At 71.8% G+C, this 56987-nt stretch carries 53 protein-coding genes and 2 pseudogenes (1 of these 55 running past the window's edge); 39 read left to right on the forward strand and 16 right to left on the reverse strand.

The features are described from left to right. The 7 genes from rho to ETD96_RS00945 form a co-directional block, all read left to right on the forward strand. Positions 1 to 1788 (forward strand): transcription termination factor Rho (gene rho / locus ETD96_RS00915; RefSeq protein ID WP_138632448.1); only part of this gene is annotated, 1788 nt, incomplete at its 5' end. A gap of 239 nt (positions 1789 to 2027) precedes the next feature. Beyond that, the gene (locus tag ETD96_RS00920; protein WP_240807054.1) at positions 2028 to 3407 is read left to right on the forward strand and encodes a sensor histidine kinase; all 1380 of its coding nucleotides are present in this window, start codon (positions 2028 to 2030) and stop codon (positions 3405 to 3407) included. Positions 3408 to 3484: 77 nt separating this feature from the next. Then, a complete protein-coding gene (locus ETD96_RS00925) occupies positions 3485 to 4138 on the forward strand; it encodes a response regulator transcription factor (RefSeq protein WP_138632625.1) in 654 nt (217 codons plus the stop codon). Between the two features lie 219 nt (positions 4139 to 4357). Continuing rightward, positions 4358 to 4576, forward strand: coding sequence for a 50S ribosomal protein L31 (rpmE, locus tag ETD96_RS00930; RefSeq protein ID WP_021598595.1), 219 nt, complete (start codon positions 4358 to 4360; stop codon positions 4574 to 4576). Between the two features lie 144 nt (positions 4577 to 4720). Continuing rightward, positions 4721 to 5785 (forward strand): peptide chain release factor 1, encoded by a 1065-nt coding sequence (prfA, locus tag ETD96_RS00935; RefSeq protein WP_138632450.1) that lies wholly within the window; start codon positions 4721 to 4723, stop codon positions 5783 to 5785. Between the two features lie 85 nt (positions 5786 to 5870). Continuing rightward, positions 5871 to 6731 (forward strand): peptide chain release factor N(5)-glutamine methyltransferase, encoded by an 861-nt coding sequence (prmC, locus tag ETD96_RS00940; RefSeq protein WP_138632453.1) that lies wholly within the window; start codon positions 5871 to 5873, stop codon positions 6729 to 6731. Between the two features lie 114 nt (positions 6732 to 6845). After that, positions 6846 to 7676 (forward strand): L-threonylcarbamoyladenylate synthase, encoded by an 831-nt coding sequence (locus ETD96_RS00945; protein ID WP_420884728.1) that lies wholly within the window; start codon positions 6846 to 6848, stop codon positions 7674 to 7676. A gap of 551 nt (positions 7677 to 8227) precedes the next feature. Here ETD96_RS00945 and ETD96_RS00950 read toward each other — a convergent pair. Next, a complete protein-coding gene (locus tag ETD96_RS00950) occupies positions 8228 to 8659 on the reverse strand; it encodes a hypothetical protein (protein WP_138632459.1) in 432 nt (143 codons plus the stop codon). A 127-nt stretch (positions 8660 to 8786) separates the two neighbouring features. On the opposite strand from ETD96_RS00950, the gene ETD96_RS00955 reads away from it, so the two are divergent. The 14 genes from ETD96_RS00955 (at position 8787) to ETD96_RS01020 (ending at position 21650) form a co-directional block, all read left to right on the forward strand. After that, positions 8787 to 9779 (forward strand): DUF2207 domain-containing protein, encoded by a 993-nt coding sequence (locus ETD96_RS00955; protein ID WP_171068785.1) that lies wholly within the window; start codon positions 8787 to 8789, stop codon positions 9777 to 9779. 222 nt (positions 9780 to 10001) lie between these two features. Next, on the forward strand, positions 10002 to 11159 hold the full coding sequence (locus ETD96_RS00960; protein WP_138632465.1) for an MraY family glycosyltransferase: 1158 nt from the start codon (positions 10002 to 10004) through the stop codon (positions 11157 to 11159). Between the two features lie 245 nt (positions 11160 to 11404). Continuing rightward, positions 11405 to 11821 carry a Cg1360 family ATP-synthase-associated protein gene (locus ETD96_RS00965; protein ID WP_138632468.1) on the forward strand — a complete coding sequence of 139 codons (417 nt, stop codon included), beginning with the start codon at positions 11405 to 11407 and terminating at the stop codon, positions 11819 to 11821. Between the two features lie 84 nt (positions 11822 to 11905). Further along, on the forward strand, positions 11906 to 12130 hold the full coding sequence (locus ETD96_RS00970; protein ID WP_138632471.1) for an AtpZ/AtpI family protein: 225 nt from the start codon (positions 11906 to 11908) through the stop codon (positions 12128 to 12130). A gap of 70 nt (positions 12131 to 12200) precedes the next feature. Then, positions 12201 to 12995: a F0F1 ATP synthase subunit A gene (atpB, locus tag ETD96_RS00975; RefSeq protein WP_138632474.1), complete on the forward strand. Its 795-nt coding sequence runs from the start codon at positions 12201 to 12203 to the stop codon at positions 12993 to 12995. A gap of 100 nt (positions 12996 to 13095) precedes the next feature. Further along, positions 13096 to 13332, forward strand: a complete 237-nt coding sequence (gene atpE / locus ETD96_RS00980; RefSeq protein WP_089330861.1) for an ATP synthase F0 subunit C — start codon at positions 13096 to 13098, stop codon at positions 13330 to 13332. A gap of 32 nt (positions 13333 to 13364) precedes the next feature. Further along, positions 13365 to 13922, forward strand: coding sequence for a F0F1 ATP synthase subunit B (locus ETD96_RS00985; protein ID WP_171068786.1), 558 nt, complete (start codon positions 13365 to 13367; stop codon positions 13920 to 13922). Further along, entirely contained in the window at positions 13919 to 14740 is an 822-nt protein-coding gene (locus ETD96_RS00990) for a F0F1 ATP synthase subunit delta (RefSeq protein ID WP_138632477.1), read from the forward strand. Before ETD96_RS00985 ends, ETD96_RS00990 begins: the two co-directional genes overlap by 4 nt. A gap of 68 nt (positions 14741 to 14808) precedes the next feature. Further along, on the forward strand, positions 14809 to 16443 hold the full coding sequence (atpA, locus tag ETD96_RS00995) for a F0F1 ATP synthase subunit alpha (RefSeq protein WP_138632480.1): 1635 nt from the start codon (positions 14809 to 14811) through the stop codon (positions 16441 to 16443). Positions 16444 to 16448: 5 nt separating this feature from the next. Then, positions 16449 to 17345, forward strand: a complete 897-nt coding sequence (locus ETD96_RS01000) for a F0F1 ATP synthase subunit gamma (protein ID WP_138632483.1) — start codon at positions 16449 to 16451, stop codon at positions 17343 to 17345. A 2-nt stretch (positions 17346 to 17347) separates the two neighbouring features. Beyond that, the gene (atpD, locus tag ETD96_RS01005) at positions 17348 to 18778 is read left to right on the forward strand and encodes a F0F1 ATP synthase subunit beta (protein ID WP_138632486.1); all 1431 of its coding nucleotides are present in this window, start codon (positions 17348 to 17350) and stop codon (positions 18776 to 18778) included. Positions 18779 to 18860: 82 nt separating this feature from the next. Beyond that, positions 18861 to 19247, forward strand: coding sequence for a F0F1 ATP synthase subunit epsilon (locus ETD96_RS01010; protein ID WP_138632489.1), 387 nt, complete (start codon positions 18861 to 18863; stop codon positions 19245 to 19247). Positions 19248 to 19384: 137 nt separating this feature from the next. After that, positions 19385 to 19849 carry a DUF2550 domain-containing protein gene (locus ETD96_RS01015; RefSeq protein ID WP_138632492.1) on the forward strand — a complete coding sequence of 155 codons (465 nt, stop codon included), beginning with the start codon at positions 19385 to 19387 and terminating at the stop codon, positions 19847 to 19849. Between the two features lie 166 nt (positions 19850 to 20015). Further along, the gene (locus ETD96_RS01020) at positions 20016 to 21650 is read left to right on the forward strand and encodes a M28 family peptidase (protein ID WP_240807056.1); all 1635 of its coding nucleotides are present in this window, start codon (positions 20016 to 20018) and stop codon (positions 21648 to 21650) included. A 27-nt stretch (positions 21651 to 21677) separates the two neighbouring features. On the opposite strand, the gene ETD96_RS01025 is transcribed toward ETD96_RS01020, so the two are convergent. Both ETD96_RS01025 and ETD96_RS01030 read right to left on the reverse strand, forming a co-directional pair. Then, positions 21678 to 22619, reverse strand: coding sequence for a DUF4097 family beta strand repeat-containing protein (locus ETD96_RS01025; RefSeq protein WP_138632495.1), 942 nt, complete (start codon positions 22617 to 22619; stop codon positions 21678 to 21680). A gap of 128 nt (positions 22620 to 22747) precedes the next feature. Then, positions 22748 to 23362: a cob(I)yrinic acid a,c-diamide adenosyltransferase gene (locus ETD96_RS01030; protein ID WP_138632497.1), complete on the reverse strand. Its 615-nt coding sequence runs from the start codon at positions 23360 to 23362 to the stop codon at positions 22748 to 22750. Positions 23363 to 23433: 71 nt separating this feature from the next. Here ETD96_RS01030 and ETD96_RS01035 point away from each other — a divergent pair, with 71 nt between their 5' ends. The 8 genes and pseudogenes from ETD96_RS01035 (at position 23434) to ETD96_RS01075 (ending at position 31509) form a co-directional block, all read left to right on the forward strand. Then, entirely contained in the window at positions 23434 to 25026 is a 1593-nt protein-coding gene (locus ETD96_RS01035; protein ID WP_138632500.1) for a GMC family oxidoreductase, read from the forward strand. 377 nt (positions 25027 to 25403) lie between these two features. Next, positions 25404 to 25853 (forward strand): annotated as a pseudogene (locus ETD96_RS48030) (serine hydrolase domain-containing protein); the annotation flags it as partial. Between the two features lie 125 nt (positions 25854 to 25978). Next, on the forward strand, positions 25979 to 26500 hold the full coding sequence (locus tag ETD96_RS01045; RefSeq protein ID WP_338072523.1) for a serine hydrolase: 522 nt from the start codon (positions 25979 to 25981) through the stop codon (positions 26498 to 26500). A gap of 31 nt (positions 26501 to 26531) precedes the next feature. Continuing rightward, entirely contained in the window at positions 26532 to 27602 is a 1071-nt protein-coding gene (locus ETD96_RS44335) for a DUF6745 domain-containing protein (RefSeq protein WP_171068787.1), read from the forward strand. A 10-nt stretch (positions 27603 to 27612) separates the two neighbouring features. After that, positions 27613 to 28056 (forward strand): hypothetical protein, encoded by a 444-nt coding sequence (locus ETD96_RS01060; protein WP_138632515.1) that lies wholly within the window; start codon positions 27613 to 27615, stop codon positions 28054 to 28056. 930 nt (positions 28057 to 28986) lie between these two features. After that, positions 28987 to 30402 (forward strand): HNH endonuclease signature motif containing protein, encoded by a 1416-nt coding sequence (locus ETD96_RS01065; protein ID WP_138632518.1) that lies wholly within the window; start codon positions 28987 to 28989, stop codon positions 30400 to 30402. A 221-nt stretch (positions 30403 to 30623) separates the two neighbouring features. Next, positions 30624 to 31106 (forward strand): hemerythrin domain-containing protein, encoded by a 483-nt coding sequence (locus ETD96_RS01070; protein WP_205719044.1) that lies wholly within the window; start codon positions 30624 to 30626, stop codon positions 31104 to 31106. Between the two features lie 13 nt (positions 31107 to 31119). Continuing rightward, positions 31120 to 31509: a cupin domain-containing protein gene (locus tag ETD96_RS01075; protein ID WP_138632521.1), complete on the forward strand. Its 390-nt coding sequence runs from the start codon at positions 31120 to 31122 to the stop codon at positions 31507 to 31509. Here the strand turns inward: ETD96_RS01075 and ETD96_RS01080 are convergent. The 4 genes from ETD96_RS01080 to ETD96_RS01095 form a co-directional block, all read right to left on the reverse strand. After that, positions 31502 to 32059: a ComEA family DNA-binding protein gene (locus ETD96_RS01080; RefSeq protein ID WP_171068788.1), complete on the reverse strand. Its 558-nt coding sequence runs from the start codon at positions 32057 to 32059 to the stop codon at positions 31502 to 31504. The genes ETD96_RS01075 and ETD96_RS01080 overlap by 8 nt on opposite strands. A gap of 122 nt (positions 32060 to 32181) precedes the next feature. Continuing rightward, positions 32182 to 32673 carry a GNAT family N-acetyltransferase gene (locus tag ETD96_RS01085; protein ID WP_171068789.1) on the reverse strand — a complete coding sequence of 164 codons (492 nt, stop codon included), beginning with the start codon at positions 32671 to 32673 and terminating at the stop codon, positions 32182 to 32184. 48 nt (positions 32674 to 32721) lie between these two features. Next, the gene (locus tag ETD96_RS01090) at positions 32722 to 34221 is read right to left on the reverse strand and encodes an aldehyde dehydrogenase family protein (RefSeq protein ID WP_138632530.1); all 1500 of its coding nucleotides are present in this window, start codon (positions 34219 to 34221) and stop codon (positions 32722 to 32724) included. A 64-nt stretch (positions 34222 to 34285) separates the two neighbouring features. Then, positions 34286 to 35641 carry a carotenoid oxygenase family protein gene (locus tag ETD96_RS01095; protein ID WP_138632533.1) on the reverse strand — a complete coding sequence of 452 codons (1356 nt, stop codon included), beginning with the start codon at positions 35639 to 35641 and terminating at the stop codon, positions 34286 to 34288. A 180-nt stretch (positions 35642 to 35821) separates the two neighbouring features. On the opposite strand from ETD96_RS01095, the gene ETD96_RS01100 reads away from it, so the two are divergent. After that, a complete protein-coding gene (locus tag ETD96_RS01100) occupies positions 35822 to 36355 on the forward strand; it encodes a PadR family transcriptional regulator (protein ID WP_138632536.1) in 534 nt (177 codons plus the stop codon). A 45-nt stretch (positions 36356 to 36400) separates the two neighbouring features. Here ETD96_RS01100 and ETD96_RS01105 read toward each other — a convergent pair whose 3' ends face one another. Continuing rightward, positions 36401 to 37222 (reverse strand): NAD(P)H-binding protein, encoded by an 822-nt coding sequence (locus ETD96_RS01105; RefSeq protein WP_138632539.1) that lies wholly within the window; start codon positions 37220 to 37222, stop codon positions 36401 to 36403. 83 nt (positions 37223 to 37305) lie between these two features. Between ETD96_RS01105 and ETD96_RS01110 the strand changes: the two genes are divergently transcribed. After that, positions 37306 to 37932 carry a TetR/AcrR family transcriptional regulator gene (locus ETD96_RS01110; RefSeq protein WP_240807060.1) on the forward strand — a complete coding sequence of 209 codons (627 nt, stop codon included), beginning with the start codon at positions 37306 to 37308 and terminating at the stop codon, positions 37930 to 37932. 12 nt (positions 37933 to 37944) lie between these two features. Here ETD96_RS01110 and ETD96_RS01115 read toward each other — a convergent pair whose 3' ends face one another. From ETD96_RS01115 to ETD96_RS01135, 5 genes are all read right to left on the reverse strand, one after another. After that, complete coding sequence (locus tag ETD96_RS01115) at positions 37945 to 38766, reverse strand: site-2 protease family protein (protein ID WP_240807062.1); 822 nt, start codon at positions 38764 to 38766, stop codon at positions 37945 to 37947. Positions 38767 to 38893: 127 nt separating this feature from the next. Further along, positions 38894 to 39478, reverse strand: coding sequence for a TetR/AcrR family transcriptional regulator (locus tag ETD96_RS01120; protein WP_138632545.1), 585 nt, complete (start codon positions 39476 to 39478; stop codon positions 38894 to 38896). 30 nt (positions 39479 to 39508) lie between these two features. Beyond that, on the reverse strand, positions 39509 to 39916 hold the full coding sequence (locus tag ETD96_RS01125) for a DUF3224 domain-containing protein (RefSeq protein ID WP_138632548.1): 408 nt from the start codon (positions 39914 to 39916) through the stop codon (positions 39509 to 39511). A 119-nt stretch (positions 39917 to 40035) separates the two neighbouring features. Then, positions 40036 to 40716 (reverse strand): endonuclease NucS, encoded by a 681-nt coding sequence (gene nucS / locus ETD96_RS01130; protein ID WP_138632551.1) that lies wholly within the window; start codon positions 40714 to 40716, stop codon positions 40036 to 40038. Between the two features lie 144 nt (positions 40717 to 40860). Continuing rightward, a complete protein-coding gene (locus ETD96_RS01135; protein WP_240807064.1) occupies positions 40861 to 41742 on the reverse strand; it encodes an RNA-guided endonuclease InsQ/TnpB family protein in 882 nt (293 codons plus the stop codon). Between the two features lie 133 nt (positions 41743 to 41875). On the opposite strand from ETD96_RS01135, the gene ETD96_RS01140 reads away from it, so the two are divergent. Together ETD96_RS01140 and ETD96_RS01145 are read left to right on the forward strand one after the other, a co-directional pair. Beyond that, positions 41876 to 42079 carry a hypothetical protein gene (locus ETD96_RS01140; protein WP_138632554.1) on the forward strand — a complete coding sequence of 68 codons (204 nt, stop codon included), beginning with the start codon at positions 41876 to 41878 and terminating at the stop codon, positions 42077 to 42079. Positions 42080 to 42221: 142 nt separating this feature from the next. After that, entirely contained in the window at positions 42222 to 42608 is a 387-nt protein-coding gene (locus ETD96_RS01145; protein WP_138632557.1) for an SCO5389 family protein, read from the forward strand. Between the two features lie 85 nt (positions 42609 to 42693). Here ETD96_RS01145 and ETD96_RS01150 read toward each other — a convergent pair whose 3' ends face one another. Continuing rightward, complete coding sequence (locus ETD96_RS01150) at positions 42694 to 43677, reverse strand: LLM class flavin-dependent oxidoreductase (protein ID WP_138632559.1); 984 nt, start codon at positions 43675 to 43677, stop codon at positions 42694 to 42696. A 56-nt stretch (positions 43678 to 43733) separates the two neighbouring features. Here ETD96_RS01150 and ETD96_RS01155 point away from each other — a divergent pair, with 56 nt between their 5' ends. From ETD96_RS01155 to ETD96_RS01170, 4 genes are all read left to right on the forward strand, one after another. After that, positions 43734 to 45305 carry a 3-hydroxyacyl-CoA dehydrogenase family protein gene (locus ETD96_RS01155; protein WP_138632562.1) on the forward strand — a complete coding sequence of 524 codons (1572 nt, stop codon included), beginning with the start codon at positions 43734 to 43736 and terminating at the stop codon, positions 45303 to 45305. Positions 45306 to 45340: 35 nt separating this feature from the next. After that, on the forward strand, positions 45341 to 45649 hold the full coding sequence (locus tag ETD96_RS01160) for an ATP/GTP-binding protein (protein ID WP_138632565.1): 309 nt from the start codon (positions 45341 to 45343) through the stop codon (positions 45647 to 45649). Between the two features lie 8 nt (positions 45650 to 45657). Then, positions 45658 to 46380 carry an alpha/beta hydrolase gene (locus ETD96_RS01165; RefSeq protein ID WP_138632568.1) on the forward strand — a complete coding sequence of 241 codons (723 nt, stop codon included), beginning with the start codon at positions 45658 to 45660 and terminating at the stop codon, positions 46378 to 46380. A gap of 90 nt (positions 46381 to 46470) precedes the next feature. After that, positions 46471 to 47262 (forward strand): alpha/beta fold hydrolase, encoded by a 792-nt coding sequence (locus ETD96_RS01170; RefSeq protein ID WP_138632571.1) that lies wholly within the window; start codon positions 46471 to 46473, stop codon positions 47260 to 47262. 28 nt (positions 47263 to 47290) lie between these two features. Here ETD96_RS01170 and ETD96_RS01175 read toward each other — a convergent pair whose 3' ends face one another. Next, positions 47291 to 48676, reverse strand: a complete 1386-nt coding sequence (locus ETD96_RS01175; protein ID WP_205719046.1) for an AI-2E family transporter — start codon at positions 48674 to 48676, stop codon at positions 47291 to 47293. A 781-nt stretch (positions 48677 to 49457) separates the two neighbouring features. Here ETD96_RS01175 and ETD96_RS01180 point away from each other — a divergent pair. Together ETD96_RS01180 and ETD96_RS01185 are read left to right on the forward strand one after the other, a co-directional pair. After that, a pseudogene (locus ETD96_RS01180) lies at positions 49458 to 49823 on the forward strand (ISAzo13-like element transposase-related protein); the annotation flags it as partial. 48 nt (positions 49824 to 49871) lie between these two features. Then, complete coding sequence (locus tag ETD96_RS01185; protein WP_138632574.1) at positions 49872 to 50168, forward strand: hypothetical protein; 297 nt, start codon at positions 49872 to 49874, stop codon at positions 50166 to 50168. Here the strand turns inward: ETD96_RS01185 and ETD96_RS01190 are convergent. Beyond that, a protein-coding gene (locus ETD96_RS01190) for a non-ribosomal peptide synthetase/MFS transporter (RefSeq protein WP_171068790.1) crosses the window boundary here: on the reverse strand, positions 50141 to 56987 show its 3' portion. 194 nt of this gene lie beyond the right edge of the window; only the last 6847 of its 7041 coding nucleotides appear in the window; its start codon lies off the right edge, out of view; its stop codon occupies positions 50141 to 50143. The genes ETD96_RS01185 and ETD96_RS01190 overlap by 28 nt on opposite strands.

A 56987-nucleotide genomic window follows, 5' to 3' on the forward strand; every position in this document is an offset into this window, starting at 1 on the left:
CGGCGGACCCGCACCGCGGCCGCCAAGCGCGAGGTCTCCGACGACCAGGTCACGATCTCCGACGCCGCGCCCGCGACCGAGCAGGCCCCGTCCGGCAAGCAGACCGAGAAGGCGGCCGACAAGGCCGCCGAGAAGCAGTCCGGCAAGCCGGCCGACCAGCCGGGCGACGCCGCCGACAAGGGCGCCGACAAGCCGGAGAAGGCCGAGCGGGCGGACCGGCAGGGCGGCCGCCAGCGCGGTGAGCGGCAGGACCGGGGGGCCGGCGAGGGACGCGGCGAGCGGCAGCACCGCGAGCAGGGCCGCGACCAGAGCGCCGAGGACGGCGAGTCCCAGGGCGGCGGCCGCGACGGCGGGCGCGACCAGGGCCGCGACGGCCGCGAGGGCGGCGGACGCCAGCGGCAGCGCGGCGGCCGGGAGCGCGGCGAGGGCCGCGACCGGGGCGAGCGCGGCGAGCGCGGTGACCGTGGTGACCGCGGCGAGCGGGGCGACCGCGGCGACCAGGGCGGCGGCCGGCAGCGCGGCGGCCAGAACCAGGGCGGCGGCCAGCACGACGATGACGACGGCAGCGGCCGGGGCCGGCGCGGGCGCCGGTTCCGCGAGCGCAACCGCGGCCGCGGCCGCGAGCGCTACGAGGAGCCGGTGATCACCGAGGACGACGTCCTCATCCCGGTCGCGGGCATCCTCGACATCCTCGACAACTACGCCTTCGTCCGGACGACCGGCTACCTGCCCGGCCCGAACGACGTGTACGTGTCGCTGGCGCAGGTCCGCAAGAACGGCCTCCGCAAGGGCGACGTCATCACCGGCGCCGTCCGGCAGGCGCGCGAGGGCGAGCGGCGCGAGAAGTTCAACGCGCTGGTCCGCCTCGACACCGTCAACGGGATGGAGCCGGAGCAGGCCAAGGGCCGCGTCGACTTCACCAAGCTGACCCCGCTGTACCCGCAGGAGCGGCTGCGGCTGGAGTCCGACCCCGGCATCCTGACCACGCGGATCATCGACCTGGTGTCGCCGATCGGCAAGGGCCAGCGCGGGCTGATCGTGTCGCCGCCGAAGGCCGGCAAGACCATGGTGCTCCAGGCGATCGCGAACGCGATCACCAAGAACAACCCGGAGTGCCACCTGATGGTCGTCCTGGTGGACGAGCGTCCGGAAGAGGTCACCGACATGCAGCGGACGGTGAAGGGCGAGGTCATCCACTCGACCTTCGACCGTCCCGCCGAGGACCACACCACGGTCGCGGAGCTGGCGATCGAGCGCGCCAAGCGGCTCGTCGAGCTCGGCCACGACGTCGTCGTGCTGCTCGACTCGATCACCCGCCTCGGCCGGGCCTACAACCTGGCGGCGCCGGCGTCCGGCCGGATCCTGTCCGGTGGTGTCGACTCGACCGCGCTCTACCCGCCGAAGCGGTTCTTCGGCGCGGCGCGCAACATCGAGAACGGCGGCTCGCTGACGATCCTCGCGACCGCGCTGGTGGAGACCGGGTCCCGCATGGACGAGGTCATCTTCGAGGAGTTCAAGGGCACCGGCAACATGGAGCTGAAGCTCAACCGGAGCCTGGCCGACAAGCGGATCTTCCCGGCGGTGGACGTCGACCAGTCGTCCACCCGCAAGGAGGAGATCCTCATGGCTCCGGAGGAGCTGCGGGTCGTCTGGCAGCTGCGCCGGGTGCTGCACGCGCTCGACACGCAGCAGGCGCTGGAGCTCCTCATCGAGAAGATGAAGGAGACCAAGTCCAACGCCGAGTTCCTGCTCCAGGTGCAGAAGACCACGGTCTCCGACGACCGCTGATCGCGCGCGCCGGGCGCCACCGCTGTTCGCGCCGGGCGCGGCCCGGATCCGGGTCTGAGCATGCGTGGAACGCCCCCGTCCGGGTCACCGGGCGGGGGCGTTCCACGTCCGTCCGCGACGCGGGCACGGCGGCGTGGTGGGGTTAGCCCCACCCCCCATCCGCCGGTCCACGTCATGGTCGCGGCGGCCCCGCCCCGGCACGCTGGGATCGTAGGTTGGGAACGGGCACGGAGGACGATGTGGGCGAGCTGAGCAGAGACCCCGGCGGCGGCGCCGTCGGATGGGCCGCGACACGGTGGGCCGCGGCGACGCGCGGCGGCGGGGACGCCCCGTCCGTCCTGAACGGCTCCTGGGCGCCGCTCGCGATGGCGCGGTCGTCGGTGACCTGGCGCTCCGCGCTCTACCTGGGCGTCAGCATGGCGTTCGGGCTCGCCTGGTTCGTCACGCTCGCCGTCGGGCTGGCGCTGTCCCTCGGACTGCTGATCATCTGGGTCGGGGTGCCGCTGCTGGCGCTGCTGATGGTCGCGTGGCGGTTCGGCGCGATGCTGGAGCGTCGGCTCGTCCGGGCGGCGTTCGGCGTCCGCGTCCCGGACCCGTACCGGCGGCCGCCCGAGAGCCGCAACCCGCTCGCCCGCCTCAAGGGCATGGCGGCGGACCCGTCCACCTGGAAGGACCTCCTCTACCTCGGCCTCCTGTTCCCGGTCACGCTGGTGGAGCTCGTCGTGTCCGCGGCGGTCTGGGGCGCGACGGCGACGACGCTGGGCCTGCCGCTGATCGTGGCGGTGGACGACGGCGCCGAGATCAACCTCGGGTTCGTCTCGTACTGGGCGGGCAACCCGCTGGAGGCCCTCCCGGTGATGGTCGTCGGGCTGGTGTTCCTCACGCTGGCGATGTACGTGACGCGGGCGCTCGCGATCGGCCACACGGTGTTCGCCGCGCTGCTGCTCGGCCCGAGCCCCGCGCAGGCCGAGAACGTGGAGCTGCGCAGGCGCACCGAGCACCTGCAGGCCAGCCGCGCCCGCGGGGTGGACGCCGCCGAGTTCGAGCGGCGCCGCATCGAGCGCGACCTGCACGACGGCGCGCAGCAGCGGCTGCTGGCCGTCGCGATGGACATCGGCCGCGCCCGCGCCAAGCTCGACGACGACCCGGAGGGCGCGCGGGCGCTGATCGAGCAGGCGCACGCCGGCACCAAGGAGGCCATCACCGAGCTGCGCGACCTGGCCCGCGGCATCTACCCGGCGATCCTCACCGACCGCGGCCTGGACCCGGCGCTGTCGGGCCTCGCGGGCCGCGCCCCGGTGCCCGTCCAGGTGAGCGTCGACCTGCCGGAGCGCCCGCCGGCGGCGGTCGAGAGCATCGCCTACTTCATCGTCGCCGAGTCGCTGGCGAACGTCGCGAAGTACGCCCGCGCGACGCAGGTGTCGGTCCGGGTCGCCCGCGAGGACCGCTGGGTGGTCGTCGAGGTGATCGACAACGGGGTGGGCGGCGCGACCGCCCGGCGCGGCGGCGGCCTCGCCGGGCTCGCGGACCGGGCCGCGACGATCGACGGGATGCTCATCGTGGACAGCCCGCCCGGCGGCCCCACGATCATCCGCGCGGACCTCCCCTGCACCTGGTGACGGCCGCCCCGGCGACCGCCGGCTCCTGGCTCGGCCCGCGCATCGGCGGGCCGGGCCGCGGGCACGATAATGGGGCGATGCGGGTAGTGATCGCCGAGGACTCGGTGCTGTTGCGGGAAGGGCTCGTCCGGCTGCTCGGCGACGCCGGGATCGAGACGGCGGCGACCGTCGGGGACGGGCCGGGCCTGCTCGGCATCGTCGAGGAGCACGCCCCCGATCTCGCCATCGTGGACGTCCGGATGCCGCCGTCGTTCACCGACGAGGGGCTGCGCGCGGCGCTCGCCGTGCGGGAGCGGCGGCCGGGCACGCCGATCCTCGTCCTGTCGCAGTACGTGGAGGAGCGGTACGCGACGGACCTGATCGGCGGCGGCGCCGAGGGCGTCGGCTACCTGCTGAAGGAGCGGGTCGCGGACGTCGCCGAGTTCATCGACGCGGTGCGCCGCATCGCGGCCGGCGGGACGGTGATCGACCCGGAGGTGATCGGCCAGCTGCTCGGCCGGCGCCGCAACGACGACCCGCTGGAGTCGCTGACGCCGCGCGAGCGGGAGGTGCTCGGGCTGATGGCGCAGGGGCGCTCCAACGGGGCGATCGCCGCCGACCTCGTCGTCACCGAGGGCGCCGTGGAGAAGCACATCTCGAACATCTTCATGAAGCTGGGCCTGCAGCCCGCGCAGGGCGGCCACCGCAGGGTGATGGCGGTCCTGGCCTATCTGGGACGCGCCGCTGGGTGACCCGGGCCGTGCCGCCGGGGTGACGGGACGGCGCCGCGGGGTGACCGGGCGGCGTTGCCCGTCCAAGATCGGGAATGCCCGGTGACCTCGCCACGTTCGGTTATCTGGCACACTTGAGGTGCAACCGCTGCGGTACCGGTTCACGCCCCTCACATCTCCCATGGCCCGGCCATGCGAGCATGACGGGCGCCCGGCGACCGCCCGAGGCGAGGAGAACCGATGAAGCCCGACATCCACCCGAACTACGTCGTCACGACCGTGACGTGTACGTGCGGCAACACCTTCGAGACCCGCAGCACCGCCGAGAACGGCGTGATCCACGCGGACGTCTGCTCGAACTGCCACCCGTTCTACACGGGCAAGCAGAAGATCCTCGACACCGGTGGCCGGGTGGCGCGCTTCGAGCAGCGCTTCGGCAAGAAGAAGGCCGGCAAGTAGGGCGAGCGCCGCACACATACCAGGAACGGCCCGGGGACACTCGCGGTCCCCGGGCCTTTCGAAGTCGGCAACCGGGGACGGCCGCCGTCTCCGGGCCGGGTCGGCCGCGGCGGCCGGGCCGGCCGGAACGGGTCAGGACACAGCGTGAATCTCGACGATCTGATCAGCGAATACGCGGGCATCGAGGAACGGCTCGCCGACCCGTCCGTCCATGCCGACCAGGCGCTGGCGCGCAAGCTCGGCAAGCGGTACGCGGAGCTGCGGCCGATCGTCGAGACCCGGCGCGAGCTGGCGGCCACGCAGGACGACCTGGCCACCGCCCGCGAACTCGCCGGTGAGGACCCGGCGTTCGCCGCCGAGGCCGACGACCTCGACAAGCGCCGCGAAGACCTGGAGGAGCGGCTGCGCAGGCTGCTCGTCCCGCGCGACCCGAGCGACTCCAAGGACGTCATCCTGCAGGTGAAGGCCGGGGAGGGCGGCGAGGAGTCCGCGCTGTTCGCCGGCGACCTGCTGCGCATGTACCTGCGGTACGCCGAGCGCATCGGCTGGAAGACCGAGATCATCGACTCGCACCCGTCCGACCTCGGCGGCTACAAGGACGTCACCGTCGCGGTGAAGGCCAAGGGCAACGCCGAAGAGGGCGTCTGGACGCGGCTGAAGTACGAGGGCGGTGTGCACCGCGTGCAGCGGGTGCCCGCGACCGAGTCGCAGGGCCGCATCCACACCAGCGCGGTCGGCGTCCTGGTGACCCCCGAGGCCGAGGACGTCGACGTCCAGATCGACCCGAACGACCTGCGCATCGACGTGTACCGGTCGTCCGGTCCGGGCGGGCAGAGCGTCAACACGACCGACTCCGCCGTCCGCATCACGCACCTGCCGACCGGCGTCGTCGTCTCCTGCCAGAACGAGAAGAGCCAGCTCCAGAACAAGGAGCAGGCGCTGCGCATCCTGCGGTCGCGGCTGCTGGCGATGGCGCAGGAGGAGGCCGACGCCGCGGCGGCGGCCGAGCGCAAGAGCCAGGTCCGCACCGTCGACCGCTCCGAGCGGGTGCGCACCTACAACTACCCCGAGAACCGGATCTCCGACCACCGCGTCGGCTACAAGGCCTACAACCTCGACCAGGTGCTGGACGGGGACCTCCACAACGTCACGCAGGCGCTGGTCGACGCCGACATGGAACGCCGGCTGGCCGAAGCCCAGAAATCATGAGCGCGGCGAACCGGGGGGTGCGGGGGGTCGTCCCCCCTCGGAGAACACGGGCGCGGGGGGTCGTCCCCCCTCGAAAGACGGAGTCATGAACCTGCTGCTCGACGAGATCGCCAGGGCCACCGCCCGCCTCGCCGACGCGGGCGCGGCCTCGCCCCGCGCCGACGCCGAGGAGCTCGCGGCGGCCGTGCACCAGGTGCGGCGCTCGGAGCTGCACGGCGTCCCCGACAGCGCGTTCGACGCCCGCTTCTGGGAGTTCGTCGCGCGCCGCGAGGCCGGGGAGCCGCTGCAGCACATCACCGGCCGCGCCTACTTCCGCTACCTGGAGCTGAAGGTCGGGCCGGGGGTGTTCGTCCCGCGCCCGGAGACCGAGGTGATGGTCGGCTGGGCGCTGGAGACGCTCCGCGACATGGACGTCCGCGACCCCCTCGTCGTCGACCTCGGCACCGGCTCGGCCGCGATCGCGCTGTCGATCGCGCTGGAGGCGCCTCGCGCGCGCGTGCACGCGGTGGAGAAGGACCCGACCGCGTTCGTGCACGCCACCCGCAACATCGAGGAGCTGGACGAGCGGGGCCGCGTCCGGCTCCACCTGGACGACTTCGCCACGGCGCTGCCCGAGCTGGACGGCACCGTCGACCTGGTCGTCAGCAACCCCCCGTACATCCCGATGAGCGAGTGGGAGTACGTCCCGCCGGACGTCCGCGACCACGACCCGGCGGACGCGCTGTGGGGCGGCGGCGACGACGGCCTGGACGCGATCCGGGTGGTCGAGCGCACCGCCCGGCGGCTGCTGCGGCCCGGCGGCTACGTCGCGGTCGAGCACAGCGACCTGCAGGGCAACGCGGTCTACTGGGTGTTCGCCGAGGAGAACGGCTGGCGGGACGTCCGCAACCGCCGCGACCTCACCAACCGGGACCGCTTCGTCACCGCCCGCCTCGCGACCGACTAGGCCGCGGCTCGCGGGCGTGAGCCCCCGCTATCCTGGGCGGTGCCAATCCGATGAGCGCCGCGCGAGATGGGAAGACGGGCGATCGTGAGCCGACGTTATGACTGCTCAGAGCCGATGGAGCGCACGCGCGGGATCGCCGAGGCCGTGTCGGCCGTCCGGCGCGGCGAGCTGATCGTCCTGCCGACCGACACCGTGTACGGGGTGGGCGCGGACGCGTTCGTGGCGCCCGCGGTGACCAAGCTGCTGGAGGCGAAGGGCCGCGGCCGGGAGATGCCCCCGCCCGTCCTGGTCGGCTCGGTGCGGGCCGCGACCGCCCTGGTGGACGACCTCGGCGTCTACGGGCAGGACCTCATCGACGAGTTCTGGCCGGGCGCGCTGACGCTGGTGTGCCGCGCGAACCCGAACCTCATGTGGGACCTCGGCGAGACCAAGGGCACCGTCGCCGTCCGGATGCCGATGCACGAGCTGGCGGTGGAGCTGCTGAAGGAGACCGGCCCGCTGGCCGTCAGCAGCGCGAACCTGAGCGGCCAGCCCGCGGCCCGCAACATCGACGAGGCCGAGAAGATGCTCGGCGACTCCATCTCGGTCTACCTGGACGGCGGCGTGTCGGGGCATGCCGACCCGTCCACGATCCTCGACCTGACCGGCCCCGTCCCGCGCCTGCTGCGCGCCGGCGCCGTGCCCGTCGACAAGATTCGCGCCGTGGTCGGCGTCCTCCTCACCGACGACGACGAGCCCGAGCAGGACGGGGCGGACGAGTCCGTAACGGCCGCCTCCGAGCCCGAGCAGGCCAAGCTCTCCCTCACCAAGGAGAAGGCCCCCGAGGCGCATGACGAGCCCGCTGAGGCCCCTGCGGACACCGCTGAGGCCCCCGCCGCCCAGGCCGAGCCCGCCGCCAAGCCGCCCCTGACGAAGAACGACCCGGACACCGCCAAGAACGACTGACCTCGGACGGCCGACCCCCGGCCCTGCCGTGCGCCTCTTCGCAAGCTCCGTGGCCGAAAACGGCCGCCCTACTGGTCACCGGGCACGCCTGTGCCAGGCGTCCAGCGGACGAGCGTGGACGCAAGGAGCGATGTGACACGCAGAGCACCGGGGGACGGAGAGCCGTCCTAACGGGCTCTGGGGCACGGTTTGAAGAAGCCTCCGAAGGCGGTCTGAAAGAAGTCCGGGAGTTGCGCGCGCTTTGCGTTGAGGCGCGAAGAGAACAACGATTCCCCGGCTTGATCCACGCCCCGCGACGGGCTAATGAAACTAGTGGAGATATCCGCCGCCGCTAGGCGAACGCTGCGCTCGCTGCGTCGGCCGGTGGCCCGCTTCACCAGCCAGGACGCGCTGACGGGCACCGCGTCCGGCCGATTCTTGATCGTCGGCTGCGGCCCGTCCGACCCGGGACGGCGCGCAGCCCCGTGAATCCGCGCTTTGCAAAGTCCCGGGAAAGCGCAAAGGCCCCGCCGGGCCGGGCGGGGCCTGTGTCGTCAGGCCGAGTCAACGGCTCAGAAGAGCTTCTTGCCCTTGCCGTAGTAGTACTTGCCGGTCTTCTTGTTCCGGCCGCACTCCTGCACCCACAGGTGGCTGCTGTAGCTGGAGCTGACGCTGATCTTGACGGTCGCCTTGCCGTCGTAGTTGTACTTCGCGCCGCTGGACGTCACGCCGATGATCTTGAAGCGCGACCAGTACTTCTTGTTGCCCTCGGTGAACAGGAACCGCACGCAGGCGGTCCAGCCGTTCTTCTTGGTGTCGCGGAGGTAGCCCTTGACGTAGGTCTTGCCGCCGCTCCGGGTGTAGGTGCCCCAGGCGTCGATGTTGCTGTAGGAGTTGATTGGCTTCCAGCTCGTGGCGGCGGCCGCCTCGGCGGGGGCGCCCACGGCGGCCATGCCGGCCATCAGGGTGCCGGCGGTCAGGGCTACTGCAGCGATGCGCCGCATAGGTCCCTCCAGGCTCAGTTCGGGGGGTTAGCGAGCGATAACTTAGCAGTGACCGGACGCTCCCCTCCCGGTACGCCCTCGCCGATGCACCGACACGATCATGACCGCCCGTGGAACCATGCCTGACGTGCGTGGCCGTGTCCGGGGGCGCGTGATCTTCGCGGGGCTCCTGCTGCCGATCATCGTGCTGATGCTGCCCGCTCCCGCCGGCGCCGCGCGGGGGGCCGCCGCCGGGGAGCGCATCCCGACCTACGACGTGGTGCTGCGGATCGGCGCCGACGGCGTCCTGTACGTCCGGGAGACGATCACCTACGACTTCGACCGGAGCGAGCACGGGATCGTCCGGCATGTGCCGTTCCGCCGCGGCGACCGGGTCTTCGACGTGCGGAACGTGCGCATGAGCTCCTCGACCGGCGCGCCGTCCCGCGTCCGGATGACGCGGTTCCTGCGGGACGTGCGGATCAGCGTCGGGGACCGCAACCGCGAGGTCCGCGGGCGCCAGGCGTACGTGCTGGAGTACGAGGTCCGGTGGGCGTTCACCCCGCGCCCCGGCCACGACGAGCTGGAGTGGGACGCGATCGGGACGGACTGGGACGTCCCGATCGGGAACGCGGCGGTGCGCGTCGAGGCGCCGGTGCCGCTGCGGCGCGTGGGCTGCCGGGCGGGCGCGCCGGGCGCGTCGACCCGCTGCCTGCGCGACCGCGACGGGCCGTACGCCGTCGACTTCATCCAGAACGGGCTCGCCCCGCACGAGGGCATGCTGATCCGGGTCCGGCTGCCCAAGCACGCGATCGCCGTGCCGCCGCCGCGCAGCGTCCCGCCGCGCTGGGTCGGCGGCTGGCCCGGCACCGCCGTGCTCGCCCTGGCCCTCGGGGCGGTGGCGCTGCTCCCGCGCTTCCCGGCGCCGCGCCGGCGGGCCGGCGCGGCGCTGGTCGCGGCCGGGCTGCTGGCCGTCGCCGCCGACGCGGGGGAGGAGGTCGCGGGCCGCGGGTTGTGGGCGTTCTCGCTGGGGAACACCTGCCTCGGCGGGCTCGCGCTGATGATCATCGGAACCGGGATACTCTGCGCGCACCGCCTCCGCCCGATCCGGGGGGTGCGGGAGGCCGTTCGCCCGCGCTGACCCGCGCGGGCCGATCGGCAGCGGACGGCGGCCGGGTGGGTCTACAGTTGGTCGGTCGCGGCGCGAACACATCCGCCGGATCGTTCGTCTAACGGAGACGACGGGCCGTACGGGCCATGTGGACGCGCCCATGCGGACGGTTCATGTGGACGGGTCACGTGGATGGGGCGCGCCGGACGGGGTACCACGGCGGCGGCGATCGGTGAAGGGGGGCGCAGGCGAGTGCGGGAATACCTGCTCACGATCCTTGTCGCCGCCCTCGTCGCCTACCTGCTGACCCCGTCGGTGCGCAGGTTCGCCGTCTGGTTCGGGGCGCAGGCCGTCCCCCGCGACCGCGACGTGCACGTGATCCCGACGCCCCGGCTCGGCGGCCTGGCGATGTTCGGCGGCATGGTGTCGGCGCTGGTGGTGGCGACCGGGCTGCCGGAGATGCGCAAGGTCCTCTCGGACGGCGACATCAGCGTGGCGAAGGCGCTGCTGCTGTCGGGCGGGCTGATCGTGCTGATCGGCATCGCGGACGACCGGTGGGAGGTGGACGCGCTCACCAAGTTCGCCGGGCAGGTCGCGGCCGCCGGGATCTTCATCATGCAGGGCATCCAGATCTACGTGATCCCGCTGCCGACCGGCGAGTCGCTGTCGCTGCCGCCCGCCTACGGGGTGCCGCTGACCGTCTTCGTCGTGGTCGCCACGATCAACGCGGTGAACTTCATCGACGGCCTGGACGGCCTCGCCGCGGGCGTCGTCGGGATCGCCGCGCTGGCCCTGTTCTCCTACGCCTACCTGCTGTCGAAGTCCAACGGGCTGACCACGCTGACCGGCGCGACGCTCATCGCCGCGGTCCTGTTCGGGATGTGCGCGGGGTTCCTGCCGCACAACTTCAGCCCCGCCAAGATCTTCATGGGCGACACCGGCTCGATGCTGATCGGGCTGCTGCTCAGCGCGTCCACGATCATGCTGACCGGGCAGTTCGACCCGGCCGTCCTCGCCAACGGGCTGTTCCCGTTCTTCGTCCCGGTGCTGCTGATCCCGGCGGTGGCCGCGGTCCCGTTCATGGACATGCTGCTCGCGGTGCTGCGGCGCACCAGCCAGGGCCGGTCGCCGTTCTCCCCGGACAAGCAGCACCTGCACCACCGGCTGCTGCAGCTCGGCCACTCCACCCGCCGGGCCGTGCTGATCATGTACTTCTGGGTCGGGCTGCTGGCCTCCGGGCTGGTCGGGCTGGCGCTGTTCGACGCCGCGTGGATCACCCTCGGGGTGACGCTGCTGGTCGCGGTCGCCGGCGTCGTGCTGATGCTCCGCAAGCCGGGCCGCAAGAAGCCGGTCGCGGACGACGGGGGCGCCGGCGACCAGCCGGTCCGCCGCCCGCCGATGCGGGTCTGATCCCGGTCACGCCCCGCTCCCGGCCGGACGCGGCCGCAAGCGGTACACAGGCCCCGGCACGTCGTTGCCCGATGCGGTAAAAGCAGGCCCTGAGCTGGGCTAAAGTCCAGGTGCGAGCGTGACCGGCGGGGGCCTCCGCAGCCCCCCAATCGCATTACCTCTAGGGTAATTGTGGACAATCCGGACGCTTGTGATACCTTTCACGAACAAGAAACGACCACTGACCGTGACCAGCCGGAGCCCTCATGCAAACCTCCGACGCTCGGATGCTCCGCGGCGCAGCGATCCCGACATCGGTCGTCGGGGTGGCCGCCGTGCTGATCGGCCTGCTGGCCGCCGGCGCCAAGGGCGCCTTGGCGGCGGCACTGGCCTCCGTCGTGGTGATCGCCTTCTTCTCGATCAGCGCCCTGGTGGTCTCCTGGGCCGCCCGGTACTCCGCGCAGACGATGATGCTGGCCGCGCTGGCCAGCTACATGGTGAAGATCCTCGCGGTGATGGTGCTGGTCACGACGATGGACGGCGTCTCGATCTGGGACACCAAGGTGTTCGGCTGGACGGTCATCGGGCTCGCGCTGCTCTGGATCGCCGCCGAGTTCCGGGTCGTGCTGCAGCGGAGGCCCTACATTGACGAACCCGAGAACGTCCTGGACCGGAGTCCGTGATGCACGCCTCGCGGACGGTGCCGGGCCCCCGGGACTACTCCAATATGACCACCGCACGGGTGGCCTGCTATCGTCCGGAGCGCGATGAGCGAGCAGAAGCCCCGGCCGGAGGACGGCCAGCGGGAATTCGCCGACGTCGCCTGGTCCGTGCCCAGCTACCTTCTCTCCGGGATGATCATCTGGGGCGGCATCGGGTGGCTGCTGTCCGAATGGACGCACCAGACCTGGCTGATCCCCATCGGCCTGATCATCGGTGCCGGGCTCGCCATCTACCTGGTCTACCTGAAGTACGGCAGCCACTCCTCCTGAGCGGCCCCGCCGAGGAAGCCGCCGAGGAAGCCTTCGTGAAACATCACCACATTGATGAAGGGAACGCCGCGTGAACGCGCTGACGGTCCTCGCCACCGGGGGAGACGAGTTCAAAGCCCCGGGCCCGGAGCTGTTCGACTTCCCGCCCCTGTTCGCCGGCGGCCCGGAGTGGCTGACCAAGCCCGTCGTCTTCGCGGTCGTCGGCGCGCTGGTGGTCTGCGGCCTGTTCTGGACGGCGTTCGCCAAGCCGAAGCTCGTGCCGCGCGGCATGCAGAACATCGGTGAGATCGGCTACATGTTCGTGCGGGACGAGATCGCCCGCCCGTTCCTCGGCAAGAACACCGACCGGTGGATGCCGATGCTCATGTCGCTGTTCTTCCTGATCTGGTTCTGGAACATCTTCGCGGTCATCCCGATCATCCAGTTCCCGGTCGCGTCGCACATCGCGTTCCCGATCGTGCTGGCGGTGTTCGTCTACATCGTCAAGGTGTACCTGGGCTTCAAGCACCAGGGCCCGGTGAAGTACTTCACCAACATGATCCCCAAGGGCCTGCCGCTCCCGGTCTACTTCCTGCTGGTGCCGATCGAGTACCTCTCGACGTTCATCCTGGCGCCCTTCACCCACGCGGTCCGGCTCTTCGCCAACATGTTCGCCGGCCACACGATCCTGGCGTTCTTCAGCCTCGTCGGCTTCTGGTTCCTCTTCGAGAAGCCCACCGCGCTCGGCTTCGGCGTCGGCATCGTCGGCGTCATCGTCACGATCCTGCTCACCGCGCTGGAACTGCTGATTCAGTTCCTGCAGGCGTTCCTGTTCGCGATGCTCGCCGCGATGTACATCCAGAGCGGCCTCGAAGCGGACCACTAGACCCCCGGAGTCCGTGCGCTCCGGTGCCGGGCTCGTCCAGACACCCTCGTTAGCCCAGACCGGCGGAGCCTCCGCCGGCCGACAGAAAAGGAATGAACCCATGACGGGAGCCGTCCTCGCCGCAGTCGAAGGCAACGTCACCTCGATCGGCTACGGCCTCGCGGCCATCGGCCCGGGCATCGGCATCGGCATCATCTTCGGTCAGGGCGTGAACGCCATCGCCCGCCAGCCGGAGCTCACCGGCGTCATCCGCACCAACATGCTGCTGGGCTTCGTCCTCACCGAGGCGCTGGCCCTCATCGGTCTGGTCGCGCCCTTCATCTTCCAGGGCATCTGACCACGGGTTCCAACTGAGGAAGGGCTGCAGACATGATCACAGCAGCTTCCGTCCTAGCGGCGGAGGAGAACAACCCTCTCGTCCCGCACCCGTACGAGCTGGTCGTCGGCATCTTCTCGTTCCTCGTCGTCATGATCGTCCTGGGGCGCATCCTCGTTCCGCGTCTGCAGAAGACGCTGGAGGAGCGCACCCAGGCGATCGAGGGCGGCCTCGAGCGGGCAGAGCAGGCGCAGAAAGAGGCCCAGCAGGTCCTCGATCAGTACAAGTCCCAGCAGAAGGCGGCCGCGGTCGAGGCGTCCAACGAGCGGCGCAAGGCCGAGGAGCAGGGCGCGCAGATCATCGCCGAGGCCAAGGAGAAGGCCCAGGCGGAGGCTCGCAAGATCGTCGAGGACGCGAAGAAGCAGATCGAGGCCGAGCGGCAGCAGGCGCTGCAGTCGCTGCGCGCCGAGATCGGCGCCATGTCGGTCGACCTCGCCGGTCGCGTCGTGGGCGAGTCCCTTGAGGACAGCGCGCGGCAGAGCCGGGTCGTCGACCGGTTCCTCGAGGAGCTGGAGAGCCGCGCTCGCACGCAGGAGCAGATCACATCATGACCATCACGGGAGCGGTGAGCAGGGCGTCGCTCGCCGAGGCCAGGACCCGGCTGGAGGCCGTCATTCCCTCCGCCGACCTGGCCGGGCTGGGCGCCGACCTGTTCGCGGTGCTGCACCTGATCGACCGCGAGCACGGCCTGCGCCGGGCGGTGTCCGACCCGGCGCGGGACGGTGCCGACAAGGCGCAGCTCGTCCAGATCCTGCTGGAGGGCAAGGTGTCGCCGGCCGCTCTCGGGCTGGTCGCCGACGTCGTCCGGCTGCGCTGGTCCAAGCCGTCGGAGCTGGCGGACGCGGTGGAGACCCTCGCGGTCACCGCCGAGGCCGCCCGCGCCGAGGCCGACGGGCAGATCGACGACCTGGAGGACGAGCTGTTCCGGTTCTCCCGGGTCGTCGAGGGGGAGGTCGCGCTGCGCTCCGCCCTCGCCGGTCCGGGCCTGCCGGACGACCGCAAGCTCGGCCTGCTCAACGCGCTGCTGGACGGCAAGGTCACGCCGGCCACGCTGACGCTGGTCACCGAGCTCGTGCTGCGCCCGCGAGGACGTAGCCTGGAAGGCGGGCTCGCCGAGTTCGGCAAGCTCGTCGCCCAGCGCCGGCGGCGGCTGGTCGCGCTGGTGCGGACGCCGACCGAGTTGTCGGCGCGGCAGCGGACGCGGCTCGCCGAGGTGCTCGCCGCCGCGTACGGACACGAAGTACACCTGAACATCGAGCTCGACCCGAGCACGATCGGCGGACTGTCGATCGAGATCGGGGACGAGATCATCGACGGCACGATCGCCGGACGGCTGGACGACGTCCGCCGGAGGCTCGGCGCCGGCTGAGGCCGGTAGAGCTGGCTCCAACGCCGAGTGCCGGTAAAGCCGACCCTTAAGGGAGCAAGAGAGGAATCATGGCGGAGCTGACGATCCGTCCGGACGAGATCCGGAACGCGCTGGAGCGCTTCGTCCAGTCGTACGAGCCCGAGGCCGCCGCGCGCGAGGAGGTCGGCACCGTCGTCGATGCCGGCGACGGCATCGCCCACATCGAGGGCCTGCCCTCCGCGATGGCGAACGAACTCCTGGAGTTCGAGGACGGTACCCGTGGCCTGGCTCTGAACCTGGACGTGCGTGAGATCGGCGCCGTTGTCCTGGGTGACTTCAGCGGAATCGAGGAGGGCCAGAAGGTCCGGCGGACGGGCGAGGTCCTGTCGGCGCCGGTCGGCGACGCCTTCCTCGGTCGCGTCGTGGACGCGCTGGGCAACCCGCTGGACGGCCTCGGCCCGGTCGAGACGACCGAGCGCCGCGCGCTGGAGCTGCAGGCCCCCACGGTCGTGCAGCGGCAGTCGGTGAAGGAGCCGCTGCAGACCGGCATCAAGGCGATCGACGCGATGACGCCGATCGGCCGGGGCCAGCGGCAGCTGATCATCGGTGACCGGCAGACCGGCAAGACGACGGTCTGCGTGGACACCATCATCAACCAGAAGGAAGCCTGGGACACGGGCGACCCGAACAAGCAGGTGCGCTGCATCTACGTCGCGGTCGGCCAGAAGGGCTCCACGATCGCCAACGTCCGCCGCTCCCTGGAGGAGGCCGGCGCGCTGGAGTACACCACGATCGTGGCGGCTCCGGCGTCCGACCCGGCGGGCTACAAGTACATCGCCCCCTACACCGGGTCCGCGATCGGGCAGCACTGGATGTACCAGGGCAAGCACGTCCTGATCGTGTTCGACGACCTGTCGAAGCAGGCCGAGGCCTACCGCGCGGTGTCGCTGCTGCTGCGCCGCCCGCCGGGCCGCGAGGCCTACCCCGGTGACGTCTTCTACCTGCACTCGCGTCTGCTGGAGCGCTGCGCGAAGCTGTCGGACGACCTGGGCGGCGGCTCGATGACCGGCCTGCCGATCATCGAGACCAAGGGCAACGACGTGTCGGCGTACATCCCGACGAACGTCATCTCGATCACCGACGGGCAGTGCTTCCTGGAGACGGACCTGTTCAACCAGGGCGTCCGGCCGGCGATCAACGTCGGTATCTCGGTCTCCCGGGTCGGCGGCTCCGCGCAGATCAAGGCGATGCGCAAGGTCGCCGGCACGCTGCGCCTGGCGCTGTCGCAGTTCCGCGACCTGGAGGCGTTCGCCGCCTTCGCGTCCGACCTGGACGCGGCGTCCCGCGCCCAGCTGGAGCGCGGCGCCCGCCTGGTCGAGCTGCTGAAGCAGCCGCAGGGCGCGCCGTTCCCGGCCGAGCAGGAGGTCGTGTCCGTGTGGGCGGGCACCTCCGGCGAGCTGGACGACGTCCCGGTCGCCGACATCCGCCGCTTCGAGCGCGAGTTCCTCGACTACATCGAGCGCGAGGAGGGCGGCCTGCTGACCGCCATCCGCGAGACGGGGCAGCTCTCCGACGACGGCCTCACCAGCCTCAAGAACGCCATCACGGAGTTCAAGAAGGGCTTCCAGACCAGCGAGGGCGAGATGCTGGCCGAGGAGCCCGTGGAACCGATCGAGGCCGAGGACGTCGAGCAGGAGACCATCACCCGCGTCAAGAAGGACTGACGCCGATGGCCGCACAGCTTCGCCAACTCCGGCAGCAGATCAAGACGGTCAAGTCGACCGCCAAGATCACGCGTGCCCAGGAGATGATCGCCACGTCGCGGATCGTCAAGGCCCAGCAGGCGGTGGCGGCGTCCAAGCCGTACGCCGACCAGATCACGCAGGCCCTGACCGCGCTGGTGAGCCACCATGTGGGGATCGACCACCCGCTCCTGCAGGAGCAGCCGGCCGACACCCGCAGCGCCGTCCTGATCGTCACGAGCGATCGCGGGTTCTGCGGCGCCTACAACGCCAACGTGATCCGCGAGGCCGAGTCGCTGATCCGGGCGCTGCGGGACGAGGGCCGCGAGCCGGTCCCGTACGTGGTGGGCAACAAGGGCATCACCTGGTACCGGTTCCGGGGCCGGGAGGTCGCGCAGACCTGGAACGGGTTCAGCGACCGTCCGAACTTCGCGAACGCGGAGGAGATCGGCCGCCGGCTCACCCAGGACTTCCTCAAGACCGACGCCGAGGGCGGCGTCGGCGAGATCCACGTGGTCTACACCGAGTTCGTCTCGATGCTGACCCAGGCCGTCCAGGTCAAGCGGCTGGTGCCGCTGGAGATCGAGGAGAGCGAGTCCGCCAAGGTCCCGCCGGCGTACGAGTTCGAGCCGTCCGCGCAGGCGGCGCTCGACCTGCTGCTGCCCAACTACATCGAGAGCCGCATCTTCCACATGCTGCTCCAGTCGGCGGCGTCCTTCCAGGCGTCGGTCCGGCGGGCGATGAAGTCGGCGACCGACAATGCCAACGAACTGCTCGGGGTCTACACGCGCCAGATGAACCAGGCGCGGCAGGCCGCGATCACCCAGGAAATCAGCGAGATCGTCGGTGGCGCTGACGCGCTCGCCGAGTCTGGCGGGGAGTGATAATGACTGCACAGGTAGAGACGGCGACCGCGACCGGGCGCGTCGCGCGCGTCATCGGCCCGGTCGTCGACGTGGAGTTCCCCGCCGACGCCCTCCCGGACATCTACAACGCCCTGAACGTGCAGGTCACGCTCGGCGGCGAGGAGAAGACCCTGACCTTCGAGGTCGCCCAGCACCTGGGCGACAACATGATCCGGGCCATCTCCATGCAGCCGACGGACGGCCTGGTCCGCGGCGCCCCGGTGACCGACAGCGGCGAGTCCATCGCCGTCCCCGTCGGTGACATCACCAAGGGCCACGTGTGGAACGCCCTCGGTGAGGCGCTGGACGCCCCGACCGCGTCGCTGGAGATCAACGAGCGCTGGGGCATCCACCGCAAGGCCCCGGCGTTCGACCAGCTGGAGTCCAAGACCGAGATGCTGGAGACCGGCATCAAGGTCATCGACCTGCTCGCCCCGTACGTCAAGGGCGGGAAGATCGGCCTGTTCGGCGGCGCGGGTGTGGGCAAGACCGTCCTCATCCAGGAGATGATCCGCCGTGTCGCGCGCAACTTCGGCGGCACCTCGGTGTTCGCCGGCGTCGGCGAGCGCACCCGTGAGGGCAACGACCTCTGGGTGGAGATGGACGAGGCGGACGTCCTCAAGGACACCGCCCTCGTCTTCGGCCAGATGGACGAGCCGCCGGGCACCCGGCTGCGCGTGGCGCTGTCCGCGCTGACGATGGCGGAGTACTTCCGCGACGTCCAGGGCCAGGACGTGCTGCTGTTCATCGACAACATCTTCCGGTTCACGCAGGCCGGTTCGGAGGTCTCCACGCTGCTCGGGCGCATGCCGTCCGCGGTGGGGTACCAGCCGACGCTGGCCGACGAGATGGGCGTGCTCCAGGAGCGGATCACCTCGACGCGCGGTCACTCGATCACCTCGATGCAGGCGATCTACGTGCCCGCCGACGACATCACCGACCCGGCGCCGCACACCACGTTCGCGCACCTGGACGCCACGACGACGCTCTCCCGGAGCATCTCCGAGAAGGGCATCTTCCCGGCGGTCGACCCGCTCGACTCCACCTCGCGGATCATGGACCCGCAGATCCTGGGGAACGAGCACTACGAGGTCGCCCAGGAGGTCGTGCGGATCCTGCAGAAGTACAAGGAGCTGCAGGACATCATCGCGATCCTCGGTATCGACGAGCTGTCCGAGGAGGACAAGGTCACCGTCCAGCGGGCGCGGCGCATCGAGCGCTTCCTGTCGCACCCGATGTACGTGGCCGAGCAGTTCACCGGGCAGCCCGGTGTGACGGTCTCCAAGGACGAGACGGTCGCCTCGTTCAAGGCGCTGGCCGAGGGCAAGTACGACCACCTGCCCGAGCAGGCGTTCTTCATGTGCGGTGGCATCGAGGACGTCGAGAAGAAGGCCAAGGAGCTGGAGAAGTAGTCCGCACCGGCGGGGCCGCACCCGGGCCGTGCGTCCGGGGGCGGCCCCGCCGGTACCGCTCCAGTATTCGGAGGAAACAGACGTGGCAACCCTACGGGTCGGGCTGGTCTCGCCGGAGCGCGAGATCTGGACCGGCGAGGCCAAGATGGTGGTCGCCCAGACCATCGAGGGGTCGCTCGGCATCCTGCCGGGCCACGCCCCGGTGCTGGGCGTCCTGCTGGACGGCAGTGTGGTGAAGATCGAGCCGGCGGACGGCGGCGAGCCGGTCACGGCGGCGGTCGGCAGCGGCTTCTTCTCGGTCGCGGCCGACAAGGTGTCGGTGCTGGCGGAGCAGGCCGAGCTGGGCGGCGAGATCGACGTCGACGAGGCCCGGCGGGCGCTGGACTCGGCGCTCGAACTGGCGGGCGAGGACGCGACGCCGGAGCGGCGCGCCCGGGCGCGGCTGCGCGCGGCGGGCATCGAGGCCTAACATCGGGCCTAAGATCAGGCTCGGCACCATGGCCCGGGATCGTGGCCATGGGTCGTGGCCCGGGATCGTAGCCTGGGGTCGGGGCCTGAGATCGTGGTCTGACATCGAGGTCCGGAGTTCGACGGACGGCGGGGGACTTGGGCGAGCAGCTGGCAGTGGAGGTGGGCGGTGCGCTCACCGCGCTCGTCCTGCTGGCTGCCCTGCTGTTCGTCTGCATGGCGGTGCGCCGCTGGTTGTTCACGCGCGGCGGCGGCACCGTGGAGTGCAGCCTGCGTGAACTGTCCCGGGAGGGCGGAGCTCCGGGGGTGTGGCGGCTCGGCATCGGCCGGTACAAGGGCGATGAGCTCCACTGGCACCGCGTGTTCGGTTTCCGCAGACGGCCCCGGCAGGTGATCCACCGCCGGGGCCTCGTCGTGTCCAACCGGCGGCTGCCCGGCCCGGAGGAGGCCGAGGGCCTGCTCCCGGAGGTGAGCGTCATCGAGGTGCGGGACGGGGAGCTGACCGTCGAGCTGGCGATGGGCGCGGAGGCGCTGACCGGCTTCCTGTCGTGGCTGGAGGCGGCCCCGCCCGGACTTCCGGTGGATCTGCGCCCACCGGAGTGAGCTCCGCTTTGTGGGGCCGGCGGGTGCCCTGCGGGCGGCGGTGCGGCATGGCCTGGTAAGGCGCCGGTATCGAATCGTCCTGGCGGCGGCGGCGCTGCTTGAGGCGCCCGGGGCGCGGGACCAGGATCGCTCCTGGTCCGCTCGGTCCCCGTCCGCTGGAGTGCACGTGCGCAAGCTGATCACCGGCCGCAACCTCCTCACCGGCACCGCTGTGGCGCTGCCCGCGCTGTTCCTGCCGGCGGCCCTTCCGGCGGCGGGCGCCGCGCCGGAACGCCCCGACCTCGCGAAGCTGGTGACGCTGAAGGACGTCCAGGCGCACCTGGCCGCGTTCCAGGAGATCGCCGACTACAACGGCGGCAACCGCGCGGCGGGCACCTCGGGCTACGGGGTGTCGGTGAAGTACGTGGTCGGACGCCTCCGCAAGGCCGGCTTCTCCCCGAAGGTGCAGAAGTTCACCTACCCGTACTGGGCGGAGAGGTCCGACGCGGTGTTCGCGCGGACGGCGCCGTCGAAGAAGTCCTACGAGCGGGAGAAGGACTTCCTGACGTTCGCCTACTCGGGGGCCGGGGACGTCACCGCGGCCGCGGTCGCCGTCGACTACCCGGCCAAGGGCGACGGGACGAGCGGCTGCGAGAAGAGCGACTTCAACGGCTTCGCGAAGGGCTCGATCGCCGTCGTCCAGCGCGGCACGTGCACGTTCGCGGTGAAGGCGGAGCGGGCGCGGGCGGCGGGCGCGTCCGCCGTGGTCGTCGCGAACACGGCGAAGGAGAAGGGGCCGGTGAACGGGACGGTGTCGAAGACCGCCGCGATCCCGGTCATCGGCGTCACGCACGAACTGGGCGCCGCGCTGGCGAAGGCCGCCAAGGGCGCCAGGGGCGGGAAGACCGCGAAGGGCGGGACGACCGCGAAGGGCTCGAAGACCGCGAAGGGCGCGAAGACCGCGAAGGGCGCGAAGGCCGGGAAGGGCGCGAAGGCCGGGCTGCGGCTGCGGGTGAAGGTCGACGCCGTCCACGGGAAGCGGTCGTCGTCCAACGTCATCGCCGACACCGAGCGCGGCGACCCCGACAACGTGGTGGTCGCCGGGGCGCACCTCGACAGCGTCCCGGAGGGCGCGGGGATCAACGACAACGGCACCGGCGCCGCGGCGCTGCTCGCCATCGCCGGGAAGATCAAGGAGCTCGGCAAGGGCGGGCTGCGCAACCGGGTGCGGTTCGCCTGGTGGGGCGCCGAGGAGGAGGGCCTGCGGGGGTCCGCGCACTACGTGAAGTCGCTGCGGGCGTCCGAACGGGAGAAGATCGCGCTGAACCTCAACTTCGACATGCTGGGCTCGCCCAACGGCGTCCGCGGCGTGTACGACGGCGACGGCTCCACCGGCGCCGGGACGCGGGCGCCCGCCGGGTCCGGGGCGATCGAGAAGATGTTCCGCGACTACTTCAAGAGCCGCCGCCTGCCGACCGTCGAGGGCGCGTTCGACGGGCGCTCCGACTACGGGCCGTTCATCGCGAAGGGCATCCCGGCCGGCGGCATCGCGACCGGCGCCGAGGGCGTGAAGACCGCCGCCGAGGCGAAGGCGTTCGGCGGCCGGGCCGGCAAGGCGTACGACCCCTGCTACCACGCCCGCTGCGACCGGGTGAAGAACGTGAACCTCAAGCTCCTCGACACCAACACCGACGGTGTCGCGCACGTCCTCCAGCATCTCGCCCGGACGACGGTCGCGGTCAACGGCGGCGCCCGGTTGGTGCTGCCGCTCATCCCGTCCGGGCGTGCGCCTGTCTGGGAGGGGCCTTACCAGGTCCGCTGAGACCGGCGCGGTCGTCTAGTCGGTCGTTCAGTAGGGCGCGACGAGGATGCCGCCGTCGCGGGTGGCGAGCTTGATCTTGCGCTCGGACCGGGAGTCCTCGTGGATGGCGGGGTCGATCTCCTTGCCGCCGTTGTCGGTGGCCGCGCTGATGGCGTAGCTCTCGCCGGTGGGCGGCAGGCAGAGCTTGATGGAGCCGTTGTCGGTGTCGGCGTCGACGCTCGCGGGCGGCGCGGCGAGCCGCAGGTCGATGCCGCCGTCCCTGGTGCGGGCGGTGAGCCGCTCGGTGGTCAGCCCCTGCGCGTCGATGCCGCCGTTGTCGCTGCGGAGGTCGGCGACGGTGGCGGTCCCGCTGAGCCGGAGGCTTCCGTCGGCGGAGCGGACCGTCAGCTTCCCGGCGGTGAGCCCGGTCGCGTCCACGGAGCCGTTCTCGCTGCGCACGTCGGCGGTGGTGACGCGGCCGGAGACGCGCACCGAGCCGTCCTGCGAGCTGAGGGAGACGTTGGACGCCCGCAGGTCCGTCGCCTTGATCGAGCCGTTCTGGGTGTGCAGCCGCACCGTCCCGCCGAGCCCGGACGCGTCGATCCGCCCGTCCCGGCTCTCGATCTCCACCGGCATCGAGCGCGGCACCCGGACGCGGTAGGAGACGCCGCACGAGGAGGACCCGAACCCGATCGCCTGGCCGCCGCACTTGGCCGTGAGCTTCAGCGTGGTGCCCTCGGTGACGTGCTTCACCCGCGGCTTGTTCCTGTCGTTGGACCAGCGCAGCCGCTCGTTGACCTCGATGCCGGGGGAGTCGGACGCGGTCACCACGACCCGGTTCCCGTTCCCCGCGATCGTCAGCTTGGCGACGCCGGCCGGCGCCGTGTAGGAGCGGTCCTCGTGGCCGGTGCCGAAGCTCACGTTGCCGCAGGCGGTCAGCGTCGCCGCCGCCACCGCCGCCAGCGCTGCCGTGCCCGTCAGGGTCCTCACGTGGTCTCTCCCGTTGTCGCCGTGCCCCGTACATGACCAGCCTGTCCGGTACGGGGCGGCGGTACCAGGTGGGGAGCCGGTGAGCCGGTGGTGGGGTTAGCCCCACCACCGGCGCCCGCACGGAGGGGTCAGCGCTCCCCGCCCGGCTTCCACAGGACGTCGCCGTGCCCGGCGTTCGCCACGCGGCACAGGATGAACAGCAGGTCCGACAGCCGGTTGAGGTACTTGGCGGTGAGCGGGTTCACGCCGCCCTCGGCGACCTCGTCGGCGCTGCCGTGCGCCTCGATCGCCGCCCAGGTGGTGCGTTCGGCGCGCCGCGCCACCGTCCGCGCGACGTGCAGCAGCGCCGCGCCCGGCGTCCCGCCCGGGAGGATGAAGCTGCGCAGCGCCGGAAGTTCGGCGTTGTGCTCGTCGCACGCCGCCTCCAGCCGCTCGATGTAGGACGGCTCGACGCGCAGCGGCGGGTACTGCGGGTCGGGGACGACCGGCGCGCACAGGTCGGCGCCCACGTCGAACAGGTCGTTCTGGACGCGGACCAGCAGCGTCGCGACGTCGTCCGGCAGCGAGCCGAGCGCGAGGGCCGCGCCGATCGCGGCGTTGGCCTCCTCGACGTCGGCGTAGGCGGCGAGGCGCGGATCGGTCTTGCGGGTCCGCGACGCGTCGCCGAGCGCGGTGGTGCCGTCGTCGCCCGTCCGGGTGTAGATGCGCGAGAGTACGACGGGGTTGTCCCTGTTCTTCGCCATGTCCCGCAGCCTAGCCCTGCCGTTCTCCGAAGCTCGTTCGGTAGGGTTCCGGAAAGACCCCGGAGGCCGCCGTGTACGACTACATCATCGTGGGAGCGGGGAGCGCGGGCTGCGTCCTCGCCGCAAGACTGACCGAGGACCCCTCCGTAAAGGTCCTGCTGCTGGAGGCGGGCCCGCCCGACGACGCGCCGGAGATCCACATCCCGGCCGCCGTGGCGGCGCTGATCAAGGGCCCCTACGACTGGGACTACGCGACCGTCCCGCAGGAGCACGCGGCGGGCCGCAGCGTGTACTGGCCGCGCGGGCGGACGCTCGGCGGCAGCTCGTCCACCAACGCGATGATCTACATCCGCGGCGCCCGGTACGACTACGACACCTGGCGCGACGCGCACGGCTGCGACGGCTGGGGCTACGAGGACCTGCTCCCGTACTTCCGGCGCGCCGAGGACCAGCAGCGCGGCGACCTCCCCTACCACGGCGTCGGCGGCCCCCTCCGCGTCGAGGACCTGCGCTACAAGCACCCGCTGACCCGCGCCTGGGTGCAGTCGGCGAAGGCGTACGGCCTCGCCGCCAACCCCGACTTCAACGGCGCCGACCAGGACGGCGTGGGCTTCTACCAGGTCACCCACAAGCGCGGCCGGCGCTGGTCGACCGCCGCCGGGTACCTGCACCCGATCGAGAACCGGCCGAACCTCACCGTCGTCACCGACGCCCTCGCCACCCGCGTGGTGATCGAGGACGGGCGGGCCGTCGGCGTCCGCTACGAGGCGCGCGGCGAGACGCACTCGGCGCGCGCCGAGGCGGAGGTCATCCTGTCCGGCGGCGCGGTGAACAGCCCGCAGCTGCTCATGCTGTCGGGCGTCGGCCCCGCCGACCACCTGCGCTCGCTCGGCATCGACGTCCTGGTCGACTCGCCGGTGGGGCAGGGCCTCCAGGACCACCCGTTCGTGAACGTCATGTTCGCCACGCCGCGGACGAAGGTGCTGTGGGAGCAGGCCAACGCGCGCGCGTTCGCCCTGTACCAGGCGCTGGCGCGCGGCCCCTACGCGTCGAACGTGGCCGAGGCGGGCGGGTTCGTCCGGACGGTCGAGGGGCTGCCCGCGCCCGACCTCCAGTACCACGTCCTGCCGACGCCGTTCGTGAACCAGGGGCTCGTCGACGTGACCGAGCGGCTGCTGTCGGTCATGGTCACCGCGATCGCGGTGGAGAGCCGCGGCGCGCTGACCCTGCGGTCGGCCAGCCCGTACGCCAAGCCGCTGATCGACCCGGCCTACCTCGCCGCGAAGGCCGACCTGGACATCCTGGTCGCGGGCGTCCGGCAGGCCCGCGAGATCGCCGCGTCCGGGCCGCTCGCGTCGCTGGTCGGCGGCGAGTGGGCGCCGGGGGAGCAGGCCGACTCCGACGAGGCCGTCACCGAGTTCGTCCGCCGCGAGGTCGCGACGCTTTTCCATCCGACCAGCACGTGCGCCATGGGCGGGGACGGTGCGGTGTGCGATGCGGAGCTGCGGGTGCGGGGGGTTGAGGGGCTGCGGGTTGTGGACGCTTCCGTCATGCCTACGGTTCCCCGGGGCAACACGAACGCGCCGACCATTGCGATCGCGGAGCGCGCTGCCGATCTGATTCGTGGACGTGCGCCGCTGGCGCCCGCCAACGCTGGGGCGTAGCCCGCGTCTGGCAGCGCGGGTGGTAGCGCGGCTGGCAGCGAGTCTGGCAGCGCGGCCGGAAAAGAAGAACGCCCCCGTCCTCTTCGGACGGGGGCGTGCGCTGCGTACAGGCGGCGGGCGTCACCGCTTCAGGGCCTTCGCAATCCGGACGCGGCGCGCGTCCTTGGCCTCGTTGCGCAGTACGCGTACGCGGTCGTTGATGATGACCTTGTCGATCTCCGGGCGGATCATGTCTGACTCCTCGTTCCCGCCGGGCCCTTGTGGCCTGACATGTACAAGGTTCGTCCTAAGCCCCCACCCCCCACATGGGGACGACGCCTTATATCCGCCGCCTAAGACCGCCTTAGTGCGCGGCCTACGAGCCCGAAGGGCCTGAGTTGGACGCTCAGTCGCGCATCCAGGAGCTCGCCGACCGCCTTACCGCGCCGGGTATCGCCTCCGGCGAGGAGGTCGGGCTGCAGGTCGCCGCCTACCTCGACGGCGAACGGGTGGTGAACGTGTGCGCCGGCGTCGCGGACTCGACCACCGGCCGTCTGGTCGACGAGCGCACCCTCTTTCCGGCCGCGGGTCTGATCTCAACGCTCGTCCATGTGCTCGCCGACCGCGGGCAGCTCGACTACGGCGTCCCGGTCGCCGCCTACTGGCCGGAGTTCGCCGCCCACGGGAAGGTCGGGATCACCCTCGCCCACGTCCTCACGCACACCGCCGGGGTACCGCAGACGCCGCCCGGCGTCGTCCTGGAGGACCTCGCCGACTGGGACGGGATGTGCGCGCGGATCGCCGACCTTCGACCGCTCTGGCGGCCCGGCAGCGCGACCGGATGGCACGCCCTGACCTTTGGTTTCATCCTGGGTGAGGTCGTCCGGCGGGTTGCTCAGACCTGTTGGGCGACTTCCCGCCTGGCTCGCTGTTCCATGAGGTCGTCCCGGCTTGGCTGCGGGCAGGCGCCGAGTTGGGGAACCGGCCGGAAAGCTGGATGCTGCCGGGCCCGGCCGGCGGCGTGGCGACGGCCGATGCTCTCGCCCGAATGTTCGCCGCGCTCATCGGGGAGGTGGACGGTGTCCGCCTTGTCGGCCCCGCCACGGCCGGCCGGTTCTCGGAGGCCGTCACGACCTGGGAGGACAGGGTGACGAGGGCGCCCATCCCGAAGGGGCTCGGCTACCAGGTCGGGCTCGTGCCGATGGGGAACACCATCGCCTTCGGGTGGCAGGGCGGCGTCGGCCTCATGTTCGCCGACCCTGGGCGCGGGCTCACCTTCGCTTGCATGCACAACCTCCTGACGGACGCGCCGCTGGGCAGTGCTTACCGGGTCGCCGACGAGGTTCGGCTCGCGCTCGGCCTGGAGACCGGGATGATCCAGGCGATCAGGAGGAGGATGGGGGAACGCGCGGCACGCCGCATCCGCGGACGCGTCGCGAGGCGGCGGAAAAGGGTGGACGGGTGGGAGCGGGATCTGCGATCATCCGGCACATGATCGATGAAAGGGGCGTCGCCGCCCTCGTCCGGTGAGCGGTTACGCGCAGCGGGAAGCTGCGAACGTCCGCTCGGAATGGCTCGGGCACCTGCTGTCCACCGAGCCCGCCGACCGTCCGGCCGCCGAAGCGGCCATTTCCGAGTTCTACCGCCTGATCGGCCTCGGCCCGCCTCGTTTCCACTGGGTTGCGTCGCCGGTGGCCGCGCTGGAGACCGTCCCGCCCGGTGTACGGGCATCCGAGGCTCCAGATCGATTCCCCGACTGGCCGCTGCCGCCGCGTTTCCGCCGTCTGCTCGGCGAGCTGACCGTGGGGCTCGATGCGACGGTCGCGCGCGGCCATCCGCTGGTGGAGCGGATCGTGGGCCAGTCCGTGAGAGATCCGCTCATGGCGTCCGTGCGCAGCACGCTGCGGCCGGCGCTCGGCGGCCGTGAGAGGGCTGGACGGGTGCTCGACTGGTACTCGGCCTGGTGCCTCTCCAGGGTCGCCCACTACGACGCCGTCCGCCGGACGTCCGGTGTGGTGTTCACGCCTGAGCAGGAGCGGCTGCTCGGCCTGTGGGGGGCGCTGGTCCGGTCGTGCGGCTGGTGGTGGCCGCGCGAGCACGTGTGCGTCGTCTCCGAGCGTCCCGTCGAGCTGCACACCGAGATCTGGGACGACGACGGGCGGGTGCGGCTGCACGGCTCGGACGGCCCCGCGCTCCGGTACGGCGACGGATGGGACGTCCACGCCTGGCACGGCACGCGGGTGCCCGCGTGGGTGATCGACGACCCGGACGTTGAACGGATCGAGCGGGAGACCAACGTCGAGGTCCGGCGGTGCGCGATCGAGAACATGGGGTGGGGCGACTACATCGACCGGGCCGGGCTCCGGCTCGTCGCCGTCGCGCCCGACCCCGGCAACCCCGGCTCCGAACTGCGCCTCTACGACCTGCGCGAGCAGACCAGGGTGCTGCTCGCCGTCAACGGCTCCGTCGAGCGCGACGGGCGCCGCCGCCGCTACGGGCTGACCGTGCCGGCCGCCATCCCGGACCCGGTCGCCGCCGCCGGCTGGACCTACGGGCTGTCCGCCGACCAGTACTCACGTCTCGTCCGCCGAACCTGAAGGTGATCACATGACCGTGACTCTCGCGTCCCTTTCGCAGCAGACCGGACTCGCCGTGCTCGACCATCTCGAGCAGTCGGTGAGCATCCCCGTCGTCGACGGGCTCCAGGCCCAGGGCGACCTGATCGTCATCCCCTTCGCCGAAGTCTCCGCCTCCCTGTCGCTCCGGCCGGACGTCGAATGGCAGGACGTCCCGCCCGAGGGCGTCGAGCTGCTGCGGGGCGAGGCGGGCGGCAACCCGCATACGCTCGTCGCCGACCCCGGCACCTGCCGCTGGACGCGGCGGGTGGGGGAATCCATCGGCCTCGCGATCGGCGTCTTCGAGGCGTCCGCCACCGTGTACCTGCTTCATCCCGAGCACGGCGCTTCTGGCTGCACGCCGGGGCGCTATGTGGTGAGGCGGCAGCGCGAGTACACGGTTGGTGGGTGGGGGGCGCGACTCGTCGCCGACTAGTTCCTGCCGCAAGGAGACTGACTGCAGCGCAGCGGAACTGGCTGCAGCGGAGTTGGACGTAAGGGAAAGCGCCTCCGTCTTGATGGGCGGGGGCGCTGACCTGTGTGGGCCTTCTGGTGGGCGGCTGTTTCTCTAGCGGTCTAGCGGTCTTGCGGGCACGGGCTTGGCGTTGTTCTTCCGAATCTGTGAGCGCCTTGTGATCGTCTACGCCTGTGTTGTGATCGCTGTCATCGATTAATCGGTTATGAGGATGGTGTATCGGGTTCCGGTGCAGGTTGGCGTGGGGCTTTCGCTTTAGTTGGCTGGTCGTTGCTGGTTGGCTTGCGGTCGGCGCGGGGCTGAGGTCCCTTTTTTATCGGTTTTATGTGGTTCCGGTGAGTGGGCGGTTGCGGTGGCCTTCCGAAGGCGGGTGCGCGAGTTCAGGTGTGCTGCCGGTTGCTGTCACGTTGGTTGCGGTTGTCGGTTGGGGTGGGGTGTTTGATCTGCGGGTTCGTGCGGGGTGCTGTCGGTGCCGCGCTTCGCGCGGAAAAGCGGTCGGCGAGGGCGGGTGATGGTGGGGGTCGTCGGTGATGGCGCGCGCGGAGCGCGCGCTCGGGCCCTGACCCGCGCTTGCCTTCCACCTGTGCATCTGGCTTCGTGTCTCTGACCGCAACCAACGTGACAGCAACCGGCGACTTGGTGCGGGGTGCGCATCTTTGGTTTGGGAGGCACCTTAGCCGTCCAGTTGCCGCAACCACCCCGATCCGATAAAGCCGTGCTCAGCCCGCGCTGACCGTTGGATGATCGGTGGCCGCAAGGAGCGTCCTTTTGTGGGGTGGCGAAAAAGATGGTGATCGTAATTGGAAGTGTCTGAATTGTCCGGTGGTATTGGGGGTGGGTTGCGCTATAATTGAGGTGGCAATTCGGGTTGGGAGGTGAACCCCCGTGTCCATGTCCGCTCAGGTCGCCACAATCGGTGGTGGGCAGCGTGAATGGGAAGACCGGGCGTGGTTCCCGCCCGGCCCGCAATTGGCGGTCTGCCTGTCGGGGACGAAAGAGCGCCTGGCGGATCTGACCGATGACGAACTCCTCCAGGTCGCAGCGGCCGCCCGTCGGCAGACTTCCTGGGCGCAGGCGCGGGAGTTGGCCGCGATCGCCGAACTCACCCGCCGCCGCACATCCGAGGAAGACTCTGGCACCGAGGAGTCCGGTGACCCCGAGTACCGGGTCCTCTCGGCCCGCGAATCGGTAGCCGAAGAGGTCGCCGTCGCTCTCACCGTCACTGGGAACGCCGCCGCCACCCTGGTCCATTTGGCTGAACAGTTGACCGGCCCGCTTGCACGAACTGGAGAGGCGCTGGCCGCCGGTCACGTCGACATGGCGAAGGCCCGCGTGATCTGCGACGTCACCGAGAACCTTCCTGGTGACGTGGCGAGGAAGGTCCAGTGCGTTGCCCTGGAGAAGGCGCCTGAGCAGACCACCGGGCAGCTCCGCCGCCGGATCAAGCGACTCGCGCAGCGACTCGCGCCCGAGGCGATCGAAGAGCGTAAGCGCGAAGCGGTCCGGCGGCGGCGCCTGGAACTGTGGGACACGCCGTCCGGCACCTCGGATCTGTCGCTGTGCGATCTGGCGACCGAGGACGCCCACGCCATCTTCAACAAGATCACTGCTGCGGCGAACGGCATCAAGGCCGAAGGTGACCCGCGTCCGCTGAGCACCGTACGCGCCGACCTCGCCACTCGGCTCCTGCACGGTGTCGAGCTTCCCGAAGCCGTCCGCACCCTTCTTTCCCAGACGTGCGACGAGACTGATGCACAGTCCCGGCCGATCGGGCCGGTGAGCGTCCTCAGCGTGACGGACCAGGGCGAGGCGATCGGTGCTCGGCTCGATGACGAGTCCGGTGTTGCCGATGCGCAGCTTGTGGGTCTCGCGGACGAGGTGGATCGGCGTCTGAACCACGTGCGCGGACGCGTCCATCCCCGCGACCTGCCACATGCCATCCGGCAGGCAGCGGGGCGGATACGTGACCAGCTCGCAGGTGCCCGCGACGTTGCGTGCCAAGGTGACGAGGAGCGCCACGGCAGCCCCGGTTATCGGCCGCCCGTCGCCATGCGCCAGGAGATCGAGGCCCGCCACAGCAGGTGTGTGTTCCCCACCTGCAATCAGCCTTCGCGGCGCTGCGACCTTGACCACACGATCCCGTGGCGGCCGGGCCTGACCTGCCGTTGCAACCTCGCCCCGCTCTGCCGACGCCACCACCGGCTGAAACAGTCCCCGGGTTGGAAACTCCACCAGATCTGGCCCGGGTTGCTCATCTGGATCACGCCATCCGGTGGCTGGTACATCGTCCGGCCTGACCGCCAGTGACTCCGCGTCCAGTCCGATGCCCTCGTCGGCCGGGATGGGGGTCCATGCGGCGTCCGTGCTGGTGAGTCGATCAGGTCCGTGGGTGGGTAAGCGCGGCGGTGGCTGATTTCTCACATCAGCTTCGATTATTTACAAGCTGCACATGTATTAATATCAGGGCTCAGCGTTCCGGCGAAGTGGCTTGCTGGGGCGACCGGTGGCGGTCTGAGTGCCGTCCTGACGTGGCGTTGGGGTTGCGGAACATGGAGATCGAGTCGCTGGCGGCGGCGCTGGAGCGGGAGCACCACGAGATCGATGAGGGGATCGAGGTGTTCACGGCCGATCCGGTGGCCGGGGAGCGGGACCGGGAGCCGCTGGCGCGTGCTGTGCGTGCGCTGCGTCGGCACATCTACCTCGAAGAGGAGTTGCTGTTCCCGGCGCTGCACGCGGCGGGGCTGATGGCGCCGGTCCTGGTGATGCTGCGGGAGCACGGGGAGATGTGGGGGACGCTCGACGCCCTCGATGACGCGCCGGACGACGATGCCGCGCTCACGCTGTGCCGGCGCCTGAACGTCCAGCTCCTGCACCACAACATGAAGGAAGAGAAGATCCTCTACCCGGAGCTGGAGCGGGTCGTGCCGGAGCCGCAGGAGGAGCGGCTGCGGGCCTTCCTGCAGACCGGGGAGATGCCTGCGGACTGGGTGTGCGTGCGGGCCCGCGGCTGAGCGAACGGAGAGCATGGTGGAGAAGAAGGCCGTCGTCGGCAGTGCGTCCGCGCTCGCGGAGTTCCGCGCCGACTCGTTCTGCCCGAAGGTGCTGTCGGCGACCGACCTCACCAAGGTGATGCTCGTCGGTATGGAGGACGGGCAGGAGATCCCGCTGCACACGCCGGGTGTGGAGCTGGCCCTGGCGATCCTTGAGGGGGCCGGGGAGGTGTGGGTCGGGGACGGTCCGCATGCTGTTGCGGCGGGTGACGTCGTGGTGATTCCCGCTGGGACGACCCGGGGTGTGCGGGCTCGTGGTGGGCGGCTGGTCTTCATGAACGTCGTGTCGCCGCCGCCGACTGCGGCGGACCACGAGGTCGAGCGGCGTCCGTGGCCGGTCGCCGGTGAGTCCTCCGTCAGTTGAGGTAGACGGTGTGCTCGGAGAGGGTCGGGGTCAGGTGCGGGGGAAGGTCCGCCATGGCCGAGACCTCCTCGGCCGAGGTGAAGGTCTGCAGGTCCTCGCGCAGGCGCACGATGCGTTCGGCCATCTCCGGGGTGATGCCGGGGATGGTCGCGATCACGGACGCGGGGGCGTGGTTGATGTCGACGAGGCCGCCGTCGTCGAAGGTCCTCGGCAGGTCGGGACGGCCGATGTGCATCTCCAGCGCCGTTCGGGGGTCGTCGCGGGCGATGGCGGCTGCTCGGGCGCGCAGGTCGCGGCGGTCGCGGGCCTCCTGTTCGGCCCGTGCGAGGGTGCGGGAGGGTGTGGTCGGTCCGAACACCCGGCGCCTGACGGCCAGGGCGTGGAGCGTTCCGCCGAGCCATGACACGGTCCACGTCAGGACGAAGACGGAGTCGGCGGTGCTGCCGTTCTCGCTCTTCGCCGTCGCGAGCATCGCCGTGACGAGGGCGAGGTAGGGGATCGTTGCCGCCCACAGGACGATGCTCTTTGTGCGGGCGGCCGCGTATCCCATCGTGATGGGCGTGGCGTAGCCGAGAGTGAGGAGTGGGCTTAGAGCCCATGCGTAACTTGCCGCGGTTCTGGCCATGGTTTCCCCTGAGTCGTTGCCGGTCTGACGTTCGGAACTGGGCGGCGTCAGGGGACTTCGACGAAGCCGAGGTGGTCATAGAGGCGGCGGGCGCGGCGGTTGCGGCGGGTCACGGCCAGGGAGAGCGTGGTGTGGTCCGGGGCCAGGACGTGCATGACCGCCTGGACCAGGGTTCGGCCGACGCCCTGGCCCGCGTGGGACGGGGCGGTGAAGAGGAAGGCCAGGAGGGGTTCCTGCTTGTAGAGGGTGACCAGGGCGGCGCCTATCGGGCGGTCGTCGTGGTCGGTGACGAATGAGGCTTCCGGGAGGAACTTCCCGTACTCGCCGTCCAGGGTGAGCTGGATCTCGCGTGCGGCGCCGGGGAGGTCGCCGACGTCGGCCTCGTCGGGGGTGCCGCGGTAGGCGTCCCACATGGCGGCGGCGAGGGCCGGCAGGTCGGCCTCGGTGAACGGGCGGACCCCGGACGGGAGCGGGGGCGTGGCGTCCAGGGTCGCCTGGAGGCGGCTGCGCACGGGTGCGCCGAACGTCCCGGATGTCATGGTTTCGAGTCTAGGCGGGCGCCCCCGGCCGGGGGCGCCCGGCATGGGTCAGCGCTTGTAGCGGCGGCCGTGGATCATGTTGATCAGGCCGAGGACGCGGGCCATCTCCTTCTCGGTGCGCGCGAACGTGGTGAGGTTCATCGTCGCGAACCGCTGCCGGGTGATGGCCTTCGGGCGGGTGAACTCGCGCAGGCCGTCCGCGCCGTGGATGCGGCCGAAGCCGGACTCGCCGACACCGCCGAACGGCAGGGCGGCGACCTGGGCGAACGCGGCGAAGGCGTTGATGGACGTCATGCCGGAGCGCATCCGGCGGGCGACGTCCAGCGCGCGGGACTTGTCGCCGGAGAAGATCGTCCCGGCGAGGCCGTAGCTGGTGCGGTTGGCCTTGTCCACCGCCTCGTCGAGGTCCTTGACGCGGTGCACGGTGATCGTCGGGCCGAACGTCTCCTCGCAGACGGCGGACGAGTCGTCCGGCACGTTGGTCAGCACGACGGGCTCCACGTAGGGCTTGCGCACGGACTCGGCGCCGCCGACGACCGCCTTGCCGCCCTTGTCGAGGGCGTCCTTGATGTGCCGCTCGATGATGTCGAGCTGCGAGGGCATCGTGATCGGGCCGTAGGCCGCCTCGCGGTCGAAGCCGGGGCGCAGGTCCTTGGCCTTCTCGGTGAGCTTGCCGAGGAACTTGTCGTACGCCTCGTCCACGACGTAGATGCGCTCGACGCCGATGCAGGTCTGGCCCGCGTTCGACATGGCGCCCCACAGCGCGGCGTCGGCGGCGGCGTCGAGGTCGGCGTCGGAGTCGACGATGCAGGCGTCCTTGCCGCCGCACTCGGCGACGATCGGGGTGAGGTTCTCGGCGCAGGCCGCCATCACGCGCTTGGCGGTGCGGGCCGAGCCGGTGAAGGCGATCTTGTCGACGTGCGGGGACGAGGCGAGCGCCGCGCCGGTCGCGCCGAGGCCGGTGACCGTCTGCAGCACGGGGTGCTCGGGGATCACCGCGTCGAACAGCTCGGCGAGGAACACGCCGACGCCCGGGGTGAACTCCGACGGCTTGAACACGACGGCGTTGCCGGCGGCGAGCGCGTAGCCGATCGAGCCCATCGGGGTGAAGATCGGGTAGTTCCACGGGCCGATGACGCCGACGACGCCGAGCGGCTGGTACTCCAGCACGCACTTCTGGTTGACGGCCATCAGGCCGGGGTAGACGCTGCGCGGCCCGAGGACCTTCTGCGCGTTGCGGGCGGCCCAGTCCAGGTGGGTGATCGCCATGATCGTCTCAAGCTGGGCGTCCTGCACCGGCTTGCCGGTCTCCTGGTGGATGAGCTCGGCCATCCGGTTCAGGTTGCGGGCGAGGGACCCCTTGACGTTGAGCAGCCGGAGCCGGCGCTCCTTCCAGCCGAGGGCCCGCCACCACTCGGCGGCCTCCCGGGCGCGCTCGATCGCCGCCGCCACCGCGGCGCCGTCCTGGACGGGGTGCTCGGCGACGACCTCGCCGGTGGCCGGATTCAGGGACGCGAACGTCTCGGCGCTCTCCGTGGCCACGGACATGGGGAACCTCCCGGGAGGGGCCGTAAGTGAGTACTTGCAGTGTGGTACCGGCTAGTAAACCACCCTAGGCGTCCGACGGGGAGTCCGGGATCCAGCTGCCGTGGAATCCGGCCGGGACCCGGCGCGGGAGCCGGACGGTCGCCGTGTGCGACAGGTCGGCGGCGTCCAGCACCAGCAGTTCGGAGCCGGACCCGCCGGACACGATCGACAGCAGCCAGCCCTCGTCCTCGGCGCGGGCGCCCTCGGCGGGGACGAACACCGCCTCGCCGACGTGCGCGCCCTCCCCGCAGTCGCGGGCCGACGCGCCGCCGCGCAGGTCGTACTTCACGATCGAGCTCCCGGCGACCGTGTAGAGGTAGCGGTGCTCGCGGCCCGTCCGGGTGTCGTCGTGGGTCGGGAACTCCACGTTCCGGTCGTCGAGCCGCTCCTCGGACGCCGTGCCGGTGGCGGGGTCGAGCACCCAGCGGTGCAGGTGCGCGCTCTCCGTGCTCACCGCCTCGGTCGCCGGGTCCACGGTGCCGCCGACCTCGCCCCAGAGCGCGGCGAAGGTCTCCGGGGCGTAGCGCGCGCCGTCCAGCACCACGCGCCCGGCGGCGTCCTCGTGCGCGTTGCCGACGTGGAAGACGTAGCACGGGTCGACCTCGAACCAGCGGACGCCGCCGGACCCGTCGCGCGGCATCACGCCGAGCCGCGCGCCGTACGCGTCGTCCCACCGGTAGGGCAGGCCGGACGCGCCGGACAGTGCCAGGTCCACGTCGAACACCACCGGCAGGTCGAGCCAGACGACATGGTGCTCGGTGATCGCGAAGTCGTGCATCATCGTCGGGCCGGGCACCTCGATCTCGCGGCTCTCGACCAGCGTCCCGTCCGCCGACAGCCGGTGGAAGACGAGGTAGGGCGGGAACACGCCGTAGCCGAAGAACAGCAGGTCGCTGGTGACCGGGTCCTCCTTGGGGTGCGCGGTCATCGCGGAGGTGAGCCGCCCGCCGAAGTCGCACGGCCCGGCCGTCTCCAGCTCCGGGGTGACCTCGTAGGGGAACCCGGCCTCCACCAGCGCCCAGATCTTGCCCGCGTGCGGGACGACGTGCGTGTTGGCCTGCACCGCGCACCGGTCGAAGGTGAGGTCGTCGCGGAGGTAGGGCGCGCCCTTGGTGAACGCGTCCGTCCGGACCCAGCGGTTGCGGTACCACTCGGCCCGGCCGTCGCGCAGCCGCACGCCGTGGATCATGCCGTGGCCGGTGAACCAGTGCCGGCTCGGCTCGCCCGGCTTGGGGTTCGGGCCGTTGCGGAAGTACCGCCCGGTCAGCTCGGTCGGCAGCGCGCCGGTGACCGGCAGGTCGTAGGCGTCGGTCTCGTCGGGGACGGGGGCCAGCGGACCGTCCATCCAGGCGGCGGGGCGTTCTTCGGTGTGCTCGCTCATGCGGTGTGCTCCTCGGGAAGCGGGCGGCCGAGCCCGGCGAAGTGGTGCTCGCGGGCCGCCTCGGACGGCGGGTACGCCGGCATGCCGGGGGAGCCCCTCGCACTGACATTCCACTTCTGACACGTCGAAGCTAGACGTTCCAACTTAGACATGTCAATAGTGAGTGGTAGGCTCCCCGGCATGAGTTTGCGACACGCGATGCTCGGGCTCATCGCCGAGATGGACGGTGCCAGCGGGTACGACCTGCTGCGGATGTTCGAGATCTCGCTCGGGAACGTCTGGCCGGCCCGGCAGAGCCAGCTCTACGGCGAACTCGGCAAGCTCACCGAGGCCGGGCTCATCGAGGTCGCCGAGGAGGGGCCGCGCGGGCGCAAGGAGTACCGCATCACCAAGGCGGGGCGCGCGGAACTGCACCACTGGATCGTCGACGTGCCCGCCAAGGACAACCGGCGGGACGACGCGCTGCTGCGCGTCTTCTTCCTCGGGCTCGTCGACCCGGGCGAGGCGCAGCGCTACATGCGCGGGCACTCCGACGGGCTGGGCGAGTACCTGGGGGAACTGCTCGCCCTGGAGGACCGGGTGGAGTGGGACGACGACAACCTGTCCGTGTACGGGCGGCTGGTCATCGAGTACGGCAAGCGGTTCGCCGCGATGCGCCGCGACTGGTTCGACTGGGCCCTCCATGAGATCGAGGCCCTGGAGCGGCACGAGTAGGGCGCGGGTCGTCCGGCCCGCGCCCTACGTGGAGTGCTCCGCCGGTCAGCGGAAGTCGTCGGCGTGGTCGGCGGCCCACTCGGCGAACGTGCGGGCCGGGCGGCCGGTGATGCGCTCGACCTCGGGGGACACCTCGGTCGGGTGGCCGACGGCGCTCGCGCGCCGGCGGAGCAGGACGTCCACCATGCCCTCGCGCATGTAGGGGCGCGCGAGCATCTCCTCGCGCGCCTCCGCCGGGTCGATCTCCTCGAAGCGCACCGGACGGCCGATCGCCGCGCCGATGAGCGCGGCCTTCTCCGGCTGCGTGAGCTGCTCGGGCCCGCTCAGCACCGGCCGGGCGCCGATGAGTGCGTCGGTGAGCAGCGCCTTCGCGGCGACGGCCGCGATGTCACGTTCGTGGATGGGGGCGAAGCGCGCCGCCGCGTACGGTTCGCGGACGGGTTCGCCCGCGCGGATCTCCTTCCGCCAGCCGAGCGCGTTGGACGCGAACTCGCCGGGGCGCGGGAACGTCCACTCCAGGCCGGACGCCTCGATCGCCCGCTCGATCTCCAGATGGTGCACCGCGAGGTCGTTCGACGGGTCGTCGTCCAGTGCGGCGGAGGACGACAGCATGACGACGCGTCGCACGCCGTGGTCGGCGGCGCGGGGGAGCAGGTCGTTCAGGCCGTGCCAGAACACGGCGGGGTTGAGGAAGAGCGACGCCACGCCGTCCAGCGGCATGTCGGCGGTGCGGGCGACCTCCGCTTCGGTGGGCAGGCGGGCGGTCGCGGGATCGCGGGTCAGCGCGCGGACCTTCGCGCCGGCGGTGAGCAGTTCGGCGACGAGATGCCGTCCGACGTTTCCGGTGGCTCCGGTGACGAGAATCATGCGGCCCAGGTTCAACCAGATGGATGAACTTGTCAAACAGCTGGATGGTTGACCGCGTCAGCAGGACGGATACGATGGGCGCCGTGACGGACACGACGAAACGGCCGCGCCGCGCCCCCGCGCCCGACGAGCGCACGCTCGACGCCGACCGCTCGCGGCGCCTGCTGCTGGACGCCGCGCTGGACGAGTTCGCCGCCAAGGGCTACGCCGGCGCCCGCGTCCAGGACATCGCCGACCGCGCCGGGCTGAACAAGCAGCTGATCAACTACTACTTCGGCGGCAAGGCGGGGCTGTACCGCGAACTGCTCGCGCTCTGGGGCACCCGGAAGGGCGAGATCAACGACCCGTCCCTCCCGATGGAGGAGGTGGCGGTCGGGTACCTGCGGCACATCCTGGACGATCCGCGCGGCACGCGGCTGAGCGCCTGGCGCGGCCTGGACGCGGCGGACGGCGCGTCCGACCCCGGGGACGACCCGTGCGGCCTCGCCGAGGACCTGTCCGACGTCGAGCGGCGCCAGGAGGCGGGCGAGCTGGCCGGCGACCTGGACCCGGCCGCGGTTCGGCTGGTGCTGATGGCGATGACCGCGGCGCCCGTCACGATGCCGCACGCCGTCCGGCGCGTGTTCGGCCTCGACCCGCGGTCACCGGAGTTCCGGGAGCGCTACGCCGAGCAGCTGCGCCGGATCGTCCGGCACCTGGCCGGGCCCTGAGCGGGCGCGGGGTCAGTTCCGCCAGAACTGGAACAGGTAGTGGCCGAGTTCGATCGGGAAGTTGTCGACCGAGCCGCTCACCCGGAACGGGAACCCGTCCAGGCCGATCGCGTCGGTGATGTAGAAGATGACGTTGAAGAAGCCCTCGTTGATCGGGCCCAGCCACAGCAGCGCGATCAGGATGAGGAAGGCGTAGCCGCCGTACGCGCTCGCCTGCGCCGCGAACCGGCGCGGCAGGTACGGCTCGATGATCCCGAAGCCGTCCAGCCCGGGGATCGGCAGCAGGTTCAGCACCGCGGCGGTGACCTGGAGGAACGCCAGGAACGCCAGGCCCGACCAGAACAGCGCGTGGTCCTTGTCGGCGAAGTTCTTGAAGATCACCGCGAGCATCACGGCGAACAGCGCGTTCGACAGCGGGCCCGCCGCCGAGATCAGGCTGTGCCGCAGCCGGCCGCGGATCGCGTGCCGCTCGATCCACACCGCGCCGCCGGGCAGCCCGATGCCGCCCAGCACGATGAACACGACCGGGATGAGGAAGCTCAGCGTGATGTCGGAGTACTTCAGCGGGTTCAGCGTCAGGTAGCCCTTGGCGGCGACGCTGCGGTCACCCGACCGGTAGGCCATGTAGGCGTGCCCGAACTCGTGCAGGCACAGCGACAGGATCCACGCCGAGATCACGAACCCGAACACCGCGATCCGGCCGGGGCGCTCCAGGATCGTCCCGTACCGCCAGGCGATCAGGCCGCACAGCACGGTCGCCGCCACGACCGCGAGGAACACCGGGCTCGGCCGGACGGCCGCGCTCCCCCGCGCCTCGTGTGCAGTCCCGTTCATTCCCGGCCCCTCTCACCGCGCCGCCGTTCCCCCGGCGCACCGTCCCGCCTGATCGTCACTCGGAAGCTACCTGCTCAACGGAGTTCCCGCGCACCGGAGTTCCGGGCGCCGGGACCGCGGCGCCCGGTCACGGCGCCGCGATCACCGGGACGACGTAGGTGCGCAGGAAGCGGCGCAGCCCGTCGGCGTCCCGGTCCCGGTCCATCACGATCAGCGAGGTGATGATCCGGAAGAGGAACTCGACCGTCCCCTCCACCTCGATGTCGGCCCGCAGCATCCGCTGCCGCTGCGCCTGCTCGAAGTACGGGCGGACGTAGTCGCAGCACAGCGCGAGGACGTGCTCGGCCGCGCCCGCGACCGCCGCCTGCATGTGCCCCGCCGCCTCCGGCACGAGGAAGTGCGCGATGGTCGGCTCGCCGCGCACGTACTCGACCGCGTCCATGGTGCCCTCGACGATCGCCTCCGGCACCGACCGCTCGCGGCGCAGCCGCTCGGCGAGCCGGTCCAGGAAGCGGTGCAGGTCGCGCACCACCACGGCGAGGATCAACTCGTCCCGCCCGCCGGTGATGCTCCGGTACACGGTGGCGCGCGACAGCCGCGCGGCGGCGGCGATGTCCTCGACGGTCGTCTTCGCGACGCCGAAGCGGCCGAAGCACTCCTCGGCCGCGTCGATGATCCGCTCGCGCGTCGTGTCGGTGGTGACCGGGGGCATGGCAGCACATTACCGGCCGCGCGCGGCCCGTCAGTCCAGGGTGTACTCCAGGGTCCAGCTGTGCCCGCCGTCCGCGGTGACGGTGATCTGGCCGAGGCCGCGGATGCCCGTGAGCTCCCCGGTGCCGGACGTGGGGACGATCAGCCAGCGCAGCCACTGGGTGTCGGACGTCCCGTCCTCGCTGCCCGCGCTGTGCTGGAGCACGAACGTCCCCTCGCGGCCGTGCAGGATGCCCTGGACGCGCTCGATCCCGACGTAGGCGGCGGGGCCGGCGGGCGTCTCCACGGTGATCAGCTCGGTGGTGCTCGTCCCGACCAGGTCGCCGTGGAAGTGCTTGCCCACATGGACGCGGGTCAGCTTGCCGCCGTCCAGTTCCTCGTAGGGCTTCTCGGCTTCCCAAGCCTCGATGTCGAAGGTGCCGCTCGCTTGGAAGGTCATCCCGCCATGATGCACGTCACATCCGACAGTGCGGAATGGGCGACGGGGCGGAATGGGCGAAGGAGCGGAATGGGCGACGGGGCGGAATCGGCGGCGGGGCGGTGGCCGGGCGGATCGGGCTAGAAGAGGGTGCCCTCGTGTTCGATGCCGCGCAGCGCGTCGTAGTCGAGCGTGACGCAGTCGATGCCGCGGTCGGTGGCGAGGACGCGGGCCTGCGGCTTGATCTCCTGCGCCGCGAACACGCCGCGGACGGGCGCGAGGTGCGGGTCCCGGTTGAGCAGCTCCAGGTAGCGGGTGAGCTGCTCGACGCCGTCGATCTCGCCGCGCCGCTTGATCTCGATCGCGACGGTGGCGCTGTCGGCGTCCCGGCACAGGATGTCGACGGGGCCGATCGCGGTGGGGAACTCGCGGCGGATCAGCGTGTAGCCCTCGCCGAGCGTGGTGATGTGCTCGGCGAGCAGTTCCTGGAGGTGCGCCTCGACGCCGTCCTTCTGCAGGCCCGGGTCGATGCCCAGCTCGTGGCTGGTGTCGTGCAGGACCTCCTCGATGGTGAGGATCAGCCGCTCGCCCGACTTGCCGTGCGTGACCGTCCAGCGCGCGGTGGCGCCGTTCTCGGTGTAGCTCTCCTCGCGCAGCGAACAGGGCGGGTTCATCCAGTTGAGGGGCTTGTAGGCGCGGTCGTCGGCGTGGATGCTCACGCTCCCGTCCGCCTTGATCAAGATCAGGCGGGGGGCCATCGGCAGATGGGCGGTGAGCTTGCCGGCGTAGTCGACGCTGCAGCGGGCGATAACGAGACGCACGCTGCCTCACCTTAGTGCGGCGCCCCGCCTGCTTCAGGCCAGACCGGCGTACCGGCGGCAGTCGTCGTGGTCACTCGGCGTCGGACGTCCTGGCCAGCCCTTCGAGAACGGCCTCGACCGCGCCGGGCGGAACCCCGTCCAGGGTTAGCGTGGAGCGGCCGCCGACACGAATACCGGTCGACAGGCCTGGTGGTAGATGTTGTCTTGGATGTTGCGGGCGGCGTTGATGTCGGCGTTGGCCCGGTGCCCGCAGGCCACGCACCGGAACACCGCTTGGCTCTCGCGGTTTTCCGGGGCGCGGTGCCCGCAGGCGTGGCAGGTCTGCGAGGTGTGGCGTGGATCGACCTTGATGAGGCGGCCGGGGGCTTTGTGCTCCAGCCGCTGGACGAGCCGCCCCCACCCGGCGGCAAGGATCGCCCGGTTGAGACCGGCCTTGGCGCGCACGCCCGTGCCGGGTGCGTCGATGGTGCCCTTGGCGGACCGGGTCATGCCCCGCACGTTCAAGTCCTCGACCGCGATCAGATCGAAGCCGATGGCCAGGCGGGTGGTGGTCTTCTCCACCCAGTCGCGGCGCCGGTCGGCCTCCCGCGCTCTGATCCGCGCGATGAGGGCTCTGATGTGCGCACGTCGGTTCGAACCCCGTTTCGCGCGCGCGAGCTTGCGCTGGAGCCGACGCAACCGCCCTGCCTCCCAGGCGGTGAGGGAAGGACCGTGCAGGAGTTTGCCGGTGGACAGCGCGGCCGACACGGTCACGCCACGGTCCACCCCCACCGCCTGCCCATTGCCCGGCGCTGGGATCGGGGCGGGGATGTGCGCGAACGCCACATGCCAGCGTCCGGCACGGTCACGGGTCACCCGGAACGACTTGACCCCGCTGGGGACGGGCCGGGACCAGCGGAACCGCACCCACCCCACCTTCGGGATCCGCACCTCACCGGTCTTGCGCGACAGGCGCCGCACGTCCCAGTGTCGGCCGCGTTCCCCGACGATCCGGAACGGGGCATCCGTTCCAGAAACCGCGATCATGCCGGACCGGCGCGCCTAAGGCCCTCGAATCGGCACAGATAAGGCGTGCTGCCGATGTCCGGGCGGGGTCCTTAGGACGAGTCTCTTGGATGTCGGGTCGTGCCGAGCGGCCCGGGACATAGGGGGAGGGGCCGTGTTCCACCACGACATCATGCGGTCGGTCATGACCGAGCGGAGCCGCGAGCTGCGGACCCGCGCCGCGGCCGAGCGTGACGCGCGGCTCGCGCGCCGGGCCCGCGAGTTCTGGGCTGAGCGCGCCGAGCGGTTCGGCACCCGGCGCGAGGTGCGGCGCGACGTCCGGGGTGCGCGCCGCCAGGGCGCGGCACCGGCACGGTGACGCCGGCCCCGGCCGGGGCGGGGAACGGCCGGGGCGGCGCCTAGCGGAATGAAAATCTTTGTCAAGCCTGGAATTCTCCGGGGGCCGTGATTAGCGTCGGCGGGTGGGTGTTCATCCACCACCGGCGAAAGGAACCCCCGCAATGTCTCTCGACGTGACTCCGGAACTGCTCGAGACGGCGCAGCAGGGCGAGGTCGGCGACGCCGCCTTCGTCGAGTGCATCAAGACGTCCCTGCCCTACGCGTGGGACATGATCAGCGGCCTGGTGGCGCGGCTCCAGGTGGACGGCGGCGACTACGCCGACAACCTCACCCCGCCCCCGGACGAGCAGGCCCGCGGCCAGCTGCTCCGCGTCCTCGCGAGCGACGCGATGCGCGGCGCGATGGAGCGCCACTTCGGCGTGAAGCTGGCCTTCCAGAACTGCCACCGGGTCGCCGTCTTCCCGACCGGCGACTCCAGCGCCTACCGGACGTTCGTGACGGCCCGCGAACAGATCCTCAACCAGTCTCCCGAACTCCGCGACTGCTGACCCGCCCGCTCCTGCCGAGACGTGCGGCGCGCCGATCCCCTCGGTGCGCCGCACGTTCTCGTTGTGCGGGCCTCAGAATGCGGCCTCAGAGTGCGGCGCGGACCTTGGGGAGGACGTCGGCGCCGAGGCGGGCGATGTTCTCCAAGGTGCCGGCACGGGAACCGGTCGCCTCAACCAGCAGGATCAGATGCCTGATCCCCGTCTTCTCGACCGTGGTCACCAGCGACTCGACGCAGTCGTCCGGCGAGCCGACGGGATGGATGCCGCACATGCGGCGCACGTAGCCGGCGGGGTCGGGGGTGGGGCGCGGACGGTCGTCCACGGCGACGTATCCGGCCAGGCCGGGGCCGAGCCAGCGGGGCATCTCCGCCATCAGCGTGCCGACGGCCTCGTCGCGGGTGTCGGCCACCTGCGCGACGTGGGTGGAAATGTGCGGGAGGGCGGGGTCGCCGTGCCGGGCGACGGCGGCGGCCTTCTCGTCCGCGTCCACGTGCATGCCGAGGAGCATCGGCAGGCCGCGCTCGGCGGCGAGCGCCTCGGTCTCGGGGGACGTGCAGGCGATCGTCACCGGGGGCGGGGCAAGCGCGCGCGGGACGACCGGTACCTCACGGAAGCGGAAGTGTTCCCCCTCCCAGGAGACACGGTCAGATCGCAGCCAGGTAAGGAGGAGGTCCAGGGACTCGGCGAAGCCTTGCTCGTAGCGGGGGAGCCCGGTGCCGAACACCTCCAGGTCCCGCCACGGGCCGCCGCGCCCGACGCCGAGGCGGAACCGGCCGCCCGACAGCAGCGCCAGCATCGCCGCCTCCTCCGCCAGCGCGACCGGATGCCGGGTGGAGAGCACGCTCACCGCCGTCCCGACGTGGATCCGCTCGGTGACGCCCAGCAGATGTCCCGCCAGGAGTGTCGCGGACGGGACGACTCCGTACGACATGAAGTGGTGCTCGGCCAGCCACACGTCGTCGAAACCGGCGCGTTCGGCGGCGACGGCGGCTTCTACGGTGCGGGAGAGCGCGGCGTGGTCGTCCTGTCCGGGGGCACGGGTCGCGAGGAGGAAGATTCCTAGGCGCACGTCCCCTGTCGTACCCGGGAGCGCGCCTCCCCGCGCCCTCTGCAAGACTGCGAATCATGAGTGAGGGTTCGTTCAGCAGGGTCGGGGTCGTCGGACTGGGCACGATGGGCGCGGGCATCGCCGAGGTGCTGGCGCGCGGCGGCCTCGCGGTCGTGGGCGTCGAGGTGAATCAGGACGCGCTGGAACGCGGGCGCGGGCACCTGGAGCGCTCGACCGGCCGGGCCGTGAAGCGCGGCAAGCTCACCGAGGACGCGCAGCGCGAGATCCTCGGCCGGGTGGCGCTGACCACCGACTTCGCCGACCTCGGCGAGTGCGACCTGGTGATCGAGGCGGTGCCGGAGCGGCTCGACCTCAAGCGCAAGGTCTTCGCCGAGCTGGACAAGGTCTGCCGCGAGGACGCCGTCCTCGCCACGAACACCTCCTCGCTGTCGGTCACCGACATCGCGGTCACCACCGGCCGCCCCAGCAAGATCGTCGGCGTGCACTTCTTCAACCCGGCGCCGGTGATGAAGCTGGTCGAGGTCATCGCGACCGTGCTGACCGAGCCGGACGCCGTCGCCCGCGTCGCCGCCCTGGTGAAGGGCCTCGGCAAGACCCCGGTGACGATCGGCGACCGGGCCGGGTTCGTCGCCAACCGGCTGTTGTTCGGGTACCTGAACCAGGCCGCCGGGATGCTGGAGTCCGGGCACGCGACCCGCGACGACATCGACACCGCGATGACGGCCGGCGCCGGCCTGCCGATGGGCCCGTTCACCCTCATGGACCTGATCGGCCTCGACACCTGCCTGGAGGTGCTCGACGCGATCTACGCCGAGTCGCGCGACCGCCGCCACGCCGCCTCCCCGGTGCTGCGCGAGCTCGTCACCGCCGGGCTGCTCGGCCGCAAGACCGGCCGCGGCTTCTACTCCTACGACGCGTCCGGCGGCGACGAGCCCGCGGCGGCGGCCGGGGAGCCGCCGGTCGTCGGCATCGTCGGCGTCGGCCCGCTCGCCGACGCGCTCGCCGCGCTGTGCGACCGGGCGGGCGCGTCCGTCCGCGACTCCGCCGCCGACCTCGCCGGCTGCGACCTGGTCGTCGAGGCCGCGGAGGACACCGAGGCCGCGCGGGCGCTGCTGTCGGCCGCCGCGCAGGCCGCCAAGCCGGACGCCGTGCTGCTGGTCACGTCCGTGGGCGGCTCGGTGATCGAGCAGGCCATGGCCACCGGACGTCCCGCCGACGTCGTCGGGCTGCACCTGCCCGACCCCGCCGGGACCCTCGCCGAGATCGCCGCGACGGTCGCGACCGGGCCGGACGTCGCCGACCGCGCCGCCGCCCTGTTCGCCGGGCTCGGCCTCACCACCGTCCGCTGCCGCGACCGCGCCGGGTTCATCGTGGACGCGCTGCGCTTCCCGTACCTGAACGACGCCGCCGCCATGCTCGGCGCCGGATATGCCGACGCCGACTCCATCGACGCCGCGATGACGCTCGGCTGCGGCTACCCGTCCGGCCCGATCGCCGACCTCGACCGCCTCGGCCTGGACCGCGCCGTGACCGTCCTGCGCGCCCTGCACGCCGAGACGCGCGAGCCGGCGCTGGCCCCGGTGCCGCTCCTCGCCGAGCACGTGACGGCGGGCCGCCCGCTGCGATAACCGTCCTCCAGCCCCGCCCACATATCCTCGAAGGCATGAGCCCCCGCAAGAACCGCCGTGCCGTTTCCGGACGTCCCCAGACGGGCGGCGGGTCGTGGGCGCAGGAGACCGAGGAGGGGCCGGACGGCGAGTGGATCGTCCGGACGATCGCGGGCGCCGGTTCGGCCAAGGCGTACCGGTGCCCCGGCTGCGACCAGGAGATCCCGCCCGGCGTCGGGCATCTCGTCGCCTGGCGGGCCGGCGAGGGCGGCGACGACCGGCGGCACTGGCACCGCCCGTGCTGGCAGGCCCGCACCCGGCGCGGCCCCCGCGTCCAGCGGTCGCGCAACGCCCCGCGTTACTAAGGAGACCCATGGCGGAGATCAGGGCGGCGACGGTGCTGCCGGCGCGGCGCGAGGACATCGTGCTGCACACGTCCGACGGGCTGGAGCTGGTCGGTGAGCTGGCGCTGCCGCCGGAGCGGCCGCCGGTCGCGACGCTGGTGTGCCTGCACCCGCTGCCGACGGCCGAGGGCATGATGGACAGCCACGTCCTGCGCAAGGCGTCCTACCGGCTGCCCGCCCTCGCCGACGTCGCCGTGCTGCGGTTCAACACGCGGGGGACGACGTCGGCGCGCGGCACGAGCGAGGGCGAGTTCGGCGACGGCGAGACCGAGCGGTTCGACGTCGCGGCGGCGCTGGAGTACACCGAGTACCACGACCTGCCGCGGCCGTGGCTGCTCGGCTGGTCGTTCGGCACCGAGCTGGCGCTGAAGTGGGGCCGCGACCCGCTGGTGGAGGGCGCGATCCTGCTGTCCCCGCCACTGAAGCGGGCGGACGACGCGGACCTGGACGCGTGGGCCGAGGACGGCCGTCCCCTGGTGGCGCTCGTGCCGGAGTTCGACGACTACCTGCGCCCGGCCGAGGCGCGGGAGCGGTTCAAGCGCGTCCCGCAGGCCGAGGTCGTCGCGGTGGACAAGGCCAAGCACCTGTGGGTGGGCGAGCCCTACGTCCGGATCGTGCTGAACGAGATCGTCAAGCGGGTCGCGCCGGCCGCCCACCCGCTCCCCACTGAATGGGACGAACCGGACAGATAGCCACATGCGGCCAGTCACGGCCACTCCCGTCCCACCGGCTCCAGAGCGGGTAAGGATCTGCTTCGTGGACGCCGACCGGGAGGACCGCCCGTGACCGTGCAGCTGTACGCCAGGGACGTCGGCACCGGAACCCCGCTCGTCCTGCTGCACGCCTTCCCGCTCTCGTCGGCGATGTGGCTCGCCCAGCGGGAGGGGCTCGCCGGCCGGTTCCGCGTCATCACCCCCGACCTGCGCGGCTTCGGCGGATCCGTGCTCGGCGACGACGAGCCCTCGATCGACGCGATGGCCGACGACGTCGCCCGCGCCTGCCGCGCCCTCGGCGTGCGGCGCGCCGTCATCGGCGGCCTGTCCATGGGCGGGTACGTCGCGATGGCGCTGTGCCGCCGCCACCCCGACCTCGTCCTCGGGCTGGTGCTCGCCGCCACCCGCGCCGCCGCCGACACCGAGCAGGTCCGCGCGAACCGGCTCCGGCAGGCCGACCGGCTCGACCTCGACGGCGGCCCGCAGGTGCTGGTGGAGGAGGTGCTGCCCGGCCTCGTCGGGCCCACCACCTACCGGCAGCGCGCCCTCGTCTACGGGCGGGTGCGCGGCCTCGTCCAGGCGACGCCGCCGCGCGCCGCCGCGTGGGCCCAGCGCGCCATGGCCGGACGCCCCGACGCGTTCGGCACGCTGCGCGAGGTGCGGGTGCCCGCCCTCGTCATGGTCGGCGACGAGGACGCGCTCGCCACCGAGGCGGAGGCCCGCGCCATGGCGGACGCGCTGCCGAACGCCGAACTGATGGTCGTCCCGCGCGCCGGGCACCTGTGCGCGATCGAGCAGCCGGACCTGTTCAACCAGGCGGTGGCCGAGTTCGCCGCCGCCCTCGCCCGGACCGCCCGCTGACCCGTCCCCGCGCGGAGCGCCCGCCGTGCTACAGCGTCTCCTGGCGCGGCATGACGACCTCGCGGACCAGCAGCGAGATCGCCGCCGCCGTCGGGATCGCCAGCAGCGCGCCGACCACGCCGAGCAGCGCCGCGCCGACCAGCGCCGCCACGATCGTCACCGCGGGCTGCACGTCCACCGTCCGCTTCATCACGCGCGGGTAGACCAGGTAGTTCTCCACCTGCTGGTAGATCACGTAGAAGATCACGCAGGCGATCAGGTCGGTGGTGTTCCCGGTGAGGAACGCGACCAGGCACACGATCACCGCGCCGATCGTCGCGCCGATCAGCGGGATCAGGTCGGTCACCGCGACGATCAGCGCCAGCGCGAGCGCGTACTTCACCCCGAGGATCGACAGGAAGATGTACGAGCAGACGCCCGCGATGAACGCGATCGTGAACTGCCCGGCGACGTAGCCGCCGATCCGGTCCAGGATCTCGTCGCCGAGCAGGGCGACGCGGGCGCGGCGGGAGCGCGGTGCCAGCTTGTAGAAGAACGTCTTGATCTGCGGCAGCGAGCTGAGGAAGTACAGCGTCAGGATCAGGATCGTGATCGTCTGGAAGATGCCGCTGATCGCGACCTTGCCGATGCCGGTGGCGGTGTCGGTGAGGCCCTTCTGGAAGCCCTCGCTGTTCACCGCCTTCTCGGCGCGCTCCAGCAGCCCGTAGCGCTTGTCCCACTCGGCGAGGGTCTTGTTGTCCTGCAGCTGCTGGACGTACTCGGGGATGTTGTGCCGCAGCTCGGTGACCTGCTCCGACACCGGCTGGACGAGCGAGGCGACGAACCCCGCGAAGAACATGATGACGACGAGGAACACCGTCGCGACCGCGGCGCTGCGCGGGAACCCGAACCGGCGCAGCCGCTCCACCGCCGGGTTGAGGCCGACCGCGAGGAACATCGCGACGACGAGCATCACGATCGTCGACTTGGCGTTGGTGGCCGCCCGCACGAGCAGCCAGGCCGTCATGACGCCGAGCGCGGCGGTGAAGCCGAACACGAACGGGTGCGCGCGGCCGAGCGGCTCCCCGGGCCGGCCGAACGGGAACCGGTGGTCGACGCCGGCCTCGCGGCGGCGCTGCTCGACGTCGTGCGCGGGGTCGGGCGCGTCCGGCCCGGCGGGGGCCTGCTCGGCGACCGCCACAGGCGCGGGCAGGGCGACCGGGGCGCCGGTCGCGGGGTCGCGCTCGCCCACGGGCTCGGCGGCCTCCTCGGGCGTCAGCGCACCGCTCGGCGCGACGCTCTCAGCGCCGTCGCCGCCTTTCCCGCTGTCACCGGCGCCGCCGTCTTTCCCGCCGCCGCCGTCTTTCCCGGCGCTGCCGTCTTTCCCGCTCTCGTCGCCGCTCTCGTCGCCCTCGCCGTCGCCCGCAACCCCCACCGCGACCCCACGACCCCGGCGCCAACGGCACCGCCATCCTGGACGACATCCTCAAGCGCGCCCACCCCGCCGGATACGTCGCCGCCGACGCCGCCTACAACAACAGCCGCCCCCAAGACTGGCAACTTGCCATCCGCGCCCTGGGCTTCCTCCCCGTCTACAGCTACCGCAGCGACCAACTCGGCATCCAGGCCCAAGCCCACGGCGCCCACCAGAAGGAAGGCACCTGGTACTGCCCCCAGATGCCCGAACCCCTGGCCAACACCACCCAGAACCTGTTCCGCAACGCAGGCGACCCCGCCGCGATCGAACCCGCCACCTGGCGGCACCGCATCGACGCCCGCCAGCCCTACGCCCTGGCCCCCAAAGGCCGCCCCGACTCCGAAGGGCACCAGCGATACATGTGCCCGGCTGCCGCCGGACGCGTCCAGTGCCCGTTCAAACGCGCCAGCATGGGCACCGACCCACGACTCCCGCTGATCGACCCGGCGCCCAGCCCGGTCGGGCCACCCAAGATCTCCGCCCAGACCAGCATCACCATGGCACCCGAACACGGCGCCAAGCACTGGCAACCCCACGCCTACGGCAGCCCCGACTGGCAAAAGCTCTACAGCAGGCTCCGCAACGCCTCCGAAGGCACCCACGGATTCACCAAGGACGACACCCACGAGAGCATCAACGCTCCCAAGGCCGGCGCATCCGCGGCATCGCCGCACAGACCCTCCTGCTGGCCTTCCAACTCGCCCACGCCAACCAACGCCTGGCTCGACACTGCCGGCGCCCGGACGGGCGGGTGCGTCGTGCGGGCGGTGGGCGCCAGAGTGTCGAGGAGCAGGACCCGCGGATGCTGCCGGCGCTGTTGGCGTTGGTCGAGCCGGATGAGCGGGGTGACCCGGAGTCGCCGCTGCGGTGGACGACCAAGTCGCTGCGGCGCCTGGCCGAGGAGTTGGCCCGGCAAGGGCATCGGGTATCGCCGCCGACGGTCGGGCGGCTTCTCCGGCAGGCCGGGTTCAGTCTCCAAGGCAACGCCAAAACGCTGGAGGGTGCTCAGCACGCTGATCGGGACGCGTAGTTCCGCTATATCAACCAGCAGGTCAAGGACCATCAGGCTGCAGGCGAGCCGGCGATCAGCGTCAACACTAAGAAAACCTCGGAATGAAACAAGATCGAGCACCGGCTGTTCTCCCACATCACGATGAACTGGCGTGGACGGCCGAGCGTTCAGGCGCGGGTGGTTACCGAGCCCGGTCTTCGGACGGTGGTCGATCACGGGGCATCATCCGACGACGAGTTCCTCGCCGTCGTCAACGACGATCGAAGCCGCTGTGGCCCGCGGCAGCACCCTTGGCCACGGCCGCCCCCGCCACCTGCTGACCTTCGCCCTCGTCTCCGACAAACCCGAAAACTCGCCCTGCCACCTGACCGGAGCCGCTCGGTGCGAGGGCGCGACCGGCGCGGCCCCGCTCACAACCGGGAGTCGGCTTCGCGCTGAAGGGCGTCCCGGTCGGGGATTTCGGCGCCGGGCAGGGCATCGGGCAACTCGTACTCGACGAACCGGAGCCGCGGATGGAACCAGCCACGCACGGCCCACACCGCGAGCAGCAGACCGCTGCCCCCGACCAGCAGCGCGAGCGCTCCCCCCTGCTCCGTGCCGATCCACTGCCCGAGCGGCCCCGTGAGGGTGTCGGTCGCCGGGAGGACGACAAGGTAGCCGATCGGCACGGTGACCAGCGGGAGCACCGTGAAGATCGACATGACCCGGCCCAGCAGCGAGGTTTCGACCTTGGCCTGGAGCACCGCGATCCAACTGCCGTCGATAACCGCCTCGGTGAACAGCAGCACGAACATCCCCACCGCGGCGGTCGCCGGGCTGCCGCCCAGACCGACGACGGCCAGCGCGAGGCCCCCCGCGCCCATCGCGACGATCATGCCGTTGGTGCGGCGGCGGGTGCCGCCCCACAGGCTCATCGTGACGCTGCCGACTAGGCCGCCGATCCCGCCTGCGGATAGCACGGCCCCCAGCAGCAGCGCGGAATGCTCGATGAGCAGCAGCGGAGTGATCAAGGTCAGGCCGACCGTGTAGATCGCGTGGTCGACGACGAAAAACCACAGGCCACTGCGCAGCCCCGGCCGGCGCATCACATAGCGCCACCCGCGGACGATCTCGGTTCCGAAGCTCTCGTCGCGGGGCTTGAACGCGCGGTCCGGGAACCGCACGGCCAGCAGGCTCACCACGCCCAGCAGGAAGCCGCACGCCTCGATCAGCAGCACGCCGCCGATGTCGACCACGGCGAGCAGGCCCGCGCCCAGCAGCGGGCCAGCGACCTGCCCGAGGTTCATGCCCAGCTGGCTGATCCCGGCGGCGTGCCCGAGGAAGCGTTTCGGAACCAGTTGCGCCACCGCCGCCAGATACGCCGGACGTTGGCAGGCCCCGGCCACCGAGGTCAGGGTGAGCGCGACGGCGACGTGCCACCAGCGCATCCCGCCGACGGACACGAGCAGGGCCAGCGATCCCATCGACAGCGCCGACAGCGCATTTCCAACGATCATCACGCGGCGTCGGTCGAACCGGTCGGCAACCGCGCCCGCCCACGGCGTCGCCACCACTCCGGGAAGCAGGCCGATCGCGCTGACCAAGCCGAACATGGTGAGGTCCCGGGTCTGGGCGAAGATCCAGATGCCCATGACGAGGGTGCTGATTCCGCTGCCGATCATCGAGGCGATCTGGCCGGCGGCCACCACGGCGAACCGGCGCAGGCTCGGCTCCACACCGCCGGCGGAGACGTCCGGCGGTTCCACGCCGGCGGGCTCGGACCCGGCCTGCCCTCCCGCGGCCGGCGGCCGACCGGAGCGGTCTTCGGCCGCGGCGCCCCAGCGGCCCGCTGCGTCGACGAGCAGCCCGGCCAGCTCACAGGCCTGATGCTTGACGAAGAAGTGCCCGGCCCGGGGCAGCACCACCAGCTCGACGTGCGGGGAGAAGACCTCCCATTCGCGGTACCGCTCGTGGTGCAGCTCGGTGATCCGGTCCTGCTCGCCGACGACGCTGAGAAGCGGGACGTCGAGGACCAGCCCGCGGCCCGGGGCGGCGTCGGCGGTGAAGAACTCCTCGGCCTCCCGCGTGTCGTGCCGGACGTTGCGCAGGACGAACTCGGCGTCGTCACCGGGCGCCACGTCGACGAACCCGCCGCGGGCGCGCAGGTAGTCGAGGTAGCCGCGGTCGCCGAGCAGCCGGTCGGTGGGCAGCCAGCGGTAGAAGCGGTCGAAGAAGCGGCCGGGCAGGCGGGCGATGGGGAACAGGGCGCCGAGCCCGACCCCGACGACCTGGACCCCGTTCAGCGGCGCGCGGTGGGCGATCTGCAGGGCCAGCGCCGTCCCCACACACTGGCCGTAGATCAGTACAGGGCCGTCCACGTCGGCGAGTTCCCCGACGACCCGGTCGGCCACCTCGTCGATCGGCCTGAGCACCTCGTCGCTCCGGCTGCGGTCATGCCTGGGCAGCTCGACCGCGAGCAGCGACCAGCTCTCCGGCAACGCTTCGGCCAGCGGCACGAACGAGGCCGCGCTCCCGCCGGCGAACGGCACCGCGACCACGGTGACCCCGCCGCGTGCCGGGTCGGCCGGACCGGGCGTGAGCCGGTGCAGGACGCGTCCGGGGTCGGCCGCCCCGAAGGGACCAGCCTGCGCGGGCTCGGCCGTGCCGTCGAGATGCGCCGCAAGCTCACGAAGCGTGGGGTGCTGGTAGACCTCTACCAGGCTCAGGCCGTCGGACACCGCACGGGCCATCCGCACCGCGGCGAACGAATCGCCGCCGAGCGATGCGAACGCGTCCCCGACACCGATCACCGAGACGTCCACACCGAGCAGCTCCGCCCAGATCGCGGCGATGCGGTGCTCGGTGGGGGTCGCCGGCGGATCGCTCGCCGCGGAGGTCGCCCGCTCGGGGGCGGGCAGCGCGGGGCGGTCGAGCTTGCCATGCGGGGTCAGCGGCAGCGCCGTGAGCGTCAGCACCCTGGCCGGGACGCTACCGGCGGGCAACCGGTGGCTGAGCACCTCCCGCAGCCGGGCTTCGCTCGGCAGGGGTGCCGCGGCCGGGCCGCCCACAGGCACGACGTAGCCCACGAGGTCGCCGTCGTGCAGGGCGGCGGCCGCGTCGTGCACCCCCGGTACGGCGCGCAGCGCGGCCTCGACCTCGCCCAGCTCGACCCGGTGGCCGTGCACCTTGACCTGATCGTCGAGGCGTCCGAGGTACTCGATCATGCCGTCGCGGCGCAGCCGGGCCGCGTCCCCGGTGCGGTACATCCGCCCGCCCGGCACGAACGGGTCGGCGAGGAACCGCTTACGGGTCAGCTCAGGCCGGGCGTGGTAGCCGCGGGCGACGCCGGCCCCGCCCAGATACAGCTCGCCCGTGATCCCCGCGGGCAACGGCTCGCCGGCGGCGTCGAGCACGTAGGCGCGCTGGTTCGGGAAGGGGCGGCCGATCGGTAGCCGGGTCTCCTCTGGGCCGACCGTGCCCTCGAAGGCCACGTTGTCCACGGTGGCCTCGGTGACGCCGTAGGAGTTGACCACCCGCCCAGCGGGGCCGACCAGCTCGCGGGCCCGCCGGTACTCCGGCACCGGCCATTCCTCGCCGCCTCCGATCAGCAGCGCGACTCCGTCGAGCGGCCTGCCCAGAGCCAGGAGCGGACGCAAGATGCTCGGTACCAGCTCGGTGCACGCGACGTGCTCGCGCTGCATCAGCCCGAGCAGCGCCGGAGGATCAAGGGCGATCTCCCGGGGCACGACCAGGAGGCGGCCGCCGGTGCAGTGCGCGCGCAGCGTCTCCCCGACGAACATGTCGAAGGAGACACCGGCGACCTGCTGGTAAGTCCACTCTGGACGCAGGCGATAGTACTCCTGCCACATCTCGACGGCGTGGGTCAGGTTGCCGTGGGTGACCACGACGCCCTTCGGCAGGCCGGTGGATCCGGACGTATAGATCAGATAGGCGGGGTCCGACGGGTCCGGTTCAACGTCGAGCCGCCCGTCGGGCTGCGCGGCGATCGCCGCCCGTTCCTCGTCGAGAAGCACCGCGGGCACCCCGTCCCGGGGCACGCCGTGCACGTCGGAGCGGGTGATCAACAGGGTCGCGCCGCTGTCGGTGAGCAGGTGCCGCAGCCGCTCGCGCGGATGGGCGGGGTCGAGCGGGACGTAGGCGCATCCCGCCTTGAGCACCGCCCAGATCGCGACGAACAGGTCGGCGCCGCGAGGGAGCGCGATCGCCACCGGCCCGGCCGGCCGGCGGGAGCGCAGGTGCCGGGCGAGGCGGTCGGCGCCGGCGTCGAGGGCGGCGTAGTCGAGGGTGATCCCGTCGGCCACCAGCGCCGGGGCGTGCGGGGTGCGGGCCGCGACGTCCTCGAGGTAGCGGTGGACGGCCGGGAAGCGCGGCGCCCGGCTCGTGGCGCCGCCCTCCCCGTGCAGTAGCCGCCGGCGTTCGGCGGAGGGCAGCAGCGGGAGGCGCGCGAGCGGGGTGTGCGGTGCGGCGACCCCCGCGTCGAGCAGGACCAGCAGGTGGTCGAGCAGCCCGCCGATCCGCTCCGAATCGAAGAGCTCGGTGCTCGCGGTCACCGACAGCCGCGGCCCGGTCTCGGGGAAGTCCAGGCCGATCGCGGCGTCGACCATGAGCGCTGGGGCGGCGACCTCACCGGCGTAGCGCACCGGGCCTTCCTGGGGCAGCGGTGCGTTGTGCACGGTGAGCAGCACGCCGCCGAACGGGTTACGGCCCGGCGTCGCCGGGAGCCCCAGCTCGGCGATGATCTCCGGGAGCGGAAGCCGCTGGTGGTCAAGGTCGGCGAGCGTGCGGTCGCGGACGCGATAGATCAGGTCCTCGAACGTCGGGTCGGCGGAGAGGTCGCCGCGCAGCGGCAGCGTGTTGAGCAGCCCTCCGATGGCGGTCTCCAGGTCGGGCGTCGGCCGGTTGGCCACCGGCGCCAGCACCGTGACGTCGGTGCGGCCGGTATAGCGGGCGAGCAGGCCATGCACCCCGGCCAGCAACACCATGAACAGGCTGGCCCGGTGCGCGCGCCCGAACTCCCGCCACCTCTCGACCATTGCCGGGTCCAGCTCCCGCTCCACCCGGATGGCGGCGAACGTGCGGTTCGCCGGCCGTGGCCGGTCGGCCGGCAGCTCGGGTGCGGGCGCGGCGCCCGCGAACCGCTCCCGCCAGTACGCGACGTCGGCCGCACGGGCCGCGGCGTCCGGCGGGCCCGCGTAGCACGGCAGCACACCGACCGGGACGTCGGCCGGGTCCTTCGGGGCGGCCAGCAGCTCGCCGAGGTCGTGCGCGAGCACCCCCGCCGACCAGCCGTCGAAGACGAGATGATGGGCCAGGATCGTCAGGCTGGTGCCGTCGCCGCCCAGCACGGCCCGGGCGACCGGTCCCGCAGCGAGGTCCATCCGGTCCGGCGCCGGGTCGTCGGTCAGCGGGATGACGCCCGTGCCGTTGACGACCATCCGCGGTCGGCCCTCGTGCTCGGGGAAGCGCGCCCCCAGGGCGGGATGCCGACGGACGAGACCTTCCAGTGCCCGGGTGAGCGTCGCCCGGTCGATCGGGCGGGTCAGCCGGTAGCGCACGCCCAGGGTGTAGGCCGGGAGATCAGGGCACAGCTGTTCGGAGATCCAGTAGTCCTGCTGCAGCCCGGTCAGCTCGGTCGCCTCGGCGGGGTCGGTCAACTCGTCCGGGCCGGTCACGTCGGCGGCCGTGGGCGAGGCGTCCACCGCACCGGCGGCGTGCGGGGCGGCCGCGGCGACCCGGGCCTCGATCTCGCGGAGCGTGCCCGCCGCATAGAGCTCGGTGAGGGTGAGCTCCACCCCGTACTCGGACCGCAGGCGGGCCAGCATCCGCACGGCCGTCAACGAGTCGGCCCCGAGTGCCACGATGTCGTCGTCCCGTTCGATGTGCGTGCGCCCGAGCAGCTCGCACCACAGCGCCCGGACGGGGCCGTCCGGACCGGCCGCCGCCGGCGTGCGCTGGATCTCGCGCAGGGCGGCGACGTCGACCTTGCCGTGCTCGTTGCGCGGGAAGCTCGGGTGGAAGTGCAGCGCCCTGGGCACCATCGCGGCCGGCAGCAGGTCGGCCAGCGCCGCCCGGACCTCGACCTCGTCCGGCTCGTCGCGGTGGTGCAGCAGATGGGCGGTGAGGGTCGTCGTCGCGCCGGACCGATCGGCCAGCACGACGGCGTCGCGCACCCCGGCCAGGGAGCGCAGTGCGGCCTCGACCTCACCGATCTCGACCCGGACACCGCCCACCTGCACCTGCTGATCCAGCCGCCGCAGGTAGCCGAGCCGCCCGTCCGACAGGCGGGTCACCACGTCGCCGGTGCGGTAGTACCGGCCCGTTCCCTCGCGGCGGACGAAGCGTTCGGCCGTCAGCTCCGGGCGCCCCAGGTAGCCGGTGGCGATTCCGGGCCCGCCCAGCCACAGCTCGCCCGTCGACGCCTCCTCCCCGGTGGGCGAGCGGATCTCGGCGACCACCCCGGGGAGCGGGTCGCCGATCGGCACCGGATCGCCGCCGTCCCAATCGGCGAGGTCGGCGGTCAACGCGACGACCGTGGTCTCGGTGGGGCCGTAGCAGTTGAGCAGCCGCACGCCGGCGCCGACCCGCTCGCGCCACCGCCGCACGGCGCCGGCGTGGACCGCCTCGCCACCGATGATCACGAGCCGGATCGAGGAGGGCAGCTCCGCGTCCCCCCGCTCCAGCGCGGCGAGGATCTCGTGCCAGTACGCGGTCGGCGGCCCGATCACGGTGATGCCCCACTCGCCGCACCGCCGCAGGAACAAGTCCGGTCGACTCACCATCTCCTCGTCGCGGAACACGACGGTGGCGCCCACCGACAACGGAAGCAGGATCTCGTCGACACTCGCGTCGAAGCCCAGCGACGCAAATTGCAGTACCCGGTCACCGGGCGCCAGGCCGTACCGCAGGGCGGCCGAGGCGCAGAAGAAGTTCAGCGAACGCCTCGGCACCAGCACGCCCTTCGGCCGGCCCGTGGACCCGGAGGTGAAGATCACGTAGGCGGGATCCTCAGGGGACGCGTCCCCGGGCACGGCGGCACCAGCGGGGACGTCGGGCAGGTCATCGACGTCGCAGACGGCGGCCCGCGCTCCGACCAGTCCCGCCGTCGTGCGCTCCACGAGCACCACCCGCGGGTCGCAGTCGGCGAGCATCGCGGCCAGCCGGGCGGGCGGCGACCCAGTGTCCAACGGGACATAGGCCGCGCCGGTGCGCAGGACTGCCAGTATCGCGAGGACGGCACGGATGCCCCGCCGCAGGCAC

The organism is Actinomadura geliboluensis (assembly GCF_005889745.1).
In the GTDB taxonomy this organism is placed as follows: domain Bacteria; phylum Actinomycetota; class Actinomycetes; order Streptosporangiales; family Streptosporangiaceae; genus Spirillospora; species Spirillospora geliboluensis.

Coding starts and splice junctions, on each gene's coding strand:
- ETD96_RS00925 (WP_138632625.1), top strand. CDS start 3,485: ATGCGGGTAGTGATCGCCGAGGACTCGGTGCTGTTGCGGGAAGGGCTC.
- rpmE (WP_021598595.1), top strand. CDS start 4,358: ATGAAGCCCGACATCCACCCGAACTACGTCGTCACGACCGTGACGTGT.
- prmC (WP_138632453.1), top strand. CDS start 5,871: ATGAACCTGCTGCTCGACGAGATCGCCAGGGCCACCGCCCGCCTCGCC.
- ETD96_RS00945 (WP_420884728.1), top strand. CDS start 6,846: ATGGAGCGCACGCGCGGGATCGCCGAGGCCGTGTCGGCCGTCCGGCGC.
- ETD96_RS00950 (WP_138632459.1), bottom strand. CDS start 8,659: ATGCGGCGCATCGCTGCAGTAGCCCTGACCGCCGGCACCCTGATGGCC.
- ETD96_RS00965 (WP_138632468.1), top strand. CDS start 11,405: ATGCAAACCTCCGACGCTCGGATGCTCCGCGGCGCAGCGATCCCGACA.
- ETD96_RS00970 (WP_138632471.1), top strand. CDS start 11,906: ATGAGCGAGCAGAAGCCCCGGCCGGAGGACGGCCAGCGGGAATTCGCC.
- atpE (WP_089330861.1), top strand. CDS start 13,096: ATGACGGGAGCCGTCCTCGCCGCAGTCGAAGGCAACGTCACCTCGATC.
- ETD96_RS00985 (WP_171068786.1), top strand. CDS start 13,365: ATGATCACAGCAGCTTCCGTCCTAGCGGCGGAGGAGAACAACCCTCTC.
- ETD96_RS00990 (WP_138632477.1), top strand. CDS start 13,919: ATGACCATCACGGGAGCGGTGAGCAGGGCGTCGCTCGCCGAGGCCAGG.
- atpA (WP_138632480.1), top strand. CDS start 14,809: ATGGCGGAGCTGACGATCCGTCCGGACGAGATCCGGAACGCGCTGGAG.
- ETD96_RS01000 (WP_138632483.1), top strand. CDS start 16,449: ATGGCCGCACAGCTTCGCCAACTCCGGCAGCAGATCAAGACGGTCAAG.
- atpD (WP_138632486.1), top strand. CDS start 17,348: ATGACTGCACAGGTAGAGACGGCGACCGCGACCGGGCGCGTCGCGCGC.
- ETD96_RS01030 (WP_138632497.1), bottom strand. CDS start 23,362: ATGGCGAAGAACAGGGACAACCCCGTCGTACTCTCGCGCATCTACACC.
- ETD96_RS01060 (WP_138632515.1), top strand. CDS start 27,613: ATGACCGTGACTCTCGCGTCCCTTTCGCAGCAGACCGGACTCGCCGTG.
- ETD96_RS01065 (WP_138632518.1), top strand. CDS start 28,987: ATGTCCGCTCAGGTCGCCACAATCGGTGGTGGGCAGCGTGAATGGGAA.
- ETD96_RS01075 (WP_138632521.1), top strand. CDS start 31,120: ATGGTGGAGAAGAAGGCCGTCGTCGGCAGTGCGTCCGCGCTCGCGGAG.
- ETD96_RS01080 (WP_171068788.1), bottom strand. CDS start 32,059: ATGGGATACGCGGCCGCCCGCACAAAGAGCATCGTCCTGTGGGCGGCA.
- ETD96_RS01085 (WP_171068789.1), bottom strand. CDS start 32,673: ATGACATCCGGGACGTTCGGCGCACCCGTGCGCAGCCGCCTCCAGGCG.
- ETD96_RS01090 (WP_138632530.1), bottom strand. CDS start 34,221: ATGTCCGTGGCCACGGAGAGCGCCGAGACGTTCGCGTCCCTGAATCCG.
- ETD96_RS01095 (WP_138632533.1), bottom strand. CDS start 35,641: ATGAGCGAGCACACCGAAGAACGCCCCGCCGCCTGGATGGACGGTCCG.
- ETD96_RS01100 (WP_138632536.1), top strand. CDS start 35,822: ATGAGTTTGCGACACGCGATGCTCGGGCTCATCGCCGAGATGGACGGT.
- ETD96_RS01105 (WP_138632539.1), bottom strand. CDS start 37,222: ATGATTCTCGTCACCGGAGCCACCGGAAACGTCGGACGGCATCTCGTC.
- ETD96_RS01115 (WP_240807062.1), bottom strand. CDS start 38,766: ATGAACGGGACTGCACACGAGGCGCGGGGGAGCGCGGCCGTCCGGCCG.
- ETD96_RS01120 (WP_138632545.1), bottom strand. CDS start 39,478: ATGCCCCCGGTCACCACCGACACGACGCGCGAGCGGATCATCGACGCG.
- ETD96_RS01125 (WP_138632548.1), bottom strand. CDS start 39,916: ATGACCTTCCAAGCGAGCGGCACCTTCGACATCGAGGCTTGGGAAGCC.
- ETD96_RS01135 (WP_240807064.1), bottom strand. CDS start 41,742: ATGATCGCGGTTTCTGGAACGGATGCCCCGTTCCGGATCGTCGGGGAA.
- ETD96_RS01145 (WP_138632557.1), top strand. CDS start 42,222: ATGTCTCTCGACGTGACTCCGGAACTGCTCGAGACGGCGCAGCAGGGC.
- ETD96_RS01155 (WP_138632562.1), top strand. CDS start 43,734: ATGAGTGAGGGTTCGTTCAGCAGGGTCGGGGTCGTCGGACTGGGCACG.
- ETD96_RS01160 (WP_138632565.1), top strand. CDS start 45,341: ATGAGCCCCCGCAAGAACCGCCGTGCCGTTTCCGGACGTCCCCAGACG.
- ETD96_RS01165 (WP_138632568.1), top strand. CDS start 45,658: ATGGCGGAGATCAGGGCGGCGACGGTGCTGCCGGCGCGGCGCGAGGAC.
- ETD96_RS01185 (WP_138632574.1), top strand. CDS start 49,872: ATGAACTGGCGTGGACGGCCGAGCGTTCAGGCGCGGGTGGTTACCGAG.